General features: G+C 68.8%; 36 protein-coding genes and 2 pseudogenes (1 of these 38 running past the window's edge). 21 read left to right on the top strand and 17 right to left on the bottom strand.

All coding sequences use genetic code 11. The features are described 5' to 3' along the window. Positions 1–390: the 3' portion of a DUF5709 domain-containing protein gene (locus tag ACIPTO_RS35000; protein ID WP_401198769.1), read on the top strand. The gene continues 87 nt to the left of window position 1, outside the view; 390 of the gene's 477 nt are visible here — the last part of the coding sequence; its start codon lies beyond the left edge, outside the window; its stop codon occupies positions 388–390. A 51-nt stretch (positions 391–441) separates the two neighbouring features. After that, the gene (locus ACIPTO_RS34995; protein ID WP_401198767.1) at positions 442–765 is read left to right on the top strand and encodes a type B 50S ribosomal protein L31; all 324 of its coding nucleotides are present in this window, start codon (positions 442–444) and stop codon (positions 763–765) included. A gap of 68 nt (positions 766–833) precedes the next feature. Here ACIPTO_RS34995 and ACIPTO_RS34990 read toward each other — a convergent pair whose 3' ends face one another. Continuing rightward, positions 834–1628: a metal-dependent hydrolase gene (locus ACIPTO_RS34990; protein WP_366320579.1), complete on the bottom strand. Its 795-nt coding sequence runs from the start codon at positions 1626–1628 to the stop codon at positions 834–836. A gap of 145 nt (positions 1629–1773) precedes the next feature. Here ACIPTO_RS34990 and ACIPTO_RS34985 point away from each other — a divergent pair, with 145 nt between their 5' ends. Beyond that, entirely contained in the window at positions 1774–4287 is a 2514-nt protein-coding gene (locus tag ACIPTO_RS34985; protein WP_366320581.1) for a DUF3516 domain-containing protein, read from the top strand. Beyond that, entirely contained in the window at positions 4284–5168 is an 885-nt protein-coding gene (locus tag ACIPTO_RS34980; protein WP_401198765.1) for an acyl-CoA thioesterase, read from the top strand. The genes ACIPTO_RS34985 and ACIPTO_RS34980 overlap by 4 nt, the downstream gene beginning before the upstream one ends. 113 nt (positions 5169–5281) lie before the next feature. On the opposite strand, the gene ACIPTO_RS34975 is transcribed toward ACIPTO_RS34980, so the two are convergent. Beyond that, a complete protein-coding gene (locus tag ACIPTO_RS34975; RefSeq protein WP_401198763.1) occupies positions 5282–6268 on the bottom strand; it encodes a DUF6397 family protein in 987 nt (328 codons plus the stop codon). Positions 6269–6394: 126 nt separating this feature from the next. Continuing rightward, positions 6395–6808 (bottom strand): roadblock/LC7 domain-containing protein, encoded by a 414-nt coding sequence (locus tag ACIPTO_RS34970; RefSeq protein WP_366320587.1) that lies wholly within the window; start codon positions 6806–6808, stop codon positions 6395–6397. Positions 6809–6890: 82 nt separating this feature from the next. Between ACIPTO_RS34970 and ACIPTO_RS34965 the strand changes: the two genes are divergently transcribed. Next, positions 6891–7319 (top strand): PPOX class F420-dependent oxidoreductase, encoded by a 429-nt coding sequence (locus ACIPTO_RS34965; protein WP_366320589.1) that lies wholly within the window; start codon positions 6891–6893, stop codon positions 7317–7319. A gap of 13 nt (positions 7320–7332) precedes the next feature. Here ACIPTO_RS34965 and ACIPTO_RS34960 read toward each other — a convergent pair whose 3' ends face one another. From ACIPTO_RS34960 to ACIPTO_RS34940, 5 genes are all read right to left on the bottom strand, one after another. Next, positions 7333–7938 (bottom strand): ATP/GTP-binding protein, encoded by a 606-nt coding sequence (locus ACIPTO_RS34960; protein ID WP_366320591.1) that lies wholly within the window; start codon positions 7936–7938, stop codon positions 7333–7335. Between the two features lie 182 nt (positions 7939–8120). After that, entirely contained in the window at positions 8121–8534 is a 414-nt protein-coding gene (locus tag ACIPTO_RS34955) for a DUF742 domain-containing protein (protein ID WP_401198760.1), read from the bottom strand. 22 nt (positions 8535–8556) lie between these two features. Continuing rightward, complete coding sequence (locus tag ACIPTO_RS34950; protein WP_366320595.1) at positions 8557–8994, bottom strand: roadblock/LC7 domain-containing protein; 438 nt, start codon at positions 8992–8994, stop codon at positions 8557–8559. Next, on the bottom strand, positions 8991–11513 hold the full coding sequence (locus ACIPTO_RS34945) for a nitrate- and nitrite sensing domain-containing protein (protein ID WP_366320597.1): 2523 nt from the start codon (positions 11511–11513) through the stop codon (positions 8991–8993). The genes ACIPTO_RS34950 and ACIPTO_RS34945 overlap by 4 nt, the downstream gene beginning before the upstream one ends. Positions 11514–11562: 49 nt before the next feature. Continuing rightward, positions 11563–12336 (bottom strand): MHYT domain-containing protein, encoded by a 774-nt coding sequence (locus ACIPTO_RS34940; RefSeq protein ID WP_401198758.1) that lies wholly within the window; start codon positions 12334–12336, stop codon positions 11563–11565. 152 nt (positions 12337–12488) lie between these two features. Between ACIPTO_RS34940 and ACIPTO_RS34935 the strand changes: the two genes are divergently transcribed. The 3 genes from ACIPTO_RS34935 (at position 12489) to ACIPTO_RS34925 (ending at position 14834) form a co-directional block, all read left to right on the top strand. Next, entirely contained in the window at positions 12489–13088 is a 600-nt protein-coding gene (locus ACIPTO_RS34935) for a class I SAM-dependent methyltransferase (protein WP_401198756.1), read from the top strand. A 234-nt stretch (positions 13089–13322) separates the two neighbouring features. After that, complete coding sequence (locus tag ACIPTO_RS34930) at positions 13323–13619, top strand: hypothetical protein (RefSeq protein ID WP_366320603.1); 297 nt, start codon at positions 13323–13325, stop codon at positions 13617–13619. 135 nt (positions 13620–13754) lie between these two features. Continuing rightward, positions 13755–14834 (top strand): hypothetical protein, encoded by a 1080-nt coding sequence (locus tag ACIPTO_RS34925; RefSeq protein WP_401198754.1) that lies wholly within the window; start codon positions 13755–13757, stop codon positions 14832–14834. Positions 14835–15084: 250 nt separating this feature from the next. On the opposite strand, the gene ACIPTO_RS34920 is transcribed toward ACIPTO_RS34925, so the two are convergent. Together ACIPTO_RS34920 and ACIPTO_RS34915 are read right to left on the bottom strand one after the other, a co-directional pair. Continuing rightward, positions 15085–15267 (bottom strand): hypothetical protein, encoded by a 183-nt coding sequence (locus ACIPTO_RS34920; protein ID WP_043668661.1) that lies wholly within the window; start codon positions 15265–15267, stop codon positions 15085–15087. 155 nt (positions 15268–15422) lie between these two features. After that, the gene (locus tag ACIPTO_RS34915) at positions 15423–16484 is read right to left on the bottom strand and encodes a fatty acid desaturase family protein (RefSeq protein WP_401198752.1); all 1062 of its coding nucleotides are present in this window, start codon (positions 16482–16484) and stop codon (positions 15423–15425) included. Positions 16485–16859: 375 nt separating this feature from the next. Between ACIPTO_RS34915 and rox the strand changes: the two genes are divergently transcribed. After that, positions 16860–18320, top strand: coding sequence for a rifampin monooxygenase (rox, locus tag ACIPTO_RS34910; protein ID WP_401198750.1), 1461 nt, complete (start codon positions 16860–16862; stop codon positions 18318–18320). Positions 18321–18500: 180 nt separating this feature from the next. Further along, positions 18501–19847, top strand: coding sequence for an esterase-like activity of phytase family protein (locus ACIPTO_RS34905; RefSeq protein ID WP_401198748.1), 1347 nt, complete (start codon positions 18501–18503; stop codon positions 19845–19847). A 23-nt stretch (positions 19848–19870) separates the two neighbouring features. On the opposite strand, the gene ACIPTO_RS34900 is transcribed toward ACIPTO_RS34905, so the two are convergent. After that, a complete protein-coding gene (locus ACIPTO_RS34900) occupies positions 19871–20122 on the bottom strand; it encodes a hypothetical protein (protein ID WP_401198746.1) in 252 nt (83 codons plus the stop codon). A gap of 344 nt (positions 20123–20466) precedes the next feature. Then, positions 20467–21633 (bottom strand): xylose isomerase, encoded by a 1167-nt coding sequence (gene xylA / locus ACIPTO_RS34895; protein ID WP_266774371.1) that lies wholly within the window; start codon positions 21631–21633, stop codon positions 20467–20469. Between the two features lie 188 nt (positions 21634–21821). Between xylA and xylB the strand changes: the two genes are divergently transcribed. The 7 genes from xylB (at position 21822) to ACIPTO_RS34860 (ending at position 31261) form a co-directional block, all read left to right on the top strand. Next, a complete protein-coding gene (gene xylB / locus ACIPTO_RS34890) occupies positions 21822–23267 on the top strand; it encodes a xylulokinase (protein WP_401198744.1) in 1446 nt (481 codons plus the stop codon). 29 nt (positions 23268–23296) lie between these two features. Then, a complete protein-coding gene (locus ACIPTO_RS34885) occupies positions 23297–24529 on the top strand; it encodes an ROK family protein (RefSeq protein ID WP_401198742.1) in 1233 nt (410 codons plus the stop codon). Between the two features lie 219 nt (positions 24530–24748). After that, positions 24749–26209, top strand: coding sequence for an APC family permease (locus tag ACIPTO_RS34880; RefSeq protein WP_401199077.1), 1461 nt, complete (start codon positions 24749–24751; stop codon positions 26207–26209). Further along, on the top strand, positions 26206–27219 hold the full coding sequence (locus ACIPTO_RS34875; RefSeq protein ID WP_401198740.1) for an acetamidase/formamidase family protein: 1014 nt from the start codon (positions 26206–26208) through the stop codon (positions 27217–27219). The genes ACIPTO_RS34880 and ACIPTO_RS34875 overlap by 4 nt, the downstream gene beginning before the upstream one ends. Before the next feature lie 90 nt (positions 27220–27309). Then, positions 27310–27909 carry an N-acetylmuramoyl-L-alanine amidase gene (locus tag ACIPTO_RS34870; protein ID WP_401198738.1) on the top strand — a complete coding sequence of 200 codons (600 nt, stop codon included), beginning with the start codon at positions 27310–27312 and terminating at the stop codon, positions 27907–27909. 273 nt (positions 27910–28182) lie between these two features. Further along, positions 28183–29460 (top strand): GAF domain-containing protein, encoded by a 1278-nt coding sequence (locus ACIPTO_RS34865; RefSeq protein ID WP_401198736.1) that lies wholly within the window; start codon positions 28183–28185, stop codon positions 29458–29460. Positions 29461–29737: 277 nt separating this feature from the next. Continuing rightward, complete coding sequence (locus ACIPTO_RS34860) at positions 29738–31261, top strand: aldehyde dehydrogenase family protein (RefSeq protein WP_366320627.1); 1524 nt, start codon at positions 29738–29740, stop codon at positions 31259–31261. A 499-nt stretch (positions 31262–31760) separates the two neighbouring features. On the opposite strand, the gene ACIPTO_RS34855 is transcribed toward ACIPTO_RS34860, so the two are convergent. Then, complete coding sequence (locus ACIPTO_RS34855) at positions 31761–32348, bottom strand: transposase (protein ID WP_401198734.1); 588 nt, start codon at positions 32346–32348, stop codon at positions 31761–31763. 33 nt (positions 32349–32381) lie between these two features. Beyond that, positions 32382–32597: a transposase gene (locus ACIPTO_RS34850; RefSeq protein ID WP_401198732.1), complete on the bottom strand. Its 216-nt coding sequence runs from the start codon at positions 32595–32597 to the stop codon at positions 32382–32384. 870 nt (positions 32598–33467) lie between these two features. Here ACIPTO_RS34850 and ACIPTO_RS34845 point away from each other — a divergent pair. The 4 genes and pseudogenes from ACIPTO_RS34845 to ACIPTO_RS34830 form a co-directional block, all read left to right on the top strand. Further along, complete coding sequence (locus ACIPTO_RS34845; protein WP_401198730.1) at positions 33468–44096, top strand: LamG-like jellyroll fold domain-containing protein; 10629 nt, start codon at positions 33468–33470, stop codon at positions 44094–44096. 24 nt (positions 44097–44120) lie between these two features. Continuing rightward, on the top strand, positions 44121–44726 hold the full coding sequence (locus tag ACIPTO_RS34840) for an SMI1/KNR4 family protein (RefSeq protein WP_401198728.1): 606 nt from the start codon (positions 44121–44123) through the stop codon (positions 44724–44726). Between the two features lie 385 nt (positions 44727–45111). Next, positions 45112–45474, top strand: a pseudogene (locus ACIPTO_RS34835) (SMI1/KNR4 family protein); the annotation flags it as partial. 139 nt (positions 45475–45613) lie between these two features. Further along, positions 45614–45730, top strand: a pseudogene (locus ACIPTO_RS34830) (IS5/IS1182 family transposase); the annotation flags it as partial. 111 nt (positions 45731–45841) lie between these two features. Here the strand turns inward: ACIPTO_RS34830 and ACIPTO_RS34825 are convergent. The 3 genes from ACIPTO_RS34825 to ACIPTO_RS34815 all read right to left on the bottom strand — a co-directional run bounded on the left by ACIPTO_RS34825 (position 45842) and on the right by ACIPTO_RS34815 (position 56655). Further along, entirely contained in the window at positions 45842–46057 is a 216-nt protein-coding gene (locus ACIPTO_RS34825; RefSeq protein ID WP_401199095.1) for a hypothetical protein, read from the bottom strand. 143 nt (positions 46058–46200) lie between these two features. After that, positions 46201–52854: an RHS repeat-associated core domain-containing protein gene (locus ACIPTO_RS34820; RefSeq protein WP_401198726.1), complete on the bottom strand. Its 6654-nt coding sequence runs from the start codon at positions 52852–52854 to the stop codon at positions 46201–46203. A gap of 120 nt (positions 52855–52974) precedes the next feature. Next, positions 52975–56655, bottom strand: a complete 3681-nt coding sequence (locus ACIPTO_RS34815) for a LamG domain-containing protein (protein WP_401198724.1) — start codon at positions 56653–56655, stop codon at positions 52975–52977. Positions 56656–57671: the final 1016 nt, after the last annotated feature.

Raw genomic sequence — 57671 nt, 5'->3', positions numbered from 1 at the left:
GACACCCTGGTGGCCGACGGCGTCGAGGACCCCCTCGACCGAGGCTGGTCCCCGCCGGAACGCCCCTGGGCGGTGGAACGGGACGACGTCACCGCCTCCGGGCGCGAGCACGGCGAGACCCTCGACCAGCGTCTCGCCGAGGAGATCCCGGACCTCGCCGTGTCCGACGGCGACGGCATCGGCGACTCCGAGGACACCGACGGCGAACTCCTCGACATCGAGGTCGGCGACACCCGCTCGGGCCGGCTCGTGGCACCGGACGAGGGTGCCCACGGGGACGAGGAGAGCGCGCTGGTCGCCACCGACGTGGGCATCGACGGTGCCGCCGCCTCCGCCGAGGAGGCCGCGATGCACATCGTCGACGAGGACGAGGACTCCCTCTACGGCTGACCTCGCCTCCCCTTCGCCGTCAACCGCACCACCGTCGTAGGAGGAGCAGCCATGCAGGAGGACAAGCAGCCCGACTACCACCCCGTGGTCTTCCGGGACCGCGCCGCCGGATACGCCTTCCTGACCCGGTCCACCGCGACCAGTGACCGGACCATCGAATGGGACGACGGCGAGACCTACCCGGTCGTGGACGTGGAGATCTCCTCGGAGAGCCACCCCTTCTACACCGGCAAGGCGCGGACGGTGGACACGGAGGGGCGCATCGCCCAGTTCGAGCGGCGCTACGGGGGCGGGGCGGGCGCGAGTTCCGACGGGTCCGATGTGTCCGGCGGTCCAGGTGGGGCTGATGGTCCCGGCGGTTCCGGCGGGGCCTGAGCAGTCACAGTCGCGGCGGCAGGATCCGGCGCCGGTGTGTGGACCAGCGCCGGTTCCGGGACCGGGCCTCAGATCACGTTGAGCGCCGCCGCGCAGCCCACTCCCCCGAGGAGTATGAACACCGGCATCAGCACCTTCAGCTCGACCCAGCTGCCCGCGCGGAACCGCATCGCCTTCGGCGGCCCGATCGGGTACCAGCGCTTGCGGCCCAGCGGGATCGGCCACAGGATCGGGCAGCCGGAGACGGTCAGCGCGTCCCCGATGTCGTGCACCAGAGCACCCAGCACGATCGGCAGGCCCAGCCACAGGTACTGCTGGTGCGGCTCGGTGAACAGCCAGTCCGAACCGTTGCCCGGCTTGTCCAGCACGCCGGCGAGGATCCACGCGCTGGTCGCCGCCAGCAGCCACACCAGGACATCGCTGCTGGATCCGCGCGCAGCCCGCCAGAGCAGGCCTTCGATGGCCAGCACCATGTGAATGAAGAGGATCGCCAGCACGCCCCAGCGGCCGCCCACGAGCGCCACCGCCGAGCTGCCCGCTCCGATCAGGACCGCCCACAGCCAGGTGTGCGTGAGGGTGCGGTGCCCACCGGAGCGACGGGGGTCGCCAGGCTTCCTGGTGCCCTTGTAGACGGCGTACGAGAGCTTGTCGACGACCTCGCACAGGGTCCGGGAGACGGGTCCGAAGGCGCGCGAGATGGTGGCCGCCTTGTGGTCGAGGTCCGGGGCGAGCGCGGCACCGGCACAGATCAGGGCACCGACCAGGATCACCGGCCAGGGCATCGGGTGCCCGGCCGCCGCGGTCGCGGCTCCGACGCCGAGCCAGGCCGCCGCTCCCGACAGTGAGTGTGCTGGTCCCATCATGGCCGTTCCCCGCCCCATTCCTCTTACGCCGCCGGTCAGTTGCTCGGACGCCCTGACACTCTGTCGGCGACACAGCGTAGCGGTAGCGATCTTCGTCCTCGCAGCCGATTCCCCCATCGGCCGGGCGGACAGGCAAGATGGGGGCGTGACCCTCATCGACCAGTTGCCGCCGACCGCAGATCCCGACGCCCTCTACGAAGCCTTCGAGTCGTGGGCCCGGGAGCGCGGTCTCACGCTCTACCCCCATCAGGAGGAGGCGCTGATCGAGGTGGTCTCCGGTGCGAACGTGATCGTGTCGACGCCCACGGGCTCCGGCAAGAGCATGATCGCCGCCGGTGCGCACTTCGCCGCGCTGGCCCGGGACGAGGTCACCTTCTACACCGCCCCGATCAAGGCGCTGGTCTCGGAGAAGTTCTTCGAGCTGTGCAAGATGTTCGGCACCGAGAACGTCGGCATGCTGACCGGTGACGCGTCCGTCAACTCGGACGCGCCCATCATCTGCTGCACCGCGGAGGTCCTCGCGTCGATCGCGCTGCGCGACGGCAAGGACGCGGACGTCGGCCAGGTCGTCATGGACGAGTTCCACTTCTACGCCGAGGCGGACCGCGGCTGGGCCTGGCAGATCCCGATCCTCGAACTGCCGCAGGCCCAGTTCATCCTGATGTCGGCCACGCTCGGCGACGTCGCGATGTTCGAGGAGGACCTCACCCGGCGCACCGGGCGCCCCACGTCGGTGGTCCGCTCGGCGACCCGGCCGGTGCCTCTGTCCTACGAGTACAAGCTGACCCCGCTCACCGAGACGCTGACCGAGCTGCTGGAGACCAGGCAGGCGCCGGTCTACATCGTGCACTTCACCCAGGCGCAGGCCGTCGAGCGGGCGCAGGCGCTGATGAGCATCAACATGTGCTCGCGCGAGGAGAAGGACCAGATCGCCGAGCTGATCGGCAATTTCCGCTTCACCACCAAGTTCGGCCGCAACCTGTCCCGTTACGTGCGGCACGGCATCGGCGTCCACCACGCCGGCATGCTGCCCAAGTACCGGCGCCTGGTGGAGAAGCTCGCGCAGGCGGGCCTGTTGAAGGTGATCTGCGGTACGGACACGCTCGGGGTGGGCGTCAACGTGCCCATCCGCACGGTGCTGTTCACGGCCCTCGCCAAGTACGACGGCATCCGGGTGCGCACGCTGCGTGCCCGTGAGTTCCACCAGATCGCGGGCCGCGCCGGACGCGCCGGGTTCGACACGGCGGGGCTCGTCGTCGCCCAGGCCCCGGAGCACGTCGTCGAGAACGAGAAGGCGCTCGCGAAGGCGGGCGACGACCCGAAGAAGCGCCGGAAGGTCGTCCGCAAGAAAGCGCCCGAGGGCTTCGTCGGGTGGACGGAGGGCACCTTCGAGAAGCTCATCGCCTCCGAGCCGGAGCCTCTCACGTCCCGTTTCCGGGTCACGCACACGATGCTGCTGTCGGTGATCGCCCGTCCCGGTAACGCCTTCGACGCGATGCGGCATCTCCTGGAGGACAACCACGAGCCGCGCAAGCAGCAGCTGCGGCACATCCGGCGCGCGATCGCGATCTACCGCTCGCTGCTGGACGGCGGCATCGTCGAGAAGCTCGACACCCCGGACGCCGAGGGCCGCATCGTGCGCCTCACGGTCGACCTGCAGCAGGACTTCGCGCTGAACCAGCCGCTGTCGACCTTCGCCCTCGCCGCGTTCGAACTGCTGGACCCCGAATCCCCGTCGTACGCCCTGGACATGGTGTCCGTCGTCGAGTCCACGCTGGACGATCCGCGCCAGATTCTCGCCGCCCAGCAGAACAAGGCGCGCGGTGAGGCCGTGGCCGCGATGAAGGCGGACGGCGTCGAGTACGAGGACCGCATGGAGCGCCTCCAGGACGTCAGTTACCCCAAGCCGCTGGAGGAGCTGCTCTTCCACGCGTACGACACGTACCGCAAGAGCCACCCGTGGGTCGGCGACCATCCGCTGTCGCCGAAGTCCGTGATCCGCGACATGTACGAACGGGCCATGTCCTTCACGGAGTTGACCTCCTACTACGAGCTGGCCCGCACCGAGGGCATCGTGCTGCGCTACCTCGCCGGCGCCTTCAAGGCCCTCGACCACACCGTCCCGGACGACCTCAAGTCCGAGGACCTGGAGGATCTGATCGCCTGGCTCGGTGAGATGGTGCGCCAGGTCGACTCCAGCCTGCTGGACGAGTGGGAGCAGCTGGCCAACCCTGCGGAGATGACCGCCGAGGAGGCCCAGGAGAAGGCCGACCAGGTCAAGCCGGTCACCGCGAACGCGCGCGCCTTCCGGGTCCTGGTGCGCAACGCCATGTTCCGCCGCGTCGAACTCGCCGCCCTCGACAACGTCGATGAACTGGGCGAGATGGACGCCGAGGCCGGCTGGGACGCGGACGCCTGGGGCGAAGCGATGGACAAGTACTGGGACGAGTACGAGGACCTCGGCACCGGCCCCGACGCCCGCGGGCCCAAGCTCCTGCTCATCGAGGAGGAGCCGCAGCACGGCCTGTGGCGCGTGCGGCAGATCTTCGCCGACCCGAACGGCGATCATGACTGGGGCATCAGCGCGGAGATCGACCTCGCGGCCTCCGACACCGAGGGCCGTGCGGTCGTCCGTGTCACCGACGTCGGCCAGCTGTGAGCACAGGAGAAAGCCACCCGACGAACCCGGCAGAGCGGCTCGTCGACCTGCTCGACCTGGAGCAGATCGAGCTCAACATCTTCCGTGGCCGCAGCCCGCACGAGTCCCTGCAGCGGGTCTTCGGCGGCCAGGTCGCCGGCCAGGCGCTGGTCGCCGCGGGGCGCACCACGGAGGGCGACCGGCCCGTGCACTCGCTGCACGCGTACTTCCTGCGCCCGGGCCGCCCTGGCGTGCCGATCGTGTACCAGGTGGAGCGGGTGCGGGACGGCCGGTCGTTCACCACCCGCCGGGTCACCGGAGTGCAGCAGGGCCGCACGATCTTCAATCTCACCGCCTCCTTTCACAAGCCTGAGCAAGGTCCTTTCGAGCACCAGCTGCCGGCCCGCGAGGTCCCGGACCCGGAGTCCCTGCCGACGGTGTCGGAGGAGGTGCGGGCCCATCTGGGCGAGCTGCCCGAGCAGTTGGAGCGGATGGCACGCCGTCAGCCCTTCGACATCCGCTACGCGGACGGGCTGCGCTGGAGCGCCGAGGAGGTCAAGGACGCCGAGCCGCGCAGCGCGGTGTGGATGCGGGCGGTCGGGCCGCTCGGCGACGATCCGCTGGTGCACACCTGCGCGCTGACGTACGCCAGCGACATGACGCTCCTGGACGCGGTCCGGATCCCCGTCGAACCCCTCTGGGGACCGCGGAACTTCGACATGGCCTCGCTGGATCACGCCATGTGGTTCCACCGGCCGTTCCGTGCGGACAAGTGGTTCCTGTACGACCAGGAGTCCCCGATCGCCACGGGTGGCCGCGGGCTGGCCCGCGGACGCATCTACGACCTGGAGGGGCGCCTGCTCGTCTCGGTCGTCCAGGAAGGGCTGTTCAGAGCGCTGTAGTGGGTGCGTGTGCTCCGCGGTTCACGCGTGCCGCCGCCTCTCGTGGCGTGTGCGCCGCAGCTCTTCCTGGGCCGGTCGCTGTCGCCGCGGCCGACGTGCTGGCGCCTCGCCTCTCATGCGCTGCTGCGGCGCAGCCACCTCAACATGCCTCGTGAGCGCTCGGGTTCGGATGTTGGCTCGGCATTCGGCGTCGGGTCGGGTTCCGGCGGCGTCGGCTCGGACCGGCGCTCGCTCAGGGAAGGCCGCGGTGGGGTCGCTTCGGCGGTCGGCCAGGGCATGGGTACCTCGGCGGTCGGCCGGGGTACGGCCAGTTCGCCGGTGGGTCGGGGCGCGGGGCGATGGCTCCGTGCCTCGGCCAGCACCTGCGTGAGATCCGCTCGCAGCCAGCCGATCTCGTCCGGGTCGTCCGCTGTCATGATCCGCTCGGCGAGGTGGGCGGCGGCTGAGCCGGGAGCCCCGTGGGCCGGGGGGTCGGGTCGGAAGCGGTTCAAGTGGGCACGCTCGTAGGGGTCCTGGACGATTTCGGATACCTGGACGGGGTCCAGCAGCGCGGCCAGGGCTCCGGCGCGCTCCCATGGGTCGGCGGCCTGGTGGAGCAGGAAGCCTAGATGTCGTCCTCGCCAGTTGCGGGGCCGTAGGTCCAGGCCCTCCCGGAGTTGGTCGCGCAGGCGCTCGGGCGTGCGGCCGTTGAGCAGTGAGGTGTGGTTCTTGTCGGCCGCGAACTGCCTTAGTTCTTCGGCGAGATAGAGCCAGACCACGGTGCGATAGCGGTTCAGGTAGAACTTCACCGGCACCACCAGTCCCAGCCGGGCGAGGCGGGTGAACCTGGCGGAGGTGACTTCCATGAGGGCCGCGCCGTCCGTGGTGCCCACGGTCCTGACGCTTTCGACGAGGCTGTCGGGGAACCCGGGCGCCGAGCGCAGTCGGTCGATCTCGGCGCGGGTGACGCGTCGGCCGCCACCCTCCTCGTCGGGCATGGTGCGGATGCGTCCGAGGTGTACGGCGAGGTCGAAATCACCTCGCTTCAGGCCCAGTTCACGTGCCGCGCGACTCGGCGTGCGCGAGAGGTCGGACGGTTTGGTGATGGTGTTTCCTGCCATGGTCGTTCTCCCCCGCGGAGTTCGGTGCTCACGCTGTGTGCGTTCGCGATGAACAAACCGTAACCGCTGCGGCGGATCTTGTGGCAGGCCTGTGGATAACTCTGCGGTGGTCGACTAATTCGCAGGTCAGAGGTCTGTTACGGGGGCTCGCTCGGGCTGCCGGGCGTCCACGGCGAGGTGTTCGCCGACGCGGTTGACGAGCAGTGTCATCTCGTAGGCGATCTGGCCGATGTCGGCGTCCGCGCCGCTGAGGACGCACAGACAGCTGCCGCTGCCGGCCGCGGTGACGAACAGGACGGCGTCGTCGAACTCGATCATCGTCTGCCGCACCCCGCCCGCGCCGAAGTGGCGGCCCGAGCCCTTGGCGAGGCTGTGCAGTCCGGACGAGACGGCGGCGAGGTGTTCCGCGTCCTCGCGGCGCAGGCCCGTGCTCGCGCCCGTCACCAGACCGTCGTTGGACAGGACCAGGGCGTGGCGCACGTGCTCGACACGCTCGGTCAAGTCGTCCAGCATCCAGCTCAGTCCCTGGTTCTGCGCCATGCCATGGCCTCCCCGTGTGACGTCACTCCGATCTCCCGTCAGCCTTCCCCACGTCCGTCGCCCGAGCAAGGAGGATGGGGGCATGGCACAGAAGATGACCGACGAGGAATGGCGGGCGTTCGTCTCGCACGGCACCCGCACCGGCAAGCTGTCGACCGTTCGCGCCGATGGGAGCCCACATGTGGCGCCCATCTGGTTCCTGCTGGACGGGGACGATGTGGTGTTCAACACCGCGAAGGAAACGGTAAAAGGGCGCAATCTTGCCCGTGACGGGCGAGTCGCCCTGTGCGTGGACGACGATCGGCCGCCCTTCGACTTCGTGATCATCCAGGGGCGGGCCCACCTGTCGGAGGATCCGGCCCAACTCCGGCACTGGGCGGCCCGCATCGGGGGACGGTACATGGGCGAGGAGCGCGCAGAGGAGTTCGGCGCCCGCAACGGGGTACCGGGCGAACTCCTCGTCCGTGTCACGGTGGACAAGGTCCTGGCGCAGAAGAACGTAGCGGACTGAGGACCGCTGCCGGTCAGCCCACCGAGTCGAGCAACCGGGCGGTGTGCATCCGCCCGGCGTACTCGACGAGCCGGATCAGCACCTCCTTCCCGGAGTCGCGGTCACGGGCGTCGCAGAGGACGACCGGTGTCCCCCGGTCGAGGTCCAGAGCGCGGGAGACGTCGAGGGCGCCGTAACTGCGGGCGCCCGCGAAGCAGTTGACCGCCACCACGAACGGGATGCGCCGGTGCTCGAAGTAGTCGACCGCGGGGAAGCAGTCCTCGAGTCGCCGGGTGTCCGCGAGGACGACGGCCCCCAGGGCACCCTGCGACAGCTCGTCCCACAGGAACCAGAAGCGGTCCTGCCCCGGGGTGCCGAACAGGTAGAGGGAGAGGCCGGACCTGATGGTGATACGGCCGAAGTCCATGGCGACGGTCGTCGTGACCTTCTGATCGACACCGCCGATGTCGTCCACCAACTGGCCCGCCTCGCTGAGCAGTTCCTCGGTGCGCAGCGGCCTGATCTCACTGACCGCGCCCACCATGGTGGTCTTGCCCACGCCGAACCCACCGGCGACCAGGATCTTCAACGCCAGGGCGGTCGTGTCGCCGCCCTGGGCGTCGGAGTGCTCGGAGACCATCGATCACTTCTCTCGGGAGTGCCGGCGACGCTCGGCGTCCATAGGTGTGCATCGTGGCAAGTACGGCCCCGCTCCGCGCGGGTGGACCGCTTTGTGCCTGATGCGACCGCCTCGTACCTGTTCGGTGCGCGAAAGGGTGCACAAGTCGGTGCCGTATACGTCCGCGTGCTTCTGATGTTTCATCACAGTGCCCTCAGTCCCTCGATCACCTCGCGCAGAATCCGTTCGTCGGGAAGCTGCGCGGGCGGCACCGGTCGGCTGACGGTGACGCAGCCGAGTTCCAGGAGGTCGCCCAGGAGCACCCGGACGACTCCCAGGGGGAGGTCGGCTCCTGCAGCGAGTTCGGCGACGGACTGGGTCTCCGGGCGGCACAGGTCGATGAGCGCCCGGTGCTCGGGTCCGAGCCCGGTGTCCTCGTCGAGGCCGGGCGCGCCCGTGTCCAGCGTGACGAGCGCGATCAGGTCGAAACGCACTCCCGTAGAGCCTGGTTGGGTACGTCCTCCCGTCATGGCGTAGGGGCGGACGAGAGGGCCTGCCTCCTGGTCGTACCACTGGCTGCCCGGTTCGCGCCGGTCGCCGGTCGTGTCCTCGGTCATCGGAGCGGACCGCCTTCTCGCCTCATCCGGCGACGGGTGGCTGCGCACCCACGCGCGGAGGCGTGTAGAGGTGCTCGCCGACGCGCTTGACCAGCCGTGCCATCTCGTACGCCACCAGGCCTATGTCGGCCGTGACGGCGGTGAGGACGGCGAGGCACGAGCCGTCTCCGGCCGCGGCCACGAACAGGAACCCGTCGTCCATCTCCACCATCGTCTGACGCACTCCCCCGGCACCGAAGTGCCGCCCGGCGCCCTTGGCGAGGCTGTTGAATCCGGAGGCGACCGCGGCGAGGTGTTCCGCGTCCTCGCGCGCGAGGTCGGTCGACGCGCCGACGGCGAGGCCGTCGTTGGACAGCACCACGGCATGCCGCACTTCGCCGACGCGCAGCACCAAGTCGTCCAGCAGCCAGTCGAGTTCACCGGATCGCTGGGTGGCGCTCATGCTCGGGTCCTGGATCACGCGAGGTCTCCTTCACTGCTGTCTCCGGCCGTCGCGGGGCCTGGGGCGGCGCCGCGGCCCGGTTGTCTGCCGCCGCCGCGCGTCCAGCCGTCGCGGTAGGCCGCCATGCGGTCCCGTACGACCTCCGGGGTGCGGTAGTCGTCGCGCGGGGCGGCTGGCGTCTGTTCCCTTTCCCCGGTGGGCTGTTCGCGGAGTTGGGGAGCGAGGTGCGCCTGGCGTACGCGGCGCGGGAGGCCGTCGCTCTCTTCGGGCCCTTCGCTGTCCTCGGGCGGGCGGCGCAGTCGCAAGGCGGTCACTCCAGGGGGCGGGGTGTCGTTCGCCGAGGCCGCCGCGGCCCGTGCGGAGGCCGCCAGGGCGGGCCGGTCGGCCGGGGCCGGGACGGACTCCTGGTGCTGGGGTGCGGTCGGCACACGCGCGTACTCGCGTTCCGCTGCGCGCTGCGGGTCCTCGGCCGCCGCGCGCGGGGCACGTTCCAGGGCGCCGCCGTGCAGCAGCGCGGTCGGCAGGAGCACCACGGCCGTCGTACCCCCGTAGGGCGAGGTCCGCAGGTGCACCTTGATGCCGTGGCGAGCGGCGAGCCTGCTGACCACGAAGAGGCCGAGCCGGTCGCTGTCGAAGAGGTCGAGGGTCTCGGACTGCTCGATGCGGCGGTTGGCATCGCCCAGGGACTCCTTTCCCATGCCCAGGCCCCGGTCCTCGACCTCCACGGCGTAGCCGTTGCCGACGGGTTCGCCGGTGACGCGCACGCGCGTGTGCGGCGGCGAGAACTGGGCGGCGTTCTCCACGAGTTCGGCGAGGAGATGTGTGAGGTCGGCGACGGCCGCGCCGACTACGGCAGCCTCGGGGAGTTGGCGTACCTCCACGCGCGCGTAGTCCTCGACCTCGGAGACGGCTGCGCGGACGACATTGGTCAGGGAGACCGGCATGCGCCAGGCCCGGCCGGGTGCCGCTCCGGAGAGGATGATCAGGCTCTCGGCGTGCCGTCGCATACGGGTGGTGAGGTGGTCGAGGCGGAAGAGGTCGCTCAGTTCGTTCGGGTCCTCGGAACGGCGTTCCATGCTGTCCAGCAGGCTGAGTTGACGGTGCACCAGGACCTGGCTGCGGCGAGCGAGGTTGACGAAGACCCCGGAGACGCCGCTGGCGAGTTCGGCGCGTTCGACGGCGGCCCGCAGGGCGGCGCGGTGCACGGTGCCCAGTGCCTCGGCGACCTGTCCGGTCTCGTCCTCCGCGGGCGGCCCGGGCGGGGCCTCGGCGCGGATGTCGATCTCCTCCCCCGCGCGCAGTCTCCGCATGGCTTCGGGGAGTTTGTGGCGGGCGATCCCCAGGGCGTCGTTGCGCAGACTTACAAGTTCGATGACGAGACCGCGTCCGATGCGTACCGAGATGACGAGCGACGCGACGACGGCGGCGAGACCGAGCAGCACGGCGGCACCGGCAGAGGAGAGCAGCCCTTGGGTGAACGGATCGGCACTGTCCATGCCCCCGCCGCCGTCCGCCTCGATGGCGCTCATGCCGTTCTGCACGCGTGCGTGCGCGCTGTTCCAGGTGGACTCGGGAGCCGCCGCGACAGCCCGGGTCCCCGAGCCGGCGTCGAGAACCCTGTCCTCGACAGTGCCGATCGCGGTGTAGTCACTGGTGGCCGCGAGCGTCCGCCAGGCGGCGCGTTCGGAGCCGGACAGATCCGCGACAGCGGATTCGGTGAGGGTACGGCGGGTGTCGACGGCTCCGGTGAACACCCTCAGCCGCTTCCCGTCGAGACGGCCTTCGAGACGGGCTCCGGCGAGCATCACGTCCTCCTGGGACAGCGATTCCCCGGCCCGGGAGAATTCGAGGAGCACGCGCGCGTCGGACCCGAGTTCGGTGTTCTGGATGCCGGAGAGCGCCCCGCCCACAGCGAAGGCCGCCGAGATGGTGTTCGTGTACTGCCCGTACGTCTCGTCCCATCCCGCGCGGTGGGCGAGCACGTCGGCCCGCAGCGGGCGCAGTCGCTCGGCTCCGGTGACGAAGGCGTCCAGGCGCCGGCCGACTCCGGCGGGCAGTTCCTCGCCGTCGGCGACGGTGTTGTCGTCGCCGAGCCGCAGTCGGGCGACCGCGCGGTCCGTGTTCGCCGCCAGCCTCCTCAGGTCACCGCTCTGCTCGGCCTCGGGGTCGGTGGCGTAGCGCACGGCGGCCGACCGCTCGGCCTGCAGCGCCGCGACGGCCGCCGCGACGGGGCTGCGCACCTCGGCGTCCACGCGCTGGGACTGACGTGCCCGGGAGACGTCCTGGGCGGTGCTGACGGTGGCGTAGGCCCACAGGGCGAGCAGGGAGACGACCGGCACCATCAGAAGGCAGACGATCTTGGCCCGTACGGTGCGGGGCCGCATCCGCCATCGTCCCGCGCGCGGGGGTATGTCCTCCGGCGGGGCGTCCAGGGGCTCGTCGAAGAGTTCGTCGGCGGGTGGTCCGGCATGCGCGCGACGACCGCGCACGGGTGGCGTATCGGCGCCGGCTCTCGGGGTCCTTCGGGGGGTGCGCATGGCCTCCTCGCTCGGTGGTTCGGGGTCGTGCGGTGTCGGCGACGGACGGTCAGCGGGCGACGCTCTCGACCGTCCGCCGAGCCGAGGCGGTGGCCTGGCGTTCCCCGGTCGACGGCGACAGCGCGACGAACGCCGAGGTCAGGAACAGGTACGACCCGAGGCCCACGGCGAGGGGAAAGATGAACTGCATCGCCGTGGCGCCGGGCAGGACCGCCCCGGAAGGGGTGACGTGCACGCGCACCGCGAACATGCCGGTGTAGTGCATGCTGCTGACGGCCGCTCCCATGACGAGGGAGGCGGCGGCGACCGCCACGGGCGACTTGATGTTGAGGGCCGCCCAGAGGGCCGCGGTCGCCGCGACGACGGCGATGAGGACGGAGAGTCCGACGAGCATCGGGTCGTAGCTCACATGTCCGTGCAGCCGCATCGCCGCCATGCCCAGGTAGTGCATGCTCGCGACGCCCAGTCCGGTGGTGAGGCCGCCGAGGACGAGCGCGCGGCCCCGGCCGCGGCCGTAGCCGACCGCGAAGACGCCCGCGCAGACGACGACCATGGCGACGAGGAGGCTGAGCATCGTCAACGGCACGTCGTAGCGGATGTCGGTGCCGCTGACGCCGAAGCCGAGCATGGCCACGAAGTGCATGGTCCAGATGCCGGTGCCGAGCGCGGAGGCCGCGGTGATCAGCCAGTTGCGGCGCGAGCGGCCGGTGGCGCCGAGCGCGCGGACGGTGCAGCGCAGCCCGAGCGCGGCTCCCATGCAGGCCATCACGTACGACAGCACGGGGGTCAGCCAGCCGAAGGTGGCGTGGTCCAGGTGTCCCATGACCAGGGGACGCTAGTAGGGACATGGAGGCACAAAGGGGGCGCATTTCGAAAGGCGTCGCAATATGACGCGGAGAGGCGTCGGAACGACCGCGTGACGCTCGAACGTGTGCGCCGAAGCGCCATCCGTGTCCGTGAGGGATCATGCCGACCATGAGCGACGACCACACGCATGTCCAGGAGTTCTTCGGCGCACGCGCCGCCGACTGGGACAGCCGCTTCCCCGACGACGGCCCCGCCTACGCCGCCGCTGTCGCCGAACTCGGCCTGCGCGAGGGAGACCGCGTGCTCGACGCGGGCTGCGGCACGGGGCGCGCGCTGCCGCCGCTCCGTGCGACCGTGGGGCGGTCCGGAGTGGTGCTCGGGGCCGATCTCACCCCGGCCATGCTGGAGGCCGCCGTACGGGCCGGACGCGACCGTGAGGGGCGGTTGCTGCTCACCGACGTGGCCGCGCTGCCGCTGAGGTCGGCGTCGCTCGACGCCGTGTTCGGAGCGGGCCTCATCGCGCACCTGCCGCGACCCGAGGCGAACCTGCGGGAGTTGGCGCGCGTGGTGCGCCCCGGCGGCACGCTGGCCCTGTTCCATCCGATCGGCCGGGCCGCGCTGGCCGCCCGCCAGGGACGCCGGATCACACCGGACGACCTCCGCGCGGAGCCCAATCTCCGCCCCCTGCTGGCCGGTTCAGGGTGGCGCATGACGTCGTACGCCGACGAGGACTCCCGCTTCCTGGCGCTCGCCGTACGCGAGGACTGACCCGCACGCGGGCCCCGCCTTCGCCGGACACCTCGGCCCCACCACCCGAGCGGGCGCCGCCCTACGGCTCCGGTGCGCCTATCCGGAAGAGCCTGCGAGCATCTTCCGCCACGGTGACCGACCGGCGCGCTTCACCGTGCCGTCCCCCTTCTGTCGCCGCAACTCCAACTCTACGTTGGGTGGCGGTGGATGAACGGTCGGCGACGGAACGCACGCAGGGAGAAGGTGGTCAGCATGTTCGACAGGCCCCGTAAGGCCTTTGCCAGATTTCTCTCCTCCACGCGCCCGGAAGCGAGCGGCGACCCGCAGCGGCGCCCGCACAACCTCTTCGAGGCCGCCGCCGTCTACGTCTCGGCCCGCGCGGAGGACGACCAGGAACGCCTCGACGAGGCCGCTGGGTGGGTGTCGCCGGAGGCCCTCTCCTTCGGGGTCAGCGAGTTGGCGTGCCGGGCCGTCGTCGCGCTCGCGAGGGAGCGCGACGAGTCGCCCCGGACGGTGGCCCGCGCCCTTCTCGGGCTCCCTGCGGCCTGACAGTTCGGGTTACCGATGGTCATTTCGCCCCGTCCAGGCGGAAAACTGCAGCTCCGGGTGTACTTGGGAGTCGTGACAAGCGGCTTCCGCGCACACTAGGGTGCGCGCGGTTGGACGAACGATGGGGAGGCTGGGATGGCCGACACGGATGAAGCGGCCGTCGCCGCCGAGGACGATGCGCTTTATGTGCTCACGGCGGTGCTGCTGACACCGGCGAAGTTCCCGAGCGTGCTGGGCGACGACTACCCGGAGGCCTGTGCGGCGCTCGGGATGGCACCGCTCGCCGACGGGTACGGGCTGGTACTCGGCCAGGACGGCGACGGGTCGCGGTGGACGGTCGTCATCGACGACGTGTCCCTGGTCGCGGTCGCCATCGCGTCCTGGGACTGCGGCATGGAGTACGACCTGTCGCCGAGCGAGCGTACGGTGGTCGCCGCCCTGCCGGGCTGGCCGCTCGCGGTCGCCGTCGCCGCGCCCAACGTGCCCGCGCCGCACGATCCGGACCCCGACCTCGTGGACAGACCACCGCTGGCCCCGCCGGACACCACCACCTGGGGTCCGGCACAACGACGCCTGGGCGCCGACGAGATCGCGCTCCAGTGGGCCACCTGGCGGGAGCAGATCGACGACTCGACCTTCTCGACGCAGGACGAGACCGCCGACGACTCGAAGACGAACGCGGGCACACCCGCCGAGGGCGCCTCCGAAAGCGTCTCCGAAGCCGCTTCGGACACCGCGTCCGAGACGGACGAGTCGGCGGAATCGGAGGAATCAGAGGACACGGCGGCGTCGAACGGGTCGCGGACAGCAGACGAGGCGGAGAAAGCGGTCGGGTCGCGGGACGCGAACGAGCCCGGCACGGCAGGCCGGACGGATCAGGCCGACAAGACGCCGTCGACCGACACCGGTGGCGCGGACAGCAGCCCCGCAGAAGGCCCTCGGCCGAGCCACAGCGGGGTCCGCCGGGTGTTGAGCGAGATCCGCGCCTACATCGACGCCCCGCCACCCCTCGGCCGCGTCAGATCGTCCTTCGCCCCCGGCGACGCCCGCACCCTGCGGGCCGACGGCCCCGGCTGGTCGCTCGTGGCCCGGACCGACGACATCGCGTTCGTGCTGCTCGACGACGAACCCGGCGAGGTCCTGCCGGTGGGCCGGGGCCCCGAACTCCCCGGACTCCTGGAAGCACTCGACAAGCTGGCCGTACGCCCGAGTTGAGCCTTGGCGCGCGAGGCCTCGGGCGAACTGCCCGGCATGGGTCCGACGAGTTCTGGCTCAAGCCCGTCCGGAGCCAAGACGACAGTCGGCAGTCAGCCGTCCAGGACCGCCTGAGGTCGGCACCCTCCTCAGCCTGAGGCGAGCCCTCGGCCGAGCACCGCCCACGCGGCTGCTCTCGGCAGTCCCGCGGGCGGCGACATGCTCCGCTCTCGTGCCCCGGGCGACACCGCCGTAGGGCATCGGTGCTCCGTCAGCGCCCGATCTCCTTGCCTGCCACGCGGCGCAGCCTGCGCCGCTGCGAGGGGTCGAGCGTCAGATATGCGGCCGTCGGCACTCCCACGACGATCAGGAATGAGACCCACCAGGGCAGCCAGATCAACAGGATCAGTCCGACCGCCACACCTCCTACGGCGATCTTCGCGTTCTTCGACATGTGTCGCCTCCTCCGCGGCCGCAGCCGCTCTCTGATCTGAAAACGGGTTCGCGCTCCGCACAGTTCCGGATCGCGACCCTGATACATCCCTGAGGCGCTTCCCCTACTGGTACCGGGCCACCGACGGCTCCGTCACTCCGTCACTCCGTACTCCGTCACTCCATCCGCAGCGGCTCTCCCACCTCGTGGAGGTGACGCAGGGCCTGCCGGTAGGAGTCGACGAGCCCTGTCTCCACGTAGGGGATACCCACATCCTGGCAGTGAGCGCGCACCAGGGGCTGTGCCCGGCGGAGATGGGGACGCGGCATGCTCGGGAAGAGGTGGTGTTCGACCTGGTAGTTGAGGCCGCCGAGGAGCCAGTCGGTGAGGACACTGCCGCGGATGTTCCGTGAGGTGAGCACCTGCCGGCGGAGATGACCCCATCGCTCGCCGTCAGGGTCGGGCATCTCCATGCCCTTGTGGTTGGGCGCGAAGGCCAGACCCAGGTGCAGGCCGAAGAGGGCCTGGTGCAACGCGGCGAACGCGAGTGCCTTCCCCGGGGACATCGACATGAGCAGCAGGGTGGCGTAGGCCACGACATGGCCCACCAGAAGGGCGCCTTCGACGGTCCGCTCCCGGCGGGGCTGGCGCCGCAGGTCCTGGAAGCCGTGGACCTTGAGGGCGACGCCTTCGAGCAGCGTGAGCGGGAAGAACAGCCAGGCCTGGTTGCGGGTGAGCCAGCGGCGGAATCCGGAACGGTGCCTGGCCTGCTCGCCGGTGAAGACGAGGATGTCGGCGACGACGTCCGGGTCCTTGTCGATGTGGTTCGGGTTCGCGTGGTGGCGGTTGTGTTTGTCGTTCCACCAGGAGTAGCTCATCCCCAGCAGCAGGTTGCCGTGGATCAGTCCGATGACCCGGTTGACGGTCCTGCTGCCTGCGATCTGCGCGTGGCCGGCGTCGTGGCCTATGAAGGCCGTACGTGCGCCGAACACGGCGAGCAGCGGTGCCAGGAGCAGCGTCAGCCAGGAGTCGCCGATCAGGACGATGCCGGTGACGATCCCGGCCAGCGCGAGGGCGTTGGCGGCGATACAGCGTGCGTACCAGGCGTATCGCCGCTCCAGTAGTCCTCGGCCCTTGACCGTGCGCAGGAGGGGCGCGAACTCGCTCCCTGGGGGCGCCGTTACGGCATCCCCGGGATCGTGATCGTATGCGCCGACGACTGCGGTGGTCTGGGACATGGCCGGTCTCCGGGTCTCTAAGGCAAGGGGCTGACCTGAGCAAACGTACGAATCGGTGACCGTTCGCGACCATGACGGCACCACCCGTGTCCGCACGGGGGAAAGCCGGATCCGCGGAGGGGGGGTTGATGACACCCTCACCGACCGGATCGCCAGCCATCGGGCCTGCGGAACGACCCGGAAAACACGAAAGGCGAGGAGTTCACGGACTCCTCGCCACACCCAAGGTATAGCTCACCCAGGGGCTTGCGGCAAGGCCCCGGTCGTGCCGCAAAATGTCCGGCCGGGGCCAGGACCTGCGGAAACGAGAGATCGTGCTGTGCAGGTCCACGAAGTGGCCCATCGGATTCCAACCTCGTGGGATGGGCGTTCTTGATGATCGACGTAATCGTGGTCGGTGGCGGACCGACCGGCTTGATGCTTGCCTGCGAGTTGCGACTGCACGGCGTGCAGGTGGTCGTGGTGGAGAGGTTGACCGGCCCGACCGGGGAGTCCCGTGGGCAGGGGCTGCACGCGCGCAGTGTCGAGATCATGGACCAGCGCGGTCTTCTCGACCGGTTTCTCTCTGTCAGCGAGAAGTACCAGGTGGGCGGCCTCTTCGGGGGCATCATCAAGCCGTGGCCCGACCGGTTGGACACGGCTCATCCCTACGGTGTCGCCACCCCGCAGCCGGTCACCGAGCGGCTGCTCGCCGAGCGGGCCGTCGAACTCGACGCCGAGATCCGGCGCGGCGTCGAAGTGGTCGGGCTGAGTCAGACCGAGGACGGGGTGACCGTCGGGTTGGCGGACGGTTCGCAGCTGCGGGCGCGCTATGCCGTCGGCTGCGACGGCGGCCGGAGCACCGTGCGCAAGCTGCTCGGCGTGGGCTTCCCCGGCGAGCCCGCGACGGTCGAGACGCTGCTGGGCGAGATGGAGGCGACCGAGGATCCGGCCACGATCGCCGCCGTCGTCGAGGAGGTCCGCAAGACCCAGCTGAGGTTCGGCGTCAGTCCCGGAGAGAACGGCGTGTACCGCGTCGTCGTGCCCGCTGACGGCGTCGCCGAGGACCGCACGTCCACACCGACCCTCGACGAGTTCAGGCGGCGGCTGAAGGCCGTCGCGGGTACCGACTTCGGTGTGCACGCGCCGCGTTGGATGTCCCGGTTCGGCGACGCCACCCGGCAGGCCGAGCGCTACCGGGTCGACCGGGTCCTGCTGGCGGGCGACGCGGCCCACATCCATCCGCCGACCGGCGGGCAGGGCCTCAACCTCGGTGTGCAGGACGCGTTCAACCTCGGCTGGAAGCTCGCCGCCGCGGTCAATGGCTGGGCCCCGGAAGGGCTGTTGGACAGCTACCACGCGGAACGACACCCGGTGGGCGCCCGCGTCATCGCGAACACTCGCGCACAGATCACGCTCCTGGGGACCGATCCGGGCGCGACGGCACTACGGGAGCTGTTCTCGACGCTCATGGACTTCGAGGAGGTGAACACGTACGTGACCGAGATGATCACTGCCGTGGGAATCCGCTACGACTTCGGGGACGGTCATGACCTGCTCGGCCGACGCCTACGGGACGTACAGCTGAAGCGCGGCCGCCTCTACGGGTTGATGCACACCGGCCGAGGTCTCCTGCTCGACAGGACCGGCCGTTTCTCGGTCACGGGCTGGGCGGATCGCGTCGACCACGTGGTCGACGACACCGAGGAACTGGACGTGCCCGCGGTGCTTCTCCGGCCGGACGGTCACGTGGCATGGGTCGGCGACGACCAGGAGGACCTGCTCGCCAAGCTCCCCAGGTGGTTCGGCACTCCCCGTCCCGAGGACGCCAACCCCCATGGCCCTCAAGTCGCTTGAGACCCCATGGTGGCAGCTGCGCATGAGTCCGGGCTCTCCTCCATGGGGAACGCCGCCCGCCGCCCGTGCCGCGTCCGCCCGACAAGCGGCCGACACCCCTGATTCACCTCGCCGTCGAACACCGTTCCGCGTGAGGACCAACTCTGGCCGCTGTCAGCGAACTTGTCCTCAGGAGGCCCGATGTCCCCGCACGCCATCGTCCGGCGCAGCGTCCGTCGTCCCGTAGCGGCAGGTGTCCCGCTCGCCGTGGCTGTCGCCCTCGTGGCGGCCGGCACGGCCGGGGCGGCCCCCGCGAAGGTCCAGGCGCCCCATGTCACGCGTACGGCGACGCTCGGCGACATCCCGCTCGGCGCGTTCAGCAACGCGCTGCTGCCGGGGACGGTGGCCGACGACCGGGGCGTGGACCTCGGCGGCCTCGGCAGCGACATCTACCCGGCGGGCCGCAAGGGCGAGTACTGGACGGTCACCGACCGCGGGCCCAACGGTCAGATCAAGGTGAGCGGGACGAAGCGCCGCACCTTCCCCGTGCCCGGTTTCGACCCGGCGATCGTGAAGATCCGTGTCTCCGGGAACACCGTCAAGGTCCTGGACGCCCTCCCGATCACCACGTCCTCCGGGAAGGCCGTCACCGGACTGCCGAACCAGCAGGGACGCGACGAGGCGCCGTACTCCTACGACGCGCAGACGGCACTGTCGTACGACCCGAACGGGCTCGACACGGAAGGCGTCGTGCGGGCCGCGGACGGTTCCTTCTGGCTCGTCGACGAGTACGGGCCCTCCCTGGTGCATGTCTCCGCGCGCGGGAAGGTACTCACGCGGTACGTGCCCAAGGGGCTGCGTCTGACGGGCGCCGACTACCCGGTGGTGGAGTCGCTGCCGGCGGTCCTGCTGCACCGGAAGATCAACCGCGGTTTCGAGGGCCTGGCCCAACTGCCCGGCGGTGACCTGGTGATGGCCCTGCAGAGCCCGCTGTCGCTGCCGGACGGGGATGCCGGTGACGCCTCGCTCACCACCCGTCTGCTGCGCTTCTCCACGAAGAAGAGGGCGGTCACGGCGGAGTACGCGTACCGCTTCGACCCGGTGAACGTGGTCGACCCCGGCGAGGACGACACCTCCGAGCTGAAGATCTCCTCCGTGGTCGCGTTGGGCGGCGACCGGCTCCTGGTCGAGGAGCGCACGGACAAGGCGGCCCGGCTGCAGGTGGTGAAGCTGGACCGGCGGTCGAACATCCTGGGCGGTCGCTACGACGACGACACGACGTCCCCGTCGCTGGAGCAGCTCGACGACCCCGCCGCCTCGGGTGTCCCGGTGCTGGCCAAGAAGCTGGTCGTCGACCTGGGGACCGTCTCCGGGGTGCCGCAGAAGATCGAGGGCATCGCGCGCGTGGATCACGACACGCTCGCCCTCGTGAACGACAACGACTTCGGGATGACGGACGGCGCGGGCGCGTTCGACGCGCAGGGGCGGTTGGTCGACAGCGGTATCGAGACGACCGTGGTGTACCTGAGGCTGCCGCGCGGCATCTGAGTGCGCGTCGGCCTCCGGAGCGGCTAGCCGAACAGGGAGGGAAGCAGGGACTCGATGTCGCTGGGGACCTCGCTCGGCAGCTCCGAGGGGAAGTTCGACGGGAGCGTTGTCGGGAGCCTGGTCGGCAGGCTGGTGGGGAGTTTCGTCGGGAGGGTGAGGGACGGGCCGCGGCTCGTGCTCGAACTGCTCGTCGCGGGCGTCTTGTTGTCCGGGGAGTCGTGTCCTCCGGAGGCCATCAGTACGACGGTGGCGACGGCTCCGGCGGCCACGATCACGGCGAGCAGGACGAACAGCGGTCGGGGACGCCGACGCGGAGGCGGGTCGTAGCCCCCGTGGTCCCCTCCTGACGTCTGACCGAAGCCTCCTGGAGGTGGTGGTCCGAAGCCGCCTCCAGGAGGCGGGGCGGCGCCGGGTGGCCCTGGCGGTCGAGGCGGTACGGGCGGCATGGCCATACCGTCCAGAGTCGCCGCACAGAGGTCATGACGCGACCCCCGCGCGGTGGTTGATACGGGCTCATGCCGTGGATCGCATGATTCCGGAGCATTCCGCGCGGGGGTCGGTCACGAACGGCACATCACGTGCACCAATGGGCTCGCGAGTGACGCACGCGTGCGTGCGGTCAGCCGCGTGCGCCCAGGAGGTGGTCCATGGCGAGCTGGTCGAGCTGCTCGAAGGCCATGCCGCGCTGGGCCGCGGCCTCGACGTCGAAGTCCTCGAACGCGGAGCGGTCTGCGAGCAGCGCCTTGAGGCCGTCCGCCGCGGTCTGCTGCGCCAGTTCGTCCAGACGCGAGGCGCGGAGCGCCTCCTGGACCACCGGGTCGGCACGGAACGCGGCAGAACGCTCCTTGAGGATCAGGTAGTTGCGCATGCAGCCGGCGGCCGACGCCCACACACCGTCGAGGTCCTCGGTGCGCGGCGGCTTGAAGTCGAAGTGCTTCGGACCGGCGTAACCGGCGCTCTCCAGGAGGTCGACCAGCCAGAAGGCGGCACGCAGGTCGCCGTTGCCGAAGCGCAGGTCCTGGTCGTACTTGATGCCGGACTGGCCGTTGAGGTCGATGTGGAAGAGCTTGCCCGCCCACAGGGCCTGGGCGATGCCGTGCGGGAAGTTGAGCCCGGCCATCTGCTCGTGGCCGACCTCGGGGTTGACGCCGTAGAGCTCCGGGCGCTCCAGGCGCTCGATGAACGCCAGAGCGTGGCCGACGGTGGGGAGCAGGATGTCGCCGCGGGGCTCGTTCGGCTTGGGCTCGATCGCGAACTTCAAGTTGTAGCCCTGGTCGGTGACGTACTCGCCGAGGAGGTCGAAGGCCTCCTTCATGCGGTCGAGGGCGACGCGCACGTCCTTGGCGGCGCCGGACTCGGCGCCCTCACGGCCGCCCCAGGCGACGTAGGTCTCGGCGCCCAGCTCGGCGGCGAGGTCGATGTTGCGGATCGTCTTGCGCAGGGCGTAGCGGCGCACGTCGCGGTCGTTGGCGGTGAACGCGCCGTCCTTGAAGACCGGGTGCGTGAAGAGGTTGGTGGTCGCCATCGGCACCTTCATGCCGGTCGCGTCGAGGGCCTCACGGAAGCGCTTGATGTGCGACTCGCGCTCGGTGTCCGAGGACCCGAAGGGGATCAGGTCGTCGTCGTGGAAGGTCACACCGTGGGCGCCGAGCTCGGACAGGCGCTGCACCGTCTCGACGGGGTCGAGGGCGCGGCGGGTGGCGTCGCCGAACGGGTCCCTTCCCTGCCAGCCGACGGTCCACAGGCCGAAGGTGAACCTGTCCTCGGGGGTGGGCTGGTAGTTCATGACGCGGCTCCTTGTTGCTTCGCTGCGACTATTTCGTCATGGCGGTTTACAAATTAGTATGCACACGCAGCTCTGGGAAGGGACAACATGTCCCTGAAGGAGTGGGGTACAGGTCACCGCACCCCGGAAAGCCTTGAAAACAGCAGGTCAGAGCCCGCAGAGCCGCGGAAAAAACCAGGGAGAGCCCGATGTCAGCAGCCGAGGGTCCGCTCGTCGTCGGCGTGGACACGTCCACCCAGTCCACGAAGGCGCTGGTCGTCGACGTGTCCACCGGACGGATCGTCGCGAGCGGCCAGGCGCCGCACACCGTCTCCTCGGGCGCGGGCCGCGAGAGCGACCCCCGCCAGTGGTGGGACGCCCTGTGCGAGGCACTGCGCCAGTGCGGGGACGCGGCCCACGAGGCGGCGGCCGTGTCGATCGGCGGCCAGCAGCACGGACTGGTCACCCTGGACGCCCAGGGCGAGCCGGTACGTCCCGCGCTGCTGTGGAACGACGTGCGTTCGGCGCCGCAGGCCACCCGGCTGATCGAGGAACTGGGCGGTCCGAAGGCCTGGGCGGAGCGCACCGGCAGCGTGCCCGGAGCCTCCTTCACGGTCACGAAGTGGGCGTGGCTCGCCAAGCACGAGCCGGAGTCGGTGCGCGTCACGGCGGCCGTACGCCTCCCCCACGACTACCTCACGGAGCGGCTCACCGGGCAGGGCACCACCGACCGGGGCGATGCCTCCGGTACGGGCTGGTGGGCGTCGGGGACCGAGTCGTACGACGAGGAGATCCTGCGGCACGTCGGGCTCGACCCGGCGATGCTGCCCCGGGTGGTGCGGCCGGGCGAGGTGGCGGGGACGGTGCGCGACTGCCTTGACCTGCCGTTCTCCAAGGGCACGCTTGTCGCCCCCGGCACCGGTGACAACGCGGCCGCCGCCCTCGGTCTCGGGCTGCGCCCCGGCCATCCCGTGCTGAGCCTAGGCACCTCGGGCACGGTGTACGCGGTCTCGAAGCACCGCCCCGCCGACCCGTCCGGCACGGTCGCGGGCTTCGCCGACGCGCACGGCGACTGGCTGCCCCTGGCCTGCACCCTGAACTGCACCCTCGCCGTCGACCGGGTCGCGGCCCTGCTGGGCCTGGACCGGGAAGCCGTGGAGCCCGGCACCGCGGTGACCCTGCTGCCGTACCTGGACGGTGAGCGCACCCCGAACCTCCCCAACGCCTCGGGTCTGCTGCACGGCCTGCGCCACGACACCACCGGCGGCCAGCTCCTCCAGGCCGCCTACGACGGCGCCGTGCACGCCCTGTTGGGGGCGCTCGACCTGGTCCTCGACGAGGACGCGGACCGCACCGCGCCCCTGCTGCTGATCGGCGGTGGCGCTCGCGGCACCGCCTGGCAGGACACCGTACGACGGCTGTCGGGGCGTCCGGTGCAGGTGCCCGAGGCGAAGGAGCTGGTCGCGCTCGGCGCCGCCGCGCAGGCCGCCGGCCTGCTGACCGGTGAGGACCCGGCCGCGGTGGCGCGGCGCTGGAACACGGCCGCAGGGCCGGTGCTGGAGGCCGTGGAGCGCGACGAGGCGACGCTGGCCAGGATCTCCGGGGTACTCTCCGACGCGGCTCCGCTGCTCGCACGGGGGACGGACGCCCGCTGACCCGCAATCGACCGAGGACTGACGGAGGCATGACCGCACCGCTGCACGAGGCGCATCCCGCCGGGCCGGGCCGCGCGCTGCCCGACACCCAGCAGGGCATGCGCCGGCGCAACCTCGCGCGCGTGATGCACACGGTGCGCGCCGAGGGCCCGCTCTCGCGCGCGGCCGTGGCCTCACGCATCGGGCTGACCCGCGCGGCCGTGTCGACACTGGTGGACGAGCTGATCCGGTCGGGACTCCTTGAGGAGCTGGGCCCCGAGCGGCCCGGCCGGGTGGGCCGCCCCGGCTCCGCGCTCGCCGTCAGCGGGCGCGGTCCCGCCGGGATCGGCGCGGAGATCGGCGTCGACCATCTCGCGGTCTGCGCCGTCGATCTGCGCGGCGAGATACGCGCGCGTGCCGTGCGACACGGCGTGAACCGCGGCCGCTCCCCCGAGCCGGTCCTCGCCGAACTCACCGCGCTAGTAAGGCAGGTAGTCGCCGAGGCGGACGCGGAGGGGCTGTGGCCGGCCGGGCTCGCGGTCGCCGTGCCCGGTCTGGTGGCACGCGACGGGCGGACGGTCGTCCGGGCTCCGAACCTCGACTGGCACGACACGGATCTCGGCGCCCTGCTGCCCGCCGAACTGCCGCCCACCATGGACAACGAGGCCAACTTCGGCGGCCTCGCCGAACTCTGGCTGGGGGAAACCGCGCCACGCGACTTCCTGCATGTGTCGGCCGAGATCGGCATCGGCGCCGCCGTCGTGGTGGACGGCGGGCTGCTGCGCGGAACACGTGGATTCGCGGGCGAGTTGGGTCATGTCCCGGTGCGTCCCGACGGGCCGGCGTGCGCGTGCGGCGGGCGCGGCTGCCTCGAACAGTACGCGGGCGAGGAGGCCGTGCTCCGTGCCGCGGGGCTGGAGCCCGGCGGGGACCGGGTCGGTCTGCTCGCGTCCCGTGCCGCCGACGGCGACGAAGCGGTACGAAGGGCTCTGCACGAAGCCGGTACGGCGCTCGGCATCGCGCTGACCGGCGCGGTCAACCTGCTCGATCCGCAACTGGTGGTGCTGGGCGGCGCGCTGTCCGGGCTCGCGCCATGGCTGCTGCCGTCGCTGGAGGCCGAGTTGGCGCGCCGCACGGCAGGGCCCGCCTGTCCGGTCTCGGTGTCGCGACTGGGACCCGAGGGTCCGCTGCTGGGCGCCGCGCACTCGATCGTGCGGGCCGTCCTCGACGACCCGTCCTCGGTGGCCGAACGGGCTGGGGACAACCTGGCCGAACAGGCCTGAAACGGGGCCGACTTCACCCGTTCGAGTGATCGGGTTGTCCACAGCTCCGCCGTCGTCCACGGAACCGCGCCACGCCCTACTGCCCAACCCGCGGGCGCCGTACGGTGATTCACGTGAGGCGCAGCCGTCGAGTCGTGACGACGGCGTGCGGATGCCGGTGGACGAGGGGGGATTCACGTGTCGGGGGAGACAGTACGAGGGCCGGAGACGGTTCCGGGACTGCGGCGAGATGCCGTCGGGCTGCGCGAGGTCCTTTTCCAGAGCGTCACGGCGATGGCACCGGCCGCAGCGGTCGCCGCGTCGATCCCGTCGGGCGCGGCCTTCGCGGGCGGAAGCCTCCCGCTGTCGGTACTGATCGCGCTGGTGGCCTGCCTGTTCACCGCGTCCTGCGTCGCCGAGCTGGCCCGCGAGTTACCCGCCGCGGGCTCGGTGGCCACCTACGCGGCGCAGGGACTGCACCCGGCCGTCGGCTTCCTCGTCGGCTGGGGCTATGTCTTCGTGGAGGCGCTGATCCCGCCCCTGTTGCTCCTCCAACTCGGGTTCACCACGGCGGGCACACTGCACCAGGAGTGGCACTCGTATCCGGAGAGCCTGTGGTGGCCGTGGGCGCTCGCGGGCGCCGTGATCATCGCGGTAGCGGGCTGGTTGGGAGTGAGAACCTCCGCACGCTTCGGCACTGTCCTCGGCGTCTTCGAGATCCTGGTCTTCCTGGTGTTCGCCGTCTGGCTGATCGGCAAGGCCGGCAGCGCCAACACCCTCTCCGTGTTCGGCACTTCGCACACCGGCAAGGACTACTCGGGCCTCGGCGGGGTCTTCGCCGGTTCGGTCTACACGGTGCTCGCATTCGCCGGGTTCGAGGCCGCGGCACCACTCGCCGAGGAGACACGCGACCCGCGCCGGACGATGCACCGCGCGGTACTCGGCGCGGCCCTCGGGATCGGCCTGTTCTACGTGCTGACGACCTACGCCATGACCGTGTACTTCGGGCCTGACCGCTTCAGCGGCTTCGGCGCCGACGGCGCCGCCTCCTGGGAGGGCGTGGCCCGCGCGTCGTTCGGACTGTTCTGGGTGCTGGTGTTCCTGGCCGTGGTCAACTCGACGATCGCCAACGCCAACGCGTGCGCCACCGTATCGACCCGCACCGCCTTCGCCCTGGCCCGCATCCGGGTACTCCCCCGCGTACTGGCCACCCTGCACCCACGCCACCGCTCCCCCGTCGTCGGCATCGCCGTCCAGAGCGTCATCGCGGTGGGAGCCGTACTGGGCCTCGGCCTCGGCTACGACCCGGTGACGGCGTTCCTTCTCCTGGCCACGGTGATCGTCACGGTCGTCATCGCCGTCTACATCGTCGTGAACCTCGCCTGCGCGGGCTACTTCCTGCGCCGCAGACGCGAGTTGCTCAAGCCGCTACGCCACCTGCTGGTCCCGCTCCTGGGGATCATCGCGTTCGTCCCCGCCCTTCTCACCGCGGCAGGCATCCCGGCCTTCGACTTCGTGACCGAGCTGACCCCGCCCGTGTCCTACGCCGGACCCGTCGTCGGCGTCTGGATGGCGGCGGGAGTCGTGGTCCTGCTCGTCCTGCTGCGACGCCACCCCGAGCGAATAGCCGGAACCGCCCGTGTCCACCTCGACGAACCCGGCCCCACCGGTCATCCGCAGAACGGAGCAGTACAGCCATGAACGACCCCCGGATCCTGACGGTGCGGCCCGAACCGGGCGACTACGCCTGGACGTTCGGCGGCGCCCCGCCCGTGGCCCGCATCACGCCCGGCACGGTCCTCGACCTGTACACGGAGGACTGCTTCGCGGGACGGGTGCGGTCCGAGAAGGACCTGGTGTCGGAGGTGTGCGAGTTCCCATACCTCAACCCGCAGACCGGCCCCTTCCATGTGGAGGGCGCCGAGCCTGACGACACGGTCGCCGTGCACTTCGTGTCGATCGAACCGGCGCGCGACTGGGCGGCCTCGACCACCGTCCCCCTCTTCGGCGCGCTCACCTCGACGCACACCACGGCCACGCTGCAGCCGCCGCTTCCGGAGACCGTCTGGATCTGGCAGTTGGACCGGACCCGCCGTACGGCGTTGTTCCGCGCGCGGGACAACGACATCGAGATCGAGCTGCCTCTCGACCCGATGCACGGCACGGTGGGCGTGGCCCCCGCCAATCTGGAGGTGCGTTCGGCGCTGGTGCCGGACGCGCACGGCGGGAACATGGACACCCCTGAGATGCGGGCCGGGGTCACCTGCTACCTCGGGGTGAACGTGGAGGGCGCGCTGCTCAGCCTCGGCGACGGGCACGCCCGACAGGGTGAGGGCGAGACCTGCGGAGTCGCCGTCGAGTGCGCGATGAACACCGTGGTGATCGTGGAACTGCTCAAGGGTGTCGCCACACCCTGGCCGCGCATTGAGTCGGACACGCACATCATCTCGACGGGTTCGGCACGGCCGTTGGAGGACGCGTTCCGGATCTCCCAGCTCGACCTGGTGCGCTGGCTGGTCCGCGACTACGGCTTCAGCGAACTGGACGCCTACCAATTCGCAACCCAGGCGGTCGAATCGCCGTTGGCCAACGTGTGCGACACCAACTACACCTGCGTGGCGAAGATCCGCAAGGAATGGCTGCCCGCGCGTGAGACACACCGCGGACTGCACGCGCGACTGCGGGAGACCGCGGCGGCGCTCCAGGGCTGAACGGCCCTCCCGAGCCGAGCGGCACTCCCACGCTGCATGACACCCCGGTGCTGAACGGCACCCCGGCACAGACCAGAAAGGTCCCCGAGCATGGAACGGGCACGACCGCTCCCCAGCAGGCGATGGCTGCTGAAGGGCGCCGCCCTCGCCGCCGTCCCCTACGCGTTACTTCCCGACGCGGAGGCCGGCGCACAGACCCAGGCCGTCGACTACCCGTCGGCCGAATGGCAGCCGGCGAGCACCTCCAACTACACGGCGTCCAAACGCCCCAGCACCTATCCCCTCGACTACGTGGTCATCCACGTCACGCAGGAGACGTATCCCCACACCCTGTCCATCTTCCAGAATCCGCAGAAGAAAGTGTCCGCGCATTACCTCGTGCGCTCGGCCGACGGACATGTGGCGCAGTGCGTGCGCGAGGCCGACATCGCCTGGCACGCGGGGAACTGGGACTACAACACCCGCAGCATCGGCATCGAGCACGAGGGCTGGGTGGACCAACCCCAGTGGTTCACGGACGCGTTGTACGAGCAGTCGGCCCGGCTGACGGCGGCGATCTGCACGAAGTACGGGCTTCCGAAGGACAGGGCGCACATCATCGGGCATTACGAGGTGCCGGGTACGGACCACACCGATCCGGGGCCGAACTGGGACTGGACGCGGTACATGAGGCTGGTCAATTCCGCCTGAGCGGAGGCGAAGCCGGGCAGGTTCGGGAAGTGTCGCGGCTCGTTCGGTGCGTACCTGGTCGAAACGGTTGTCCGGATCGGTCTGCGGAGTGACGATGTCCGCATCCGTGCGGCGACGTGCCGCGGTCGTGTCGCTGCGGTATCGCCGACCGCATCACCGCACGAGCACCGCAGAAGCAACGAAGAAGCACCGCAAGATCACCGCTGTATCGCCGTCGCGTCGCCGCCGTATCACCGTCGCTTCGCCGTCGTATCGACTTCAGGGGAGGCCGAGTTGACCGATCCATGGGTGGCCCTGGAGCCGGGGGCCGACCCTGCCGAGCGGGTGCGGGTGCTGCGCCGGGCGCACGAGACGTTCGCCGTGGCCGGCACGGTGCCGCAGCCGGTGCGGTCGGTGGTGGCCGAGTCCTGGCGGCGTTCCGCGCGGGCCGGTGTCGGCACCGAGGGCACGGCGAGTGTGGAGCTGACGGACGGCGACCTGGGTGTCTACCGGGCGGAGCATCCGCTGGCGCGGGTGATGCCGCTGATCCGGGAGCTGATGGGCACGTTCGCCGCGGACGGAGAGCATCTGCTCGCGGTGTGCGACGCACAGGGCAGGCTGTTGTGGGTCGAGGGGCATCCGGCGACCCGCCGGAAGGCGGGCGGGATGAACTTCGTGCCGGGTGCGCGCTGGGCGGAGAGCGCGGTCGGGACGAACGCGCCGGGTACGGCGGTCGCCCTGGACCGCCCGGTGCAGGTGTTCGCTGCCGAGCACTTCATCCGGCGGGTGCAGCCGTGGACGTGCGCGGCGGCTCCGGTACACGATCCGCGGACGGGGCGGGTGCTCGGCGCCGTGGACATCACCGGCGGGGACGGTCTGGCGCATCCGCACAGCCTCGGCTTCGTGCAGGCGGTGGCGCGGGCCGCAGAGTCCCAACTGGCCTTGCTCGCACCGGAACAGACAACCGTCGACGGCCCGGAGCTGACCGCGCTCGGCCGGGACGAGGCCCAACTGTGCGTCGATGAACGCAAGGTGAGGCTGAGCCGCCGGCACAGCGAGATCCTGGTACTGCTGGCCCGGCATCCCGAGGGACTGACCGGCGACGAGCTGCTGTGCGCGCTGTACGAGGACGAGTCGGTGCCACCGGTGACGTTGCGGGCCGAACTGGCGCGACTGAGGCGGCTGTTGGGGCCGGGCCTGCTCGCCTCGCGTCCGTACCGGCTGACGGTGCCGGTCGAGTCCGATGTGACGATCGTCGAACGGCGGTTGGAAGGGGGCGCGGTGACGGGAGCGGCGTCGGCGTACACGGGTCCCTTGCTGCCGGGTTCGCAGGCACCGGCGGTGGTCCGGCTCAGGGCCCGGCTCGCGGACGGCCTCCGTACGGCGCTGATCGCCCGCCGCGACCCCGACCTGCTGGCGGACTGGGCGCACGCGCCATGGGGCGAGGACGACCTCGACGTCTGGCGGGCGCTCGCGGCGATACGCCCGACGGCACCGGTGCGTTCCCGGCTCGCCGCGCTGGAGTCCGAGCTGGCGGCACCGGCCGCGTGGTCGCACCGAGCGGGTCACTGACGTAGCACGGTTGGGGGTGACAGGTCGTCGGCGTACGTCACTTGGCGCCGGACGCAAGCCACGCGGAGCCACGCGCACCAGCCACCAGAAGCCCCGCTCGACATCGCCCGAATCCCGCCCGCTCTCTCCACCGCGGCCCGGATCCGGCCTCGCACCCGCCCCCCGGACCCGCCCTCCCCCACCGCTCCCGCGCAACGTACATGCAACGTCCCAGCCCCTAGCCTCGGGCCGAGAGCTGCCCAACGGCGGGCAGCGCTGTTCCGGGAGGCAGACCAGGATGACCCGTTACACGGCACCCGGCACCGAGGGCGCGATCGTCTCCTACCAGGCGCGCTACGACCACTTCATCGGCGGCGAGTACGTGCCGCCGGCCCGCGGGCAGTATTTCGAGAACCCGTCACCGGTGAACGGGCAGCCGTTCACGGAGATCGCGCGCGGCACCGCGGAGGACGTGGAGCGGGCGCTGGACGCGGCGCACGCGGCAGCGCCGGGCTGGGGCCGGACCTCGGTGACCGAGCGCTCCGACATCCTGCTCAAGATCGCCGACCGGATGGAGGCGAACCTGGAGCCGCTCGCGGTCGCGGAGAGTTGGGAGAACGGCAAGCCGGTCCGCGAGACCCTGGCCGCCGACATCCCGCTCGCCATCGACCACTTCCGCTACTTCGCGGGGGCGATCCGGGCGCAGGAGGGTTCGCTGGGCGAGGTCGACGACGACACCGTGGCGTACCACTTCCATGAGCCGCTCGGGGTCGTGGCGCAGATCATCCCGTGGAACTTCCCGATCCTGATGGCGACATGGAAGCTGGCGCCCGCGCTCGCGGCGGGCAACGCGGTCGTCATCAAGCCGGCCGAGCAGACACCGGCGTCGATCCACTACTGGATGAGCCTGATCGCGGACCTGTTGCCGCCGGGTGTGGTGAACATCGTCAACGGCTTCGGTGTGGAGGCGGGCAAGCCGCTCGCGTCCAGCCCGCGCGTGGCGAAGGTCGCGTTCACCGGCGAGACCACGACGGGGCGGCTGATCATGCAGTACGCCTCCGAGAACATCAAGCCGGTCACGCTGGAGCTGGGCGGCAAGTCGCCGAACATCTTCTTCGACGACGTGTCCTCGGCGAACGACGACTTCCTCGACAAGGCGCTCGAGGGCTTCACGATGTTCGCGCTCAACCAGGGCGAGGTGTGCACCTGCCCGTCCCGGGCGCTCATCCAGCGCGGCCACTACGCGGACTTCATCCAGGCGGCCGTCGCCCGCACCGAGTTGATCAAGCCGGGACACCCGCTCGACACGGACACGATGATCGGCGCGCAGGCCTCCAACGACCAGCTGGAGAAGATCCTCTCCTACCTGGACATCGGCCGGCAGGAAGGCGCGAAGGTCCTTACGGGTGGCGAACGCCTCGACTACGACGGCGAGTTGAAGGGCGGTTACTACGTCCAGCCGACGATCTTCGAGGGTGACAACCGCATGCGGATCTTCCAGGAGGAGATCTTCGGGCCGGTGGTCTCGGTGACGTCGTTCGGCGACTTCGACGACGCGATCAAGGTCGCCAACGACACGCTCTACGGCCTCGGCGCCGGCGTGTGGACCCGGGACATCAACACGGCCTACCGCGCGGGCCGGGCGATCCAGGCGGGCCGGGTGTGGACGAACTGCTACCACGCGTACCCCGCGCACGCGGCGTTCGGCGGCTACAAGCAGTCCGGCATCGGGCGTGAGAACCACAAGATGATGCTGGAGCACTACCAGCAGACGAAGAACCTCCTCGTGAGCTACTCGCCGAAGAAGCTGGGCTTCTTCTAGGGTCTCAAGTGGGTTGCCTGGAGGCACTGTTGCACTCCAGGCAACCCACCACAGAGAATACCCAACGTAATCGATTAATTCCCTAAGGCTACATTCTGGCGCCTCAGGAGATTCCTGCCGGACCATTCGCGGACCAAAAAAACTCCGCCGGACACGATCCATCAGCCACAAACTCACAAGCCCAGCAGTCCGTCGATACCGGCATGGTGCGCCGAACAGTGGGCGGGGCGGACAACCCGAGGAAGGCATGGGCGGACATGGCGAGGGTGACCCAGCGGTGCCAGATGTCCAGTGTCCGACTTGGGTGATCGTCCGGTCCGGTCAGACCCCTGCCGGACCGGAAGGTCTCCTCGAAGCCGGAGCAGAGTGCGGCGCCGGTTTCAGCTGTCATTTCCGGCGGATGGGAATTTGCATCTTCTGGAGATTAGGCTTCAAACAATCCAGTTTTCGCCATATCGCGCGGGCCGCCCAGCACGCCGTCCCTGACAACTGGGCCCGGTCACTGGTTTTCTGACATGCTGTCGTCCCCTTCACCTTTCGGATCCAGGTAAGTCATCCGGCCCGGAAAGCTCCTTCCGAGTTCCTCCCGGCTCAGCCGGGGATACAAACAGGGCGCCTCGTGGCGCACAACGTCCGCTCTACGACCCAACGTCGCGGGACGACCGCGAAGAGGGGCACTTCCGGAGGTAGTGTGCCTACCTTCGCCCGGGTCGAGCGGAACCCTCTGTCGTGGCACCGGACGACCTGCACGGTGAACCGGTGGCTTCCCGGGCCCAGGCGTGGAAGTCGGCGCCGCGGTAGCCCTGGTCCGCCCACACGTGCCGAAGGCCCGAGAAAGCACCGGTAGCGCAAGCCAACAGGACTGCGGCTCCGTCGCGATCGCCGGGCTCACACAGGCGACCAGGACGGTGCCGCGGGTATCAACGAGCAGGTGGCGCTTGATGCCGCTGACCTTCTTGCCGCCGTCGCACCCGTGCAGGCCACCACGCTCACTACCCCTCACGCTCCGACTGTCCACGATGGCCGCGCTGGGCGTGGGATCCCGGCCGAGCTGGAACCGCTCGCGTTCGCGCAGCGCCGTCAACATCCGCTCCCACACGCCCTCTTGCTGCCATCGCCGCTAGCAGTGGTAAACGGTCTGCCACGGTGGCAGGTCATGCGGCAGCAGTGTCCAGGCAGAGCCGGCCCACAGCCAGTACGCCAGCGCGTTCAGGACCCCTCGCCGCGCGTGTATCGCCGGTCGTCCGTCGAGCTTGACCGCCGGAACCAGCGGACGGAGGATCTCCCACTCCGGATCGGACAGATCAGTCGCGTAACCGGAACGCAGCCCGCACACCCCAGACCCCGAAAGTGCGCCACTGCCCCACTAGCAGGAAACTTGCCCGCTGACCGGCTTTTAAGACGCCCTCTACCTGGCCCACTACGCGCCCATCCGCCCCAGCGCCGACTCTAGCCCGAAGGGCGACCAGCCGGCCGCGCGCGGACTGCGCTTACTCGAAGGCACCGACGACGACCTGAAGTCGACAGCCCACCGGCGCCTGATGCTCCTGCGCCGACGCTGACACCCTGACTTTTCCCGAAGGTGGGCCATGAACCAGGGGAGTTGAACCTACGATGCCCGGTTGCGTTCATCGATGAAATCGGGCGCGCCACGCGGTAGGTGGGCGGCGATCTGGCCGCAGGGAAGGAGTCGATCCCTGGTTGCTCGGCGTCTCAGCGCCCCGTCCACTCCGAGTTGCGGTTGCGGCGTTACCGGATGAGCAGATGCCTCGTGGCGGAAAGTAACGTCGGCCGGCCGGTCGCGGCCGAGTCGTCAACGGATCCGCACGTCGCCCTCAGAGCAGTGTCTCCCGGCTCCAGATCCCTGACCGCGAGCCTCGGCACGTCAGCCCGCCAGGTAGCCGCAGCTCCACCGCGCAGCACCGAACCGCGCCGCTTGTCCCGAGTGGATGTCCGCCGTCACCACGACACCGAACGCTGGGCCAACCGTCCTCGGAGAGCGTCCATGAGCCGGCAGTCGTTCAAGAGGGTGTGGACCCAGTTCTGGCGGTAAGTGATCATCGTCCGGTGGTGCGAATGTTTGCCGGTAAGTATCCCGTGACCTTTATCACTTAGAGGTAAGGAAACAGTGAGCAAACCTTGCACATGCACGTAAAGATCTCTTAAGAATCTCCTCGTTCTTGATCCGTAAGGGTGGGGGGATCCAGTGCGTTCTGCACGTCCGCTTGGTGTCGTTGTCGCCTTCGTTCTGGCTGTACTGGCCGGGACCGAGCAAGGCGCGTCCACGTTGGCGCTGTCTGCGGCCGACAGCGGCACGACAGCGGCGCCCGAGCAGAGCTGGGGTTCGGCGGCCGGACGCAGTCACACAGCATCCGCGGACGCTACGGACGCCTCTGCCAAGGGAGGCCGCACAGGCGCTCTGGCCGGGCCCGGGGAGGTCTCCGGTGAGCGGACGGAGAGCCTCACCAGCATCCCGAGCACGGGCAGGACTCCCAGCCCGGGCGCGGTCCAGAGGGTTGCCTCACCGGCCGTCGCCACCCCCGAGGGCTTCGACTCTGAGCGCAGCAAGGAGCTCAAGAGCAGGCGCGGCGAACAGGAGCGGACGTACCTCAATCCGGACGGCACCTACACCACCCGCTACTACGACGAGCAAGTCAACTTCCGTGCCGGGGACGGCTCCTGGAAGGTCATCGACACCTCCCTCGCACCGAAGGACAGCCCAGGCCCGAGCACCATGAGCGCCGCCGAGGACGGTTTCGAGACCGCCTCCACCGAGGCCCAGATCGAGTTCGGCGGGACCGCCGACGCCGACCCGATCGTCAGCATGGCGGTCGAAGAAGGGGTATCCGTCGGGTACGGCGTCGATGACGCCAGTGCCGCCGCCGGGCAGGCCGAGGGCAGCACCCTGACCTATGAGGACGTACGCCCACACTCCGACGTCGAGTTCGTAGCGGGAAACGCATCCGTCAAGGAGACCTTGGTCCTCAAGGACGCGGGCGCGCCCACCGAGTGGCGCTTCCCGCTCGCATTGGACGGTCTGAGTGCTGCGCTCGACGAGTACGGCAACGTCACCTTCGCCGACGCCGACGGCGCACTCCGTGCCTGGACCCCGGCTGGCTGGATGCAGGATTCCAACCTCGCGCCCAACTCCAACGAAGGCGTGATTTCTTCGGGTGTCCACTACAGCCTGACCGAGGAGGAGGGCCGCCAGGTCCTCGTCGTCACGCTGGACAAGGACTGGCTGACCGATCCCGCGCGGGTCTTCCCGGTCCGCGTCGATCCGTCCGTGAAGTCCGTCGACGCCACCTCCGGCACCTACGTCGAGTACCCGTACACCCAGAATTTCGCCACCGACACGGTTCTGAAGGTCGGCACGTACGACGGCGGTGACCACAAGGCCGCCGCCTTCCTGCGGTTCAGCGGTCTCGAAACCACCCTCAAGAACGCCTGGGTGCTCAGCGCCAACCTCGCGCTCTACAACACCTGGTCGCAGTCCTGCACGGCGCGTCCGGTGACCGTGCACCCCATCACCTCCAACTGGTCGGAGTCCACGACCTCCAAGTGGCCCGGCCCGTCGACCGGTTCGTCGCTAGCCTCGAAGAGCTTCGCGCACGGTTGGAGGCCCACCGGCACGGAGACCTGGTCCTGCGGTCCCGCCTGGTCGACCATCAAGCTCGGTTCGGCGGGACGGAAACTGGTCGACGACTGGACGCACGGCCGGAAGAAAAACTACGGCCTGGCGGTGAAGGCGTCTTCGACGGACTCCAAGGGCTGGAAGCAGTTCGGTTCCGACGACTACCCGAACGGCAAGCCCAGTCTGGACGTCACCTGGACCAAGTACGGCGCCGCCTACAAACTCGGTGACTTCACCGCCGCCGTGACTGCGACGACCGAGGGCTCGGAGACCGTCACCGTCACCAACCAAGGGCAGGAAACCTGGCCCTCCGGCGGTAACCATCAGCTGCGGTACAACCTGTTCGACGCGAACGGCAACGAGATCACCGACAGCTCCAAGATCCGCTGGACGAAGATGCCGCAAGCGATCTCGCCCGGTGAGTCCGTGACCCTGGACGCCAAGATCGCACCGCTGACACCGGGGACGTACACCCTCCAGTGGACGATGGACGACGTCGGCATCAGCCGCTTCACCACGGCCGGTGTCCCCGGCCCCTCCGTCAAACTGTCAGCCGTCAACATCCCGCCGCAGCTCACCGCCGAGTCCCCGGGCAGCGGTGTCACCGTCAGCACACTCACGCCGACCCTGTGGGCGAAGGGCACCGACGCCGACCGCTACCCGAAAGCCGCTCTCCAGTACTGGTTCGAGGTGTGCGAGGTCAAGGGCAGCAATCTGCGCCTGAACTGTAAGACCAGTGCGAAGTCGAGTGAGCAGCAGTGGCCGGTGACCTCGGGCTGGCTGTCGTGGAACAAGACGTACGCCTGGTACGGCTACGCCTATGACGGTTCCACCTCGTCCACCCGGCCCGGTGCCGCCTTGTTCACCACACAGGTGCCGCAGCCGAACGTGACCAGCCACCTCGGCGGCGCGGACGGGGGCAGCGAGATCGGCACCCGGGAGGGGAACTACGTCACGGCGGCGACAGACGCGGCACTGACGACCGTGGGCCCGGAGCTGTCCCTGACCCGGACCTACAACTCCCTCGACCCGCGCACCGGCGGCGCCTTCGGCACCGGCTGGTCCACGCGCTGGGACATGCAGCTGAGGGAGGAGCCCGCCACATCATCGGTCCTCGTCACGCTGGCCGACGCCTCACAGTCACGGTTCGGGAAGAACGCCGACGGTACGTACACCGGGCCGTCCAGTGGGTCGCTGACGCTGGCCAAACAGTCGACGGAGTGGGTGCTGCGGGAGCGTTCCGGCGCCACCTACCGGTTCCTGGCGAGCGGTGTACTCAGCAGGATCACGGACGCCGCCGGGCACGGGCAGACCATCACGCACGAGACCGCGACCGGCGGCCCGGTGAAGAAGGTCACCGACGATCTGTCGGGCCGCTCGCTGTCGTTCGGCTGGACCGGCAGCCACGTCACGACGGTCACCACCAGCACCGTCGACGCGAACACGGAGGGGCTGACCTGGTCGTACACCTACACAGGTGACCAACTGACCACTGTGTGCCCGCCGTCCTCGACCACCAAGTGCACGGTGTACGAGTACGCCTCGGGCTCGGTCTACCGCAGCGGTGTCCTGGACGCGAGCCCGACCTCCTACTGGCGTCTCGGCGAGAGCGAGGGTTCCGTGGCGGCCAGCGAGGCCGTCTCGCGGACCGGGATGAACGACGCCGTGCACCGCGACACGGTGCTGGGCGCAGACTCAGCGATCGCGGGGACGACAGACACCTCGGTGACCTTCGACGGCACCGACTCGGTCGTCGAACTGCCCTCCGACACACTGAAGACGGCGGCCTTCCCGACGATCGAGCTGTGGTTCAAAACGAGTACGGCCTCCGGGGTCTTGGTCGGCTTCCAGAACACCGAGCTGGGAGAGAAGCCCAGCTCCTGGCGCCCGGTCCTGAACATCGACGGCTCCGGCAAGCTGCGCGGCGAGCTGTACCTCACCGGCAGCCCGGGCGCCACACCCATCACCTCCTCGAAGGCGGTGACCGACGGCAAGTGGCACCACGCCGTGCTCTCCGCCGCCGTCAACACGCAGACCCTGTACCTGGACGGCGCCAAGGTCGGCACCCTGGACGGCGTCCTGACCGAGCAGTCCCGCGACTACGCCTACCTCGGGGCCGGTTACGGAAGCTCCGGCTGGATGGGGCTCGCGGAGGGCGAATACCACTTCAACGGGCAGATGGACGAAGTCGCCTTCTACGACCACACGTTGGACCCGGCGACCGTCTCCGAGCACTACACCGCCCGCAACACCGTCGGCCAACTCACCAAGGTCACCCTGCCGTCGGGGCGGGTGCACGCGACGGCCGCCTACGACGGTGTCACCGGCCGGCTGGCCCGGCACACGGATGCCAACGGCGGCACCTGGAAGGTCTCCGCACCCACCTACTCCACCTCCTCGTCCTCCTACGCGGACGCCATTCAGCGCAGTGGCCCGACGGGGTACTGGCGTCTGGGCGAGCGCACGGGTGCCGAGGCGGCGAGTCCGCTCGGCGACGACTACGTGGGCAGCTACCTCGACGGGGCGCGGCTGGGCAGTGCGGGAATCTTCTCCGACGGCGACGACACCTCGGTGGCCTTCGCGGGGGACAGCGCGGTCGAGATGCCCGTCGAGACGCTGGGCACCAAGACGTCCATGTCCGTGGAGCTCTGGTTCAAGACGAAGACCCAGGGTGTCCTGGTCACGAACCAGAACGCCGACATCGGTGACACACCCACCAGTTGGCGTCCGATGCTGCTGATCGATTCCGACGGCAAACTGCGCGGACGGTTCAGCGGTGGTGCGACCGGCCTCGTCTCCAAGTCGGCGGTCACCGACGACACATGGCACCACGTCCTGCTCACCGGCAACCAGGGCATCCAGGCCCTGTTCGTCGACGGCGACTATCAGGGCAGCACCGCCACGGGTGTCGTGGCCGACCGCTTCAGCCAGGTGTTCGTCGGCGGCGGCTACTCCTCCAGCGGCTGGGACGGGCAGGCTGCCGGGTACCGGAACTTCACCGGTCAGATCGACGAAGTCGCCTTCTACGACAAGGCGTTGGTGACGTTCGTGAACACCGGTTCCATCTGGAAGTACGTCAAGTGGACCGCCGGTGAGACCGATACACCGAACCAGCACATCCAGGCCCGCCGCGCCCTGGTGACCGGCCGGGGCGACCAGTACGACGGGGTGGCCGTCGCGGACGCGCCTGCCGCGTACTGGCGGCTCGGCGAGTCCGAGGGCACGACGCTGAACAGCACGGTCGGCGGAACGTCGATGGCGGCGATCCTCAAGCCTGACGCGGGCGGTGTGTCGGCCGTCGACCAGACGGGCGTCTTCGGCCCCGGTGACAACCGGGCCGTACAGCTCAGCGGCGGCGGCACCATCCAGATACCCGGCTCGATACCTGCCTCGGCGACCGAGCTGTCCGCCGAGATGTGGTTCAGGACGTCGACTCCGAAGGCAGTCCTGCTGGGCTTCCAGAGCGCGGCCGTCGGCTCGACCCCGACCTCCTGGCGCCCGGCCCTGAACATCGATGGCGACGGCAAGCTGCGCGGCGAGTTCTACCTCTCCGGTGTGACCGGCGCGACCCCGATCGTCTCTTCGACGGCGGTGACCGACGGCAAGTGGCACCACGTGGTCCTCTCCGCGAGCGAGACGACCCAGACCCTCTACCTCGACGGCGTCAGCGTCGGCGAACTGGAGGGCACGATGGTCGACCAGTCCCGGACGTACGCCTACGTCGGCGGGGGATACGCCAGCTCCGGCTGGATGGGCCAGAGTTCCGGGACCTACTACCTCGACGGGCAGGTCGACGAGGTCGCCCTCTACCGGGACGCACTCAGCGCCGACCAGGTCTCATCCCACTATCGGGCGCAGGCCGAGGCGGTCGACTCGGGCCTCACCGCCACGGTGACGGTCACCGACCCCGCCGAGCACACCAGCACGGCCGGCTATGACGCCCTCAACGGTCAGCGGGTGCTGTCCCGCAAGGACGCCTCCGGTGCCGTGACGTCGTACAACTACGACAGCCTCGGCAACCTGCACACCGTCACCGACGCGAACGGACACGCCACCGTCACCGGGCGAGACGCGCGCGGCAACGTCGTGTCGACGACGACGTGCCGGGACGCCGACTCCTGCTGGACCAGCTTCAGCACGTACTACCTGAACTCCGGCGACACGCTCGACCCGCGCAACGACAAGCCCCTGACCTATCGCGACCAGCGTTCGACCGACCGCTTCGACGACCGCTACCGCACCGCCCACACCTACAGCACGCTCGGGCTGATCAAGGCCACGGAACGGCCGGACGGCTCCAACTCCGTGACGGCGTACACGGCGGGCACGGAGAGCGCGGTCGGTGGGGGGACGGTCCCGGCCGGGCTGGTGCTGACGGAGACGACGACGGGTGGGGCGAAGACGTCGTACGGGTACTTCGCCAACGGCGATCTGGCGCAGGTGACCTCACCGTCCGGGCTGGTGACGTCGTACACCTATGACGGGCTGGGGCGAAAGCTGACGCAGAAGCAGGTGTCGGACTCCTTTCCGTCCGGGGTGATCACCGGTTACGGCTATGACCAGGCTTCGCATGTGGTGTCCGAGACGGGCGCCGGTGTGAAGAACGAGATCACTGGAACCACGCACACCGCGAAGATCACGCGCTCCTATGACGAGGACGGGAACCTGCTGTCCGAGTCGACCGCCGACACCAGCGGCGGGGACACCACACGGACGGCCGCTCAGCACTACGACTCCCACGGACTCAACGACTCCGTGACGGACGCCGAGGGCAATGTCACCTCCTACGAGCACGACGCGTTCGGCAGGGTCAGCGGCATGACGGACCCCGCAGGCACGCATCTCGCCTACACCTACACCGCGCAGGGCAAGCGGGCGACAGCTGTCCTGGACGACTGGGCGGGCGATCCGTCGGGCACGGTCCACGATCTGACAGTCGAGTCGAACGCCTACGACCCGTCGGGACGCCTGGCGTCCACGACGGATGCGATGGGCGCGACGACGTCGTACACCTATTTCGACGACGGGCTGGCGGCCACGACGACCTCCAAGCAGGTCACCCAGACCGACGGCAGCAAGCGTGACATCGTGCAGGAGGCCAACACCTACGACGCGGCCGGCAACATGACCAAGCAGGTCACCGGCGGCGGGAGCACACAGACCTTCACGGTCGACGCGCTGGGACGGACGACGACGAGCGTCCTCGACCCGGGCGGCCTCGCCCGCACCACGACCCTCGCCTACGACGGCGACGACAGGGTCGAGCAGCAGACGCAGTCGATCAGCTCCGACAAGACGATGACGGTGCAGTCGGAGTACGACAGCGCGGGCAACGTCACCAAGCAGACCACGACCGACGGCACCACCACGTACACCGCCACGGGCACCTACGACGACCGGGGCCTGCCGCTCACGACGGTCAGCCCGCGCGGCAACGTCATCGGCGCCGACGCGACGGCCCACACCACCACCTACCGCTACGACGCCCTGGGCCGCCCGGTGCAGGAGACCTCTCCGTCCGTCTCGGTGGAGGAGAACGGCGGGACCGCGGTCGCGGTCAAGCCGACCACACTGACCGGTTACAACACCTTCGGTGAGGCCACCGATGCGAAGGACGCCCGCGGCAAGGTCAGCCACACCGAGGTCGACCGCCTCGGCCGGACGACGGCCGTGACGTTGCCCGACTACACCCCACCGGGCTCCACCACCGTGCTGACGGCGACCACCCGCACCACCTACACCGCCCTCGGCCTGCCGCTGACGGTCACCGATCCGCTGGGCCGGACCACGCGCTACGGCTACGACCAGTTCGGCCAGGTGATCAGCAAGACCGACCCAGTGGCCGACGCTGCCGCGGCCGTTGCCGCGCAGACCGACTCGGACCTGCTCAACACCACCGGCACCGACGGCGGCGGAGTCACCCGCTCCACCTGGACCCCGACCGGACTCCAGCTCTCGCTCACCGACCCGACGGGCGCGCGCACCGAGTCGACGTACGACGAACTGGGCCGCCGTCTGACCGCCACCACCGTCGAGCGCTACCCGAGCACGGTCAACCTGGTCAGCGCCTACACCTGGGACGACGCCGGCAACCAGACCGCGTCGAAGTCCCCATCCGGGACCACCACCAGCGCCACCTACAACCCGGCGGGCGAGCCCCTGACGACCACCGACCCAGCGGGCACCACCAAGTACGGCCACGACGGCCTGGGCCGCCAGACCGAGACCACGGACGCCACCAACCGCCGCACCACCACGACGTACGACGTGCTCGGCGACGTGACCGCGACGACGGAGTACGGCACCGGGACGACGGCACTGCGCACCACGACCGCCGAGTACGACGTGGAGGGCAACCAGACCGCCGCGATCTCCCCGCAGACCAAGACACGCACCACCTACACCTACGACGCACTGGGCCGGACGACCTCGCAGGTCCAGCCCGTCTCCGCCGACGAGTCGATCACCACGTCGTTCGGGTTCGACGCGGCGGGCAACCAGACCCGCCTCACCGACGGCCGCGGCAACAAGACCACCTACACCTACAACACCTGGAACCTGCCCGAGTCCACCATCGAGCCCTCCACCACGGCCCACCCTGCCGCCGCCGACCGCACCTGGACCACCGCCTACGACAAGGCCGGCCAGGCCGTCTCCGAAACCCTCCCGGGCGGCGTCGAGCGCGAGCAAACCTACGACGGCCTGGGCCGCCTGACCGGCGAGACCGGCACCGGAGCGGAAGCCACCACCACGGCCCGATCCCTCTCCTACGACCTCGCCGGCCGCCTCACCGCCGTGGGCACCGCCGACGGACTCACCGAGAACACCTACACCTACAACGACCGCAGCCAACTCCTGACCGCCGCAGGCCCCGCAGGCACCGCCGCGTACACCTACAACGCCGACGGCAACATGACCGTCCGCAAGACCGGGGCGGGCACGGCCAACTACGGCTACGACAGCGCCGGACGCCTCGACTGGGTCTGGGACTCGATCACCAACAACGACATCTGGTACGACTTCGACGCCGCAGGACGCCTGCGCCTGGAGCAGTACGCCACGAAGCCTGACGGTGCGACCTCGTACACCGCCACTGCCAGACGCACCTACCTGTACGACGACTTCGGCCGCCTCAAGAGCGACGCCGTCACCACACCCGACGGAGCCACGACGACCGCCTCCACCGGGTACGGCTACGACCTGGACGGCAACCTGACGTCGAAGACGACGACCGGCACGGCCGGAGCGGGCAGCAACACTTACGGCTACGACTACGCGGGCCGCCTCACTACCTGGACGAAGGACGGCACCAGCGTCCCCTACGCGTGGGACGCGGCCGACAACCGCACCACGGCCGGTACGACCACGGCGACGTACGACGCCCGCAACCGCCGGCTGACTGACGGTTCGAGCACGTACACCTACACCGCACGCGGCACCCTCGCCACGACGACCACCGGCACCACGACCCGCACACAGACCTCCGACGCCTTCGAACGCAAGATCACCGACGGATCGATCGGCTACACCTACGACTCCCTTGACCGCGTCCAGACCCGCGGCTCGACCACCTTCACCTACGACGGCGGCTCCAACGACCTCGCAAGCGACGACACCACCGCCTACAACCGCACCCCCGGCGGCACCCTGCTGTCCCTCACCGACGGCACCACCAAGCAATGGGCCGTCACCGACCAGCACACCGACCTGACCGTCGGCCTCGCCCCCAACGGCCTCCAGGTCACCGGCTCCACCGCCTACGACCCCTTCGGCAAGGAGACCGCCACCAACGGCACCACCCCTGCCGTCGGCTACCAGTCCGGCTACACCGACCCCGACGGCGGCGACGTCAACATGGCCGCCCGCTGGTACCAGCCCGGCACCGGAAGCTTCAGCTCCCGCGACACCTGGCAGCTCGACCCCGTCACCCAGCAGGCCAACCGCTACACCTACAGCGGCGGCAACCCGCTGGGTGGCACCGACCCCACCGGACATGACACCAAGGTCAAGGACGTCCCGTACCGGAGGACCGTCCCGTACCAGCCCAGGAACGACTGGCTCGACCGGAACATCGGCAACATCTTCAGGTACGCCAGGATGTTCGGCGGGCGCGGCTACGGTCTCGCGGCGGAGATCTTCCTGAACGTGTGGGGCTGGAACAGCCCCAGGTACAACGACGGTTACACCGCGGTCAGCCAGCCGCAGGGCTCCTCGGCACTCGTCTACACCGGCCCGAACCAAGCCCCCGGTTCCTCGGCACTCGTCTACACCGGAGCCAGGACGGGCACAGGCACCGGTACCGGCACGGGAACCGGCTCGGGCGGCTGCTCGTCCTGCGTGATCATCCCGCCCGCTCCGCCCATCGACCAGAACCCCAACAACGGGTCCAACCCGGTCCCCGCACCTGCCCGTGCGAAGCCCGAGGCGGACTACGAGGACGGGGGCTGGTCCCCGGGAGACGGCGTAGACGCGACCGTCTCCGCCCAGTCCATGCTCGACCTGGCTGGCATCCTGGCGTTCATCCCGATCGAGGCGCTGGCCCCGAACGGGTTGCTCGGCGACGGCAACGGGACAGGCACGGACACCCAGAACCGTGGGGACTGCCGTCGCGGCGGCGGGGGCTGGGTCGAGCTGGGTGATCTCGACAGTGCGAACGGCAACCGGGCCACCGGCGTGGAGGCGTGCCTGGACAGCGACTACCTGACCGAGCACAAGGGAAGCAAGACCGACCCGAGTAAGGTCACCCCGGCCGGCTATCAGTGGGGTAAGGCTTACGCGGGCTATCTCGGCCTCGACGCCAGCAAATCGATCAACGCCTGCCATCTGCTCGGCAAGGACCTCAGCGGATCGGGAACGGATCTGCGGAATCTCGCAACGTGCTCACGTCAGGCGAATGTCGCCATCAACGGTGATGGTCGCATCGAGGACCACATGTACTCCTACGAGAGCCAGGTGAAGAGTGCCATCGACAGTGGACAAGTGGTGCACTACACGGTGACGCCCCGCTATGCCGGTTCGAGGACCGTGCCAGTATCCTTCGACATCACGGCCCGCGGTACGTTGCCCGATGGTTCCCCCGGCATTTCCTTCAGCCAGCCCGTCCCGAACTCGATCTACAGTCCACGGCAGGGGATGAAGAATCTCGGCACGGTGGTGGACAGCCGCACTGGCGTTGGCGTGCCGACCGGCTCAACGCCGTAATAACCTTCGAGAGGTGATGGATTCGTGTCCTGGCTTGAAGAAGTGAGACGCATCATGCCCTCCCATCCGGGAGCCGGTGACACAGTGGACTGGCGCACTATCGAGGACAGTTGGGGCACCCGTTTCCCCAGCGACTACAAGGAGTTCATGGCCGAGTACGGCGAAGGTGCGATTGATGACTACTTGTCGTTGATGGCACCCGAGGTCCACAGCGAACCCGGCGGTGAGTCCTCGTACCAGGGCATGCAACAGGAAACGTGGAACGCGCAGGACATGTGGCGGACCGCCAGGCCGCAGGCGGTGGACACTCCGCGCCTCGTCGCCTGGGGAGTGGATTCCAGTGCGGACCTTCTGTGCTGGCTGGCTACGGATACTGATCCTGACAGGTGGCCCGTGGCGGTTTGGAACCAGGACGACGCGCGATGGACCGAATACCGGTCCGGAATGGTGGAGTTTCTGTGCCGTCTGTTCCGCGCGGAATTTGACGAATGCCCGCTGGGCGCGGTTTCACTCTGGGGGGTCGCCTCTCCGCGTTTCTTGCACAGGGCCGAGGAACAGCGGCTCAGGAAGGCCGGAATCTCCCCGTGGACCGGTGAACCCGACCCGTTCGCGGGTATGTTCGGAGACTGAATTGATTTCTCCCCGAGTGGCGATATGCGGGTTTCCGAGGGTGCATGCAACTGCGATGCTCGCCTACGCCGTGGAGCGCGGTCCCGCTTTCCATAGCCGGATTCTCTACGGGCCCGTTACTCTGAGGATGCACAAGAGGGATGAGCTGGAGACGCTGCCTGCACCGGTGGACAACCTTGGCGGCAAGAACGAATGACGTGACCGCTACACATGAAGCACCACGTGATCACTCGGGTCCACGGGCGGAACCACCCCTGGCAGCGCCGACTGTCCAAGAAGGCGACCCGCAACGAAGGATGACCATCTCGGACGTGCGCTGGAGATGCTCGGCGAGCCGTCATGGCGATACCAAGATCCTTAAGCATGGCTCAAGCCGGAGGACGAGCTGGGCGTGGGCTTCCCGGAGGATTTCAAAGAGATCGTCGGCACCTACGCTCCCGTTCAGCTCAATGGCCATCTCTATTTGAGCCCCCCGGCAACCGAACGCTGGAACCTTGCCGAGTGGATCCGCGGAACGTCCCGCGCCTGGTCACAGATCGCGCGGGACGAGGGCGAACCCGAGGGCGAACCCCGCGTCCAGCTCGGCACCTCCAACCTGGCTTTCGGCGCTCCGGACGGCCTGATTCCGCTCTGCAGCACCGATCGGGGCGAGGAGATCTTCTACGCTCCTCGGGGCGCTCTGGGACAGGGATCGCTCTTCATCGAGAACGGCGAAGGCGAGTTCTTCGAGTACTCGTTCTCGTTCGCGGAGTGGCTCTACCGCTGGCTCACGGGACCTGGCGGTTCCGCCTTCTATCCGGACCCGACGGTTCACCAGTACCTGCCCATGACACAGGCGAGCACCGGTAAGAACGTGTCCTACGTGGTGATCATTCGTTGGACTGGTCATGGGGCGGGGTACGTGGAGTTGGACTGTTCCGGATGGCCTGTGGGAGATCGCGAAGCCGCTGATCCCGCCGTCGAGAGTGCGGCCGCAAGGCGGCGGAACGCCGGATACACCTGATGGGTTGAAGCCTAGAGAAAACGTTGGCGACCCGTTTATTGCCCTAGGCCCCATCATTCCTCGCCAGTCCGCGGGGCATTATCTTACCCGCCAAGACGCCTGGACTCACACTCTAATTGCGGAGATGCGCGAGGTATTCGGTTCCCCATCCGATGAATCCTTCATCATCGTCCACAACACAGGGCCACCCCTCGCACAGCGCCGCCACGACGAAATTTGCGACCTCTACCGAACGATAGTCGATAACGAAGGCTGTCCATTTCCCGATGAGCCCCTCAATAAGGACGAGCTCATCCGTCTCGTATTCGCTTTGCAGCTCATCTTCCACGCCTGATTCCATCCAGGCGATAGCCCCATTGCGAGACACAGTTACCCGTCCATCACGAATATCCGCATCACCCCCGTGCGCGAGCAGTCGATCTCGCACCATTTCGACAGTCACATCGCACGGAAGGAACGTAATCAATGCCCTCACGGCTTCACCACCGAAAGCAGATCTTCCATTGAAGTGACACCAATGGCGCCGCGACTATTAACTTCCTTGATGACACTCGGCCTGAGCTTAGGGCCATAAACGATCACCGGTTTGTCCGTGCCTTCTTGAGTTCGCGTCACCTGTGCTCCTGCACCCTTACCAGGACCTGCCTTCACCTGAATCACCGCATTCTTGAGCTCAATATCGAAATCGGTCAGCGTGGATCCGTCGGGCCGTTGGACAGGGACATTTACATCCTTAACCAGGCCAGGATACTTTGCCTCAATTTCAGTAGCGACATCACCCACGAGAGGATCGTCCGAGGTAAAGGTTCTCGGTGCCGCGGAGGAGCCGGCTGATTCCCCGCCAGCCTCCGAGAACGCCTTGCCAAGACCGTCGTTGATGCGCCCGATACCGTCGGCCGTCCCGACCGCCCCGACGCCCACCAGCGTCACACCACCCGCGACAGCCGGCGCTCCCGCAATGCAGCCGACGAGGGTGAGGCAGAGAGCGCCGCCTCCGATGACCGCGTCACCGCCGAAGCCCATCAGGATCATGCTCGCGACGGTCTCCGCGCCCCCCTTCCAGACGTCAGGCTGCGAGAAGATCGCGGAGCCGTAGTCCACGACAGTGTCGGCGGCGCTGGACAGCCAGCCCCAGGAACTGCCGCCCTTCTTGGTGGTGGCCTTTCCGGTGCTGCTCGTGCTGACCGTGCCACCGCCACGGCTGCCGTCGGGGTTCCGGTTACTGCCCCCGGTGGAAGTGCTGGGGCCGTGCGGCTGGCCGTCGGCGCTGCAAAAGGGCGGGCACTGTTTGTTACCCCCGTCGTCGCCCGATCCACTCCCTCCACCGTCCCGTTGAAGCATGAGGCCGGTGGGATCGCTGCCGGTGACCGGGTTGTTGTCGGCGTAGCTGTAGCCGTTGAGTGATTGTGGGTCGGCCAGGTCGAGCACCGGGTCGACGCTGATGAAGCGGCCCGTGACCGGGTCGTACTCGCGGGCACCGAGGTGGGTGAGGCCTGTCGAGGAGTCAGCGGAGGCGCCGAGGAAGGCCTTGTCGTCCGGCCAGGTACCGGTGCCGCCAGAGCGCGGTGCGCCGAACGGGGTGAGATAGCGCTTGGTGACCGCCTGGGTGGTCGCGTCGACGGTGAGGCTGCTGGTGCCGTGCTGGTCGCCGGCGAGCCAGCTCAGGGTCTGGGTGCCGGTCTTGTTGGTGCGGAGCGCGACGACCTGGCTGCCCGAGCTGTAATACCGCTGCGCCCAGTACTTGGCGGTCGACGTCGCGGTGTTCAGGTGGACCTCAGTGCCGTCGTCCAGGTAGAGGACGCTCTCGCCGTTCGCGTTGCGGCGGATCAGCAGAGTGCCGTCGGCGTCGTAGACATGGCTGGTGGTGGTCTTGGTGGTGCCGGTGCTGGACTTCTCGGTGAGGGTGTCGAGTTGCCCCCCGGGGGTCCAGGTGAGGGTCTGGGTGTCGGTGCCGTTGGGGCGGGTTGTGGTGTTGCCGGTCGCGTCGTAGACGTAGCTGGCGGTGACTCCTGTGCATGAGGTCGCCGTGGTGGTGGCCGTCAGAGCGTGTGGCTTGCCTGCGCTGTAGCAGTAGGTCTTGGCAGTGCTACCGGCCGATGTGTGGGTGGTCTCGTTGGAACGCAGACCGCTGTCTGTGTAGCTGTACGAGGTCCAGTAGGGCGATGCACCGCCGAGGTTGGTGGTGGTGCGGCCGGTTGCAGAGCAGTCGGCTGTGGCGGGGGTCCAGGCTTCGGTCAGGCGCTGGTGGCCGTCGTAGGTGAAGCACTCGTAGTCGGCCGCTCCGGTACCGCCGAGGGTGGTTGGGTCGGTGATGGACGTGACATCGCCCGCGGCGTCGTAGGCGTAATTCAGTTCCTGCAGTTCGTAGTTGTGGGTCTCGTCGGTGACGGCCGACTGCTTGAGGCGGTCGGTGCCCTTCTCCCAGGCGTTGGTGATGTAGGCCTTCTTGGTGTCGACGGCCGGGGAGGTGCCGAGGGTGAGCTGATTGGTCTGGCCGATGGCGGAGTAACTGGCCGCGAGGAGGTAGCCACTGGTGCCGCTGACGGCGGTGGGCAGGCCCACCGCGTTGTAGTCAGACTTGACGATTTCCGCGGACAGGCCACCGGCCGCGGGTTCGGAGATGTATTGCTGGGTTCCGCTGAGGTTGTAGCGGGTCGAGAAACTCAAGGTGGCCGCGACCGCCCCGGAGCTGACCAGCGCGTCGGTGGACGGCAGGACGAGTTGCGTGGTGGTGGGCCGGTTCAGGGTGTCGTAGGCGGTGACCTTCTTGGTGTAGGCCGTCCCGGACACTCCGCCCACGTAGCGGGTCGATGAGTCCAACTGTCCCTTGAGCAGGGTGTCGTAAGCCCAGTGGGCGAGTTTGTTGGCGTCCGTCTTGGACGTCTGCCACTCGTCCGTCTTGCGGCCGAGTACGTCGTAGCCGTAGAGGAGCGTGGAGTTGCGGGAATTGTTGGTGGTCGCGATCTGGTCCAGGTCGGTGTACGAGGTGGTGGTCTTCCCCTCGTCCGGGTCCGTGGCCGAGACCTGGCGGCCGAACAGGTCGTATGTGTAAGACCAGTTGGCGTTGTCCGGCCCAGTGACGGTGTCGGGCTTGCTGTCGCGTGTGTAGCTGTACTTCGTCCTGGTGAAGGCGGCGCCGACGCCAGCGCCGTAGTCGGTGTCGGCCGGGTCGGTGCCGGCGTAGTCGCGGCGCTCGGTGGTGCGGCCGAAAGCGTCGGTGATGGTGCGCACCGCGGATCCACCGGTCAGTGCGGTGGTGGCGGTGGAATCGCCGGTGTAACTAGTGGTCGTGGACCACTTCTTGACGCCATCGACGTACAGCGTGCTGGTGATCGGCCGCTCGGCTCCGTCGAAGACGATGTCGGTCTGCTTGGGCGCCCCGCCGTAGACGGCCTGCGCGTACTTGCCGGAGGGAGTGGTGGAGGAGTCGAAGACGTCTGCGTACGTCTCGTAGGCCAGTCCGCGGCTGTCGTAGCGGGTGTCGGTCAGCAGTTGTCCGCCGTTCGCTGTCGGGGACTGAGTCTGCAGTGGCCGCAACTGCGAGTCGTAGATCGTGTAGCTGGTGTTGTAGACGTCATCGCTGCGGATCGACGAGGTGGAGACCCACGGTGTGGCGTTGTTGGTGACGGAGTAGGCGTATGTGTAGTTGGGGCCGTACGAGTCGGCGCGGGAGCGGTTGGGCAGCCAGACGGCCGTGGCTCGGCCCAGGGCGTCATACGTGGACTCGGTCAACTTGCTGTTGACGTCGTAGGACATCACGACGGAGCCGCGGGCGTAATCGAGGTACGTGGAGCTCTTCTGAGCCTTGGGGTTGGTGATCGTCAACTTGGTCACCGGCCCGGTGGTGGCCGGGGTGTAGGCGGTGGTGGTGACGTCGCCTGTCGCGTTGGTCGCGGTCAGGGAGCGCCCCAGCGTGTCGTACGTGCCTGTGGAGACCGTCTGCCAGGACGTCGGGTACCGCTCGCCGGAGGTGGCCGTCGCCGGGTAGGCGGAGGCGCGTCCGGTCCAGGTGGCGTCGCTCAGGGTCGGTGTCTGCGCAGCCGTCCAGGATGTCGCGGTGGTGCTGTCGTAGACCGTGGCCGTGTCGGAGAGCACGTCCCCGCGGCTGGCGGACGAGGCGGGAAGGCTCAGGTCGGCTTCGGTGGTGGTGCAGGCGCGGCCGACCACCCGGGTGCGGGAGACCAGGGAGTTGATGCCGAGGCTGTCGTTGCGGGCGTACCAGGTGCGGGTGCAGGTCTCGTCGCCGGTGATGGCCGTATCGCCCGCGTCGTGGACCAAGGTCGGCATGCCGTAGCTGTCGAACGTGGTCGTCGCGCTGCGGGTTCGCCAGGCGGAGGTCGCCGTCAGGTACGTCGAGGTCTGGGTCTTGTACGTGCGGATGAAGTAGGCCTCGATGTTGGCGTACGACTTCTGCTGGCTGGCGGTCAGTTGGGACCAGGGGTCGTTGACCGTGACGGAGACGGGAGTCGTGCCGTTGTAGGTGATCTGTTCGCGGCTGAAGCCCGAGAAGCGGTCGTAGTCGGTCTGGTCCGGCACGGTCAGGCCCGTGAAGCCGACACCGGGCACGGACACGGAACGGGTCGTGCCGTCCTTCTTCTTGTCGCCATCCATGCCTTGGAGGTAGACGGACACGGTCTTGGACTGGGTGGTGCCGGCCGCACCCTTGACGGCAGTGACGGTGCGGTAGCCGCGCCAGTCGGACCAGGTGCGCTCGTCTGCCGGGGTCAGCGGGTCGTTGGAGTAGTGCCAGGCCGGGCCGGAGTAGCTGTAGTGGTTCTCCGTCGTCTGGCCGTGACCGGTGGGGTCGGAGGTGATGACGTCCAGCACGCGGTACTTGTTGAACCAGTCCAGGGTGGCTTCGGTGGCGCCGTTCTTATGCCAGTACGTCGGATAGCAGCTCATCGTGTCGTTGTCCTCGGACGACGGCATGTTCGAGCCTGCTACGCACTCCGGATCCGACAGCGTCAGGCTGGTGATCGCGCCGGTTTCGGAGACGACGCTGATGATGCGGGGCCTGTTCAGTGGCAGGATGTTGTCGGAGGAGGAGTCGACCCGGTTGGGTCGCATCTGGTAGGTGAACGTCACCGGGTCCAGAGTGATGGCGGTGCCGTTCTTACCGGTGTGCCGGACGCTCGCCAGGGTGAGGGTTCTGTCGGCGCCCTTCCCGATATCGCCGGGGTCCAGGAACTGCTGGGTGAGTGCCCAGGAGTCAACGGCCGTGTAGGCACTCGTGGTTGCCGACCAGGCGAGGGTGTTGACGCCGGTCAGTCGCTTGCGGGTGAAGAACGACGGACCGCTCGCGTTGCAGTCCGCTCCGGATGCGCAGACCGAGTCGAAGGGCACGTCGGGCCAGTTGGAGGCGGTCGAGGACGTCAGCGAGGAGCAGTCGGACGCGGTGCACCGCTCGTCGTAGTCGAAGGTGACCTCGTCCGAGGCGGTACCGGTGAACAGCGTGTCCTTGTTCTGCCCGTAGAGGATCTTGGTGAGGTAGCCGCCCCTCGTGTATTGGGCGGTGCCGGTGGTCGCGCCGTTCTTGGCGTAGTAGTTGGTCTCCGGCGTGTACCAGTACGACATCGCGTTGCCGTGCGGATCCACGGCGTAGTCCAGGTTCCAGCGCCAGGCCTGGTTCAGCGCGCGGCCCGCGAAGGAGGTTCCATCCGCGTATCCCGGCTCGCCGGAATCGTCGCCGAACACCGGCACCGTCCATACGGAGTTGGTGCGCTGGGTGCCCGCGCCGGGCAACTTGTTCTGGCCGAAGACGTACTTCGTGCCCGCGCCCGTGGTGACCGTCCAGTACTCTCCCACGCCGTCGATACCGGCGTCGCCCTCATCGCTATTGTCAGCGCCAGTCGAGTGGGTGACTGTGGAGGCGTCGTCGTCCTTGAGCCGCCAGATACCCTTGGTGTCGTCCTTCACAAGCTCGGTGGACTTGCCGTTCAGCACCAGCGAGGCGTTGTCGTACTTCCAGCACTCGTCGTACTTGCCGTCTTGGCCGTCGTCGTCGCACGAGCCGTAGGACCGCTCGACATAGGAGGACCCCACGTCCTCAAAACCCTCACCGACCTGTGTCCCCTGATTGTTCGTCGACGCCGTCCTGCCGTCGACGCTCTCGGAGTCGTACGACAACGAAAGGTCGGGGGCCGGGCCTGCGGCGGACGGCGGAGTGCTCAAGGGATACGACCACGTGAACGCGCCCGATGCGCTGCCCGCCTCCCAACTGGACGACGGCGAAAGCTTGCTGGCCGTGTAATTGCCGGAACCCGATGCCGATTCCCCGGAGGCTGCGGTCGCGGCCAGCACGGTCGCCGAGGTGGTCGCGGCCGAGGCGGCCGACAGGGAGGTCCGCGACGTCCGGCCCGTGTCGCCCGCCTCCCCCAAACCGACCTTTGCCGTCAGTGTCCGCCCGTCGGCGTCGTTGCGTGAGTCGATCGGTATCTGCGCCCGGCAGACGGCTTTGCGCGGAGTGGTCAGAGCGCAGGCGGGCAGTTGGACCAGGCGCAGCCGACCTGCCCAGTCACCGCCGTAGGCTGCGGCGAACGCCGAGTAATCGACGGTCAGTTGGGCGGAACCCGGCTCAGTGGCCGCCGCGGTGAGCACTACACCCCTGACTCCCGCGTCCTTGGCCTGCTGCTGTCCGAGAACCCGCACCTGCACCTGACCGGTCGCGGTGTCGGTGCCCTTGGCCGGGGCGACCGTGACCGGCAGTCCTCCGGCTGTCAGGTTCACCGCGGTGCCCTGCCTGGGTATCTCCCCGGTCGTGGTGGCGGCGGTGGGCCAGGCGACGTGTTGTGGGGCGCTGGCCCGTTTGGCCTGGGCCGCGTTGGCGGCCCTGGTTCTCGCGACCAGGGCTCGGGTCTTTTTCGCGCCCAGATCAGAGCTCGTCAGTACCTTGTCGACCTGCTGTCTGGGCCCAACCGGCTTACCCAGACCGGCACTTGCAGCCCGGGCAACCGGAGCTGCCAGCCCGGCCGAGGCCATCAGCGCCATGGACAGCGTCGCAACCACCGGCGCCCGGCCGACGTGCCGACTCGGCGCGTGGGCACGCCGGGGCGTCAGCACACCGCGGGTCAGGGCGCTGCGGGTCAGGGCGCTGCGGATCCAGCGGGCTTTCATGCCGGAACTCATGACGGGACCTCCATGCGGTCAAGCCGGGTGGGACGACATGTGCCGGGTATGCGTCCCGGGACCGCTGTACGGGCCACCCATGGACGCCACATCGTGCGGGGACAAGGGGACTCGAGTGGATCAGTCCCCGACTGTGTCGATGATCTGCTGCTGGTCGGCCATGGCACCTGCCCAGAGCCTGATGTCGGTGATCTTTCCTGGCAGATAGTGCGCCCACGCTCCGCCGACGTATCCCTCACCGGCCGCAAAGTCGTCGGATCCGGCTACCGCCGTGTAGGAATGGGTGGTGTCGGCGTCGTTCTCGTCGGGTCCGAGATAGAAGTGGATCGTGCCGGACGGGGCGTCGTAAGTGCCGGTCATCCGTACAGGGCTGCCGAGTTCGGCGTTGTCGTCGGAGACCACGCCGGTGAAACTGTCGTCGCTGTTCAGTCGGCCGAAGTACCACTTACCGACCGGAATCGTCGCGCCGGTGTCCTGATCGGTGCCGAACCTGGTCAGCTGGTACCAGAAGCCCCACGCGGATCCGTCTGCGCCGCGTTGGCCGACGACCTGAGCCTTGTAGCCGACAGGTTTGGTCAGCAAGGCGTTGCTGTCCACATCGACCAAGGTGGTGGCGGTGAAAGAGGCCGTGCTGTCGGTTACCGGCCCGGGGGTGGTGGCAGCAGCGCCCGTTCCGTTCAGGACTATGCCCTTGCCATCGAGGGAGGCCCCGCCGGTCAGCGTGAGCGTGCGGCCGTATCCCGAGGTGGAGTCCGCCAGTGTCGTGCCGGATGCACCGTCGGGGTTCCAGGCTCCCATCAGCTCCGTGCTCGCCTTGCCATCGGAGTCCAAGAGCCGGTCTTCGGTGGCGATCCCGCTCTCCTCCTGCGTCAAGTCCCTCTGCCAGATGGCCACTTCGTCGATCCGGCCGCGCCAGTAGTTCACATAACTGGGCGTGCCCGCACTGAAATTGGCCCGGCCGAACTGCAGTGTGCCGTCAGTGGCCTTCGCGTCCGAGGTGACCGGCAGCTGCACCGGCGAACCCTGCGAACGACCGTTGACATACAAGGAGATGGTGCGCGCGGTGGAGTTGTAGACACCGGTCAGGTGCGTCCACGTCTTCAGCGGGACTCCTGCCGAGTCGGCGTTCGCACCCTGGTACTTGCGAACACCGTTCTCGTACCAGTTCCACAGGAACACCCACCGTTGAACGCCAGGCGAGTAGTAGAGCGCGAACCCGGAGCCGTCGCTGCCCGTTTCCGACAGCACCGTAGGGTAGTCGGATGTGTCCGACACATAGGCCCAGGCCGAGACGGTGAACGACGACTGCGTGTTGACCACCGGAGCGGCGGTGGCCGCGTACCCGGACTGGCGGGTGGTGTCGGAGGTGTCGTTCAGCCACAGGGACCGGTCCCCGTCGCCCCTGCGGGCCAGCGAGGACCAGCCGGAGCCGGCTGTGTACAGGGTGGCCGGATGCCGCGCTCCTTCCGTCGCCGTGTCCGCGGCCGTGGTCGCGCCGGAGCCCGGGGCCGCGTCGTCGAAGTGCCAGCGTCCGACGGCAGGTTTGCCCTCGGAGACATTGAACTTCACGATCGTCGCCGGACCCCAACGCCCGGCGCTGTCCTCCGCCTTCACCTGCAGTTGCTGAGTGCCCGCCACCTGGGGTGCGATCCCTACAGTGGGGGTATTCCCGGATATCGGTTTTGACCAAGTGGTGGAACTGGCCAACTTGTACTCGTAAGCGGTGTTGGTGTCACCGGAGGCCGGGGAGAAGGCGAACTGTCCCTGCACGCCCGGACCGCCCCCGGGATCGCACGCGTTGGCGGTGCACGCGGAGTAGGGACTCCCGCTCCCGAAAGCCACCGTGGGTTCCTTCGGGCCCGTTGTGTCCACCGTGAAGTAGCACCATTCCTGCGTGGTCACCGTACTGTGCGACTCCAGAAAACTGTCACCGCTGTTGTAGTACGAGCGACTGAACACCGCGAACCGGTACAAAGTCCCCTCGGACAGCGAGATCGGCGACGGGTAGGTGAGCACAACGCCATTGCCGACATAGCCGCTGGTGGGCCGCACCGGCTCGGTCGCCACCGACCATGTGCCGGCACTGCTCCGCTGCTGGATGTAGTAGTGCGCACGCAGGCTCGCCCCGCTGCCGCCGCCCGTCGCAGTCCACACCCTCGCGGTCAGACTAGGTGTGGGGCTACCAATCACATCTGGCGTGGCGGAATCGTTCTCACAGGTAACGCCACCACTTTGTACGATGCCAGCTTTGGTCGGGACAGCGGGAAGCGCCACGTAGGTCACCGACAGCACCGCGTCGTCCCGGAACCTCTTCCACGCGCTGGTGTCCGTCTCGTCCCGGGCCTTCACCAGCAGCGTCAGCCGTGAGAACTTGCCTGCCGCGAAGTTCCCAACCGTCGTGGTCAGGCTGGAACCAGTGAATTCGATCGGCGCCGCGGGCTGCGAGGGATCGCACAGTGAGCTTCGGCCGGCGGCGACATCGCGACTCGCCATCGTCCCCAGGTTGTTGGGACGCGTGGACCATGTGGTGGACGAGGAGATGTTGCTCGTACGCTCCAGGTCGACCCAGCGCGGATCGCAGGTGAACGACCAGCTCTCGGTGGCCCTGAACGTCGCGGACAGCACTTTCTTGCCCGCCAGACCACTTGGCGAGAACTGGAAGTACAGGCGTTCGGTGTAGCCGGGACCGCAGTAGTACCCGTTCCACGATGAGCAGTGGCCCGTGCCCTTGCCCTCATTGTCACTGCCGTTGCTCCAGTTGAAGTCGGAGACACCGTCCGAGCGCAGATAAGTGTGGGCCGTCTGGTCCAGGCCGACACTGGGGTCGATGTAGACCGGGAACGCGCTGCTGTCGGTGTTGCCGAGCAAGGTCGCGTCCGGAACCACGGTCAGCGAGTCCGAACTGACCTGCACCGGGAGCACGGCCGACGCGTCGCCGTCGCCCGGCCCCGCGGTTCCGTCGTCCTTCGTACCGGTGGACGGATCCGTGGTTGCCGACAGGGACGGGCTGACGGTCGAAGTAACGGTGGCGATCCGCTCCAACTGTGTGGCTACCCCGGCGGTAGGCGCGTCTCCTTGCGAGTCCCACATCAGTGCGGGGGGAGCAGCGAACACCGGGCGTGCGTCGTCGTCCACGGCGGTCATACCACCGCCGCTCGTCGGCGCGACGGTCAGCCCGTCGGACTGGAGCGAGAAGGCGACCTTCTTCAACGCCGGATCGACGGCCGCTTCCGGGGTCTTCACGATCAGCAGGTCACGGAAGCCCTCGGTCGTCGCCGTCATCCGCAGGTCCACGCCGGGAAGCACATCGGCGTAGACCGCGTCTGCTCCGTTCAGCGTCGGCTTGGGCAGCACCCCTGGCCACCCCAGCCGCAACGACTTGCCATCCCTGGCGATGTCCACCAGGCCCGAGCCCTCACCGCCACCGGAGAACGTCAGGTCCACCACCGCCGCCTTCGGACCGACGCTCCCGTTCGCGCGAACTGCCAGCGTCGCGTCAGGGTCCGTCCACGACCCAGCGCTCTGCCGCACCCGCACCGGCACGGTCGACTGATCCCGCGTGAAGGTCGTGCCGTCCGGATTGGCGTACGTCGTCTCGTACTCCGTGCGATCGGCGGCGACTTCGACCCGGGAACCGTCCGCTGCGGCCTTCTGTGATGCGGCAGCTTCGGCAGACAGGGATGCCGGAGTGCTGGAACCGTCAGACTGGCCGGCAGCCACCACCGGATTCATGCCTGTCGCCGCAACGGGCTGAATCACCAGAACCACTGCAGCCAACAACGCCGTGCGCACCAACTGCACACGCCTTCCCCCGCGTTCCCCCACAACCCACCCCTAGGTTCTTGACTCGCCAATCACAAACACTTGGCGATCGAGAAGCCTGGCAGGGCCGCTTAGACCGATGCGTAAGGAATCTTTCAAGGTCAAGCAATAAGACACCCAGTTACAGGCAAAGGGTCCTTTCGTTCACTTCAGCGCAAGCCAGGAAGCCCCAAACAGACTTGTTTGGGGCCGCGTTGAAGAAGTGATCTGCCCAACGTCGTGCGCGACTTCACGGAAGGCCCCGCGTCGTCGCGAGCCAAGTTGGGCCGCTACCGCTCACAACAGCCAACAATCGTGACGAACAGGTGGGGCAGCATGCACCGAGCGGCCTGGCGGTCGGTGACACCCATGGCACATACCAGCATCAAAAGGACGAGATCGAGGTCGGGATCCGCTGCGCATACTCCGCCACATCCGTGTCACGATCCCCATTCCCGCTTGCGGGCCACACGGCTCCGAACTGGACCTATGCGCCCGACCTGGACCGGCTGGACGCCCGCGGACGGCTTGCTACGGCCTGTGCCATGTGGGACCGGATCGCGCCGTCGCCCAGCGCGGTCCGGTTCACGAGCAATAGTGGGCCACCGCCACCGGCCGTCGCGTCCTTCCAGCACCACCGCATACCAGCCAGCAGCCCAGCACATCCCCGGGCTTCGCCGGGCCAGCGGCCCCCGACACCCCTACGAACCGTCCAGTTCGGCCATACGCGCCGAACGGTCGCACGCCATCTCACGAACCGCCCGTCCCGGCCACCACCAAGATCCGGACCATACGCGGGCCAAGACACACCAGTTCGCCTTCAAACGCTGCATTCGCGCTGGCCAGGGCCACACCCGCGGCGTACCACCAGCAGACCAAGAACCTCCTCGTGAGCTACTCGCCGAAGAAGCTGGGCTTCTTCTAGTAGTGCTTCGTTAGGTCTGTGCGTTTGTGCTGATCAAGAGCATCTTGAGGGTGTGGACAGGCATGAAGTGAACCGATTACGGGCGTCGTTG

The organism is Streptomyces sp. NPDC090083 (genome assembly GCF_044747445.1).
Lineage (GTDB): Bacteria > Actinomycetota > Actinomycetes > Streptomycetales > Streptomycetaceae > Streptomyces.
Note: the sequence above shows the minus strand (reverse complement) of the source record. Positions and strands in the feature narration are given on the sequence as shown.

What these genes read in the sequence shown, in the direction of transcription:
- ACIPTO_RS34990 (WP_366320579.1), bottom strand. Translation starts at nt 1,628, where the DNA reads ATGATGGGACCAGCACACTCACTGTCGGGAGCGGCGGCCTGGCTCGGC.
- ACIPTO_RS34885 (WP_401198742.1), top strand. Translation starts at nt 23,297, where the DNA reads ATGACCGCACCGCTGCACGAGGCGCATCCCGCCGGGCCGGGCCGCGCG.
- ACIPTO_RS34920 (WP_043668661.1), bottom strand. Translation starts at nt 15,267, where the DNA reads ATGTCGAAGAACGCGAAGATCGCCGTAGGAGGTGTGGCGGTCGGACTG.
- ACIPTO_RS34820 (WP_401198726.1), bottom strand. Translation starts at nt 52,854, where the DNA reads ATGAGTTCCGGCATGAAAGCCCGCTGGATCCGCAGCGCCCTGACCCGC.
- ACIPTO_RS34870 (WP_401198738.1), top strand. Translation starts at nt 27,310, where the DNA reads ATGGAACGGGCACGACCGCTCCCCAGCAGGCGATGGCTGCTGAAGGGC.
- ACIPTO_RS34940 (WP_401198758.1), bottom strand. Translation starts at nt 12,336, where the DNA reads ATGGGACACCTGGACCACGCCACCTTCGGCTGGCTGACCCCCGTGCTG.
- ACIPTO_RS34905 (WP_401198748.1), top strand. Translation starts at nt 18,501, where the DNA reads ATGTCCCCGCACGCCATCGTCCGGCGCAGCGTCCGTCGTCCCGTAGCG.
- ACIPTO_RS34975 (WP_401198763.1), bottom strand. Translation starts at nt 6,268, where the DNA reads ATGGCAGGAAACACCATCACCAAACCGTCCGACCTCTCGCGCACGCCG.
- xylB (WP_401198744.1), top strand. Translation starts at nt 21,822, where the DNA reads ATGTCAGCAGCCGAGGGTCCGCTCGTCGTCGGCGTGGACACGTCCACC.
- ACIPTO_RS34855 (WP_401198734.1), bottom strand. Translation starts at nt 32,348, where the DNA reads ATGTTGACGGCGCTGCGCGAACGCGAGCGGTTCCAGCTCGGCCGGGAT.
- ACIPTO_RS34860 (WP_366320627.1), top strand. Translation starts at nt 29,738, where the DNA reads ATGACCCGTTACACGGCACCCGGCACCGAGGGCGCGATCGTCTCCTAC.
- ACIPTO_RS34970 (WP_366320587.1), bottom strand. Translation starts at nt 6,808, where the DNA reads ATGGCGCAGAACCAGGGACTGAGCTGGATGCTGGACGACTTGACCGAG.
- ACIPTO_RS34960 (WP_366320591.1), bottom strand. Translation starts at nt 7,938, where the DNA reads ATGGTCTCCGAGCACTCCGACGCCCAGGGCGGCGACACGACCGCCCTG.
- ACIPTO_RS34995 (WP_401198767.1), top strand. Translation starts at nt 442, where the DNA reads ATGCAGGAGGACAAGCAGCCCGACTACCACCCCGTGGTCTTCCGGGAC.
- ACIPTO_RS34930 (WP_366320603.1), top strand. Translation starts at nt 13,323, where the DNA reads ATGTTCGACAGGCCCCGTAAGGCCTTTGCCAGATTTCTCTCCTCCACG.
- ACIPTO_RS34875 (WP_401198740.1), top strand. Translation starts at nt 26,206, where the DNA reads ATGAACGACCCCCGGATCCTGACGGTGCGGCCCGAACCGGGCGACTAC.
- ACIPTO_RS34925 (WP_401198754.1), top strand. Translation starts at nt 13,755, where the DNA reads ATGGCCGACACGGATGAAGCGGCCGTCGCCGCCGAGGACGATGCGCTT.
- ACIPTO_RS34945 (WP_366320597.1), bottom strand. Translation starts at nt 11,513, where the DNA reads ATGCGCACCCCCCGAAGGACCCCGAGAGCCGGCGCCGATACGCCACCC.
- ACIPTO_RS34955 (WP_401198760.1), bottom strand. Translation starts at nt 8,534, where the DNA reads ATGACCGAGGACACGACCGGCGACCGGCGCGAACCGGGCAGCCAGTGG.
- xylA (WP_266774371.1), bottom strand. Translation starts at nt 21,633, where the DNA reads ATGAACTACCAGCCCACCCCCGAGGACAGGTTCACCTTCGGCCTGTGG.
- rox (WP_401198750.1), top strand. Translation starts at nt 16,860, where the DNA reads ATGATCGACGTAATCGTGGTCGGTGGCGGACCGACCGGCTTGATGCTT.
- ACIPTO_RS34935 (WP_401198756.1), top strand. Translation starts at nt 12,489, where the DNA reads ATGAGCGACGACCACACGCATGTCCAGGAGTTCTTCGGCGCACGCGCC.
- ACIPTO_RS34915 (WP_401198752.1), bottom strand. Translation starts at nt 16,484, where the DNA reads ATGTCCCAGACCACCGCAGTCGTCGGCGCATACGATCACGATCCCGGG.
- ACIPTO_RS34965 (WP_366320589.1), top strand. Translation starts at nt 6,891, where the DNA reads ATGGCACAGAAGATGACCGACGAGGAATGGCGGGCGTTCGTCTCGCAC.